The organism is Micromonospora sp. CA-240977 (assembly GCF_050942285.1).
In the GTDB taxonomy this organism is placed as follows: Bacteria; Actinomycetota; Actinomycetes; order Mycobacteriales; family Micromonosporaceae; genus Micromonospora.
Genome location: NZ_CP192055.1, coordinates 3,020,267 through 3,077,937, shown reverse-complemented (window position 1 = coordinate 3,077,937; position 57,671 = coordinate 3,020,267). Strand labels below are relative to the sequence as shown.

42 protein-coding genes (2 of these 42 running past the window's edge) are annotated in these 57,671 nt (G+C 70.3%); 28 read left to right on the top strand and 14 right to left on the bottom strand.

All coding sequences use genetic code 11. The annotated features are described in order from the left end of the window. The 7 genes from ACQPWW_RS14100 to ACQPWW_RS14070 all read left to right on the top strand — a co-directional run. Positions 1 to 348, top strand: the 3' portion of a protein-coding gene (locus ACQPWW_RS14100; RefSeq protein WP_433132791.1) for a cytochrome P450 family protein. The gene continues 888 nt to the left of window position 1, outside the view; 348 of the gene's 1,236 nt are visible here — the last part of the coding sequence; the start codon falls outside the window, past its left edge; its stop codon occupies positions 346 to 348. 329 nt (positions 349 to 677) lie between these two features. Then, the gene (locus ACQPWW_RS14095) at positions 678 to 10,625 is read left to right on the top strand and encodes a beta-ketoacyl synthase N-terminal-like domain-containing protein (RefSeq protein WP_433132789.1); all 9,948 of its coding nucleotides are present in this window, start codon (positions 678 to 680) and stop codon (positions 10,623 to 10,625) included. Beyond that, positions 10,622 to 15,328, top strand: a complete 4,707-nt coding sequence (locus tag ACQPWW_RS14090; RefSeq protein ID WP_433132787.1) for a thioester reductase domain-containing protein — start codon at positions 10,622 to 10,624, stop codon at positions 15,326 to 15,328. Before ACQPWW_RS14095 ends, ACQPWW_RS14090 begins: the two co-directional genes overlap by 4 nt. Further along, positions 15,294 to 16,523: a cytochrome P450 gene (locus ACQPWW_RS14085; RefSeq protein WP_433132785.1), complete on the top strand. Its 1,230-nt coding sequence runs from the start codon at positions 15,294 to 15,296 to the stop codon at positions 16,521 to 16,523. Before ACQPWW_RS14090 ends, ACQPWW_RS14085 begins: the two co-directional genes overlap by 35 nt. A gap of 37 nt (positions 16,524 to 16,560) precedes the next feature. Further along, positions 16,561 to 17,508, top strand: coding sequence for an ATP-binding cassette domain-containing protein (locus ACQPWW_RS14080; protein WP_433132783.1), 948 nt, complete (start codon positions 16,561 to 16,563; stop codon positions 17,506 to 17,508). 30 nt (positions 17,509 to 17,538) lie between these two features. Next, positions 17,539 to 18,294 (top strand): ABC transporter permease, encoded by a 756-nt coding sequence (locus ACQPWW_RS14075; protein ID WP_433132781.1) that lies wholly within the window; start codon positions 17,539 to 17,541, stop codon positions 18,292 to 18,294. Between the two features lie 57 nt (positions 18,295 to 18,351). Further along, positions 18,352 to 19,668 carry a glycosyltransferase gene (locus ACQPWW_RS14070; protein ID WP_433132779.1) on the top strand — a complete coding sequence of 439 codons (1,317 nt, stop codon included), beginning with the start codon at positions 18,352 to 18,354 and terminating at the stop codon, positions 19,666 to 19,668. Positions 19,669 to 19,699: 31 nt separating this feature from the next. Here ACQPWW_RS14070 and ACQPWW_RS14065 read toward each other — a convergent pair whose 3' ends face one another. The 3 genes from ACQPWW_RS14065 to ACQPWW_RS14055 all read right to left on the bottom strand — a co-directional run bounded on the left by ACQPWW_RS14065 (position 19,700) and on the right by ACQPWW_RS14055 (position 22,321). Beyond that, complete coding sequence (locus ACQPWW_RS14065) at positions 19,700 to 20,590, bottom strand: hypothetical protein (RefSeq protein ID WP_433132777.1); 891 nt, start codon at positions 20,588 to 20,590, stop codon at positions 19,700 to 19,702. A gap of 110 nt (positions 20,591 to 20,700) precedes the next feature. Further along, a complete protein-coding gene (locus ACQPWW_RS14060) occupies positions 20,701 to 20,988 on the bottom strand; it encodes a response regulator transcription factor (RefSeq protein ID WP_433132775.1) in 288 nt (95 codons plus the stop codon). Positions 20,989 to 21,055: 67 nt separating this feature from the next. Next, positions 21,056 to 22,321 (bottom strand): glycosyltransferase, encoded by a 1,266-nt coding sequence (locus tag ACQPWW_RS14055; RefSeq protein ID WP_433132773.1) that lies wholly within the window; start codon positions 22,319 to 22,321, stop codon positions 21,056 to 21,058. 1,051 nt (positions 22,322 to 23,372) lie between these two features. Between ACQPWW_RS14055 and ACQPWW_RS14050 the strand changes: the two genes are divergently transcribed. From ACQPWW_RS14050 to ACQPWW_RS14015, 8 genes are all read left to right on the top strand, one after another. Continuing rightward, a complete protein-coding gene (locus ACQPWW_RS14050; protein WP_433132771.1) occupies positions 23,373 to 23,936 on the top strand; it encodes a class I SAM-dependent methyltransferase in 564 nt (187 codons plus the stop codon). 16 nt (positions 23,937 to 23,952) lie between these two features. After that, positions 23,953 to 24,837 carry a glycosyltransferase domain-containing protein gene (locus ACQPWW_RS14045; protein WP_433132769.1) on the top strand — a complete coding sequence of 295 codons (885 nt, stop codon included), beginning with the start codon at positions 23,953 to 23,955 and terminating at the stop codon, positions 24,835 to 24,837. A gap of 39 nt (positions 24,838 to 24,876) precedes the next feature. Then, positions 24,877 to 25,632: a sulfotransferase family protein gene (locus tag ACQPWW_RS14040; protein ID WP_433132767.1), complete on the top strand. Its 756-nt coding sequence runs from the start codon at positions 24,877 to 24,879 to the stop codon at positions 25,630 to 25,632. Continuing rightward, positions 25,622 to 27,886 carry a glycosyltransferase gene (locus ACQPWW_RS14035; protein ID WP_433132765.1) on the top strand — a complete coding sequence of 755 codons (2,265 nt, stop codon included), beginning with the start codon at positions 25,622 to 25,624 and terminating at the stop codon, positions 27,884 to 27,886. Before ACQPWW_RS14040 ends, ACQPWW_RS14035 begins: the two co-directional genes overlap by 11 nt. 56 nt (positions 27,887 to 27,942) lie before the next feature. Beyond that, positions 27,943 to 29,085, top strand: coding sequence for a glycosyltransferase (locus ACQPWW_RS14030; RefSeq protein ID WP_433132763.1), 1,143 nt, complete (start codon positions 27,943 to 27,945; stop codon positions 29,083 to 29,085). A 49-nt stretch (positions 29,086 to 29,134) separates the two neighbouring features. Next, positions 29,135 to 30,010 (top strand): FkbM family methyltransferase, encoded by an 876-nt coding sequence (locus ACQPWW_RS14025; protein ID WP_433132761.1) that lies wholly within the window; start codon positions 29,135 to 29,137, stop codon positions 30,008 to 30,010. A gap of 124 nt (positions 30,011 to 30,134) precedes the next feature. Beyond that, positions 30,135 to 31,220 carry a hypothetical protein gene (locus ACQPWW_RS14020; protein WP_433132759.1) on the top strand — a complete coding sequence of 362 codons (1,086 nt, stop codon included), beginning with the start codon at positions 30,135 to 30,137 and terminating at the stop codon, positions 31,218 to 31,220. Between the two features lie 91 nt (positions 31,221 to 31,311). Further along, positions 31,312 to 31,920 carry a TetR/AcrR family transcriptional regulator gene (locus ACQPWW_RS14015; protein ID WP_433132757.1) on the top strand — a complete coding sequence of 203 codons (609 nt, stop codon included), beginning with the start codon at positions 31,312 to 31,314 and terminating at the stop codon, positions 31,918 to 31,920. Between the two features lie 81 nt (positions 31,921 to 32,001). Here ACQPWW_RS14015 and ACQPWW_RS14010 read toward each other — a convergent pair whose 3' ends face one another. From ACQPWW_RS14010 to ACQPWW_RS13995, 4 genes are all read right to left on the bottom strand, one after another. Beyond that, positions 32,002 to 33,441 carry a dihydrolipoyl dehydrogenase family protein gene (locus ACQPWW_RS14010; RefSeq protein WP_433132755.1) on the bottom strand — a complete coding sequence of 480 codons (1,440 nt, stop codon included), beginning with the start codon at positions 33,439 to 33,441 and terminating at the stop codon, positions 32,002 to 32,004. Position 33,442: 1 nt separating this feature from the next. Next, a complete protein-coding gene (locus tag ACQPWW_RS14005) occupies positions 33,443 to 34,000 on the bottom strand; it encodes a hypothetical protein (RefSeq protein ID WP_433132753.1) in 558 nt (185 codons plus the stop codon). 72 nt (positions 34,001 to 34,072) lie between these two features. Continuing rightward, entirely contained in the window at positions 34,073 to 34,372 is a 300-nt protein-coding gene (locus tag ACQPWW_RS14000; protein WP_433132751.1) for a hypothetical protein, read from the bottom strand. Positions 34,373 to 34,763: 391 nt separating this feature from the next. Then, entirely contained in the window at positions 34,764 to 35,903 is a 1,140-nt protein-coding gene (locus ACQPWW_RS13995; RefSeq protein WP_433132749.1) for a substrate-binding domain-containing protein, read from the bottom strand. Between the two features lie 412 nt (positions 35,904 to 36,315). Here ACQPWW_RS13995 and ACQPWW_RS13990 point away from each other — a divergent pair, with 412 nt between their 5' ends. The 7 genes from ACQPWW_RS13990 (at position 36,316) to iolB (ending at position 44,356) form a co-directional block, all read left to right on the top strand. Then, the gene (locus tag ACQPWW_RS13990; RefSeq protein WP_433132747.1) at positions 36,316 to 38,358 is read left to right on the top strand and encodes a DUF2264 domain-containing protein; all 2,043 of its coding nucleotides are present in this window, start codon (positions 36,316 to 36,318) and stop codon (positions 38,356 to 38,358) included. Further along, positions 38,355 to 39,659 carry an ABC transporter substrate-binding protein gene (locus ACQPWW_RS13985; protein WP_433132745.1) on the top strand — a complete coding sequence of 435 codons (1,305 nt, stop codon included), beginning with the start codon at positions 38,355 to 38,357 and terminating at the stop codon, positions 39,657 to 39,659. Before ACQPWW_RS13990 ends, ACQPWW_RS13985 begins: the two co-directional genes overlap by 4 nt. A 117-nt stretch (positions 39,660 to 39,776) precedes the next feature. After that, positions 39,777 to 40,640 carry a carbohydrate ABC transporter permease gene (locus ACQPWW_RS13980; RefSeq protein WP_433132743.1) on the top strand — a complete coding sequence of 288 codons (864 nt, stop codon included), beginning with the start codon at positions 39,777 to 39,779 and terminating at the stop codon, positions 40,638 to 40,640. Next, positions 40,640 to 41,536 carry a carbohydrate ABC transporter permease gene (locus tag ACQPWW_RS13975; protein ID WP_433132741.1) on the top strand — a complete coding sequence of 299 codons (897 nt, stop codon included), beginning with the start codon at positions 40,640 to 40,642 and terminating at the stop codon, positions 41,534 to 41,536. Before ACQPWW_RS13980 ends, ACQPWW_RS13975 begins: the two co-directional genes overlap by 1 nt. A 5-nt stretch (positions 41,537 to 41,541) precedes the next feature. Then, on the top strand, positions 41,542 to 42,219 hold the full coding sequence (locus tag ACQPWW_RS13970) for a hypothetical protein (protein WP_433132739.1): 678 nt from the start codon (positions 41,542 to 41,544) through the stop codon (positions 42,217 to 42,219). A gap of 82 nt (positions 42,220 to 42,301) precedes the next feature. Then, positions 42,302 to 43,486, top strand: a complete 1,185-nt coding sequence (locus ACQPWW_RS13965) for a glycoside hydrolase family 88 protein (RefSeq protein WP_433132737.1) — start codon at positions 42,302 to 42,304, stop codon at positions 43,484 to 43,486. A 45-nt stretch (positions 43,487 to 43,531) separates the two neighbouring features. Continuing rightward, a complete protein-coding gene (iolB, locus tag ACQPWW_RS13960) occupies positions 43,532 to 44,356 on the top strand; it encodes a 5-deoxy-glucuronate isomerase (protein WP_433132735.1) in 825 nt (274 codons plus the stop codon). A gap of 141 nt (positions 44,357 to 44,497) precedes the next feature. On the opposite strand, the gene ACQPWW_RS13955 is transcribed toward iolB, so the two are convergent. Then, a complete protein-coding gene (locus ACQPWW_RS13955) occupies positions 44,498 to 45,733 on the bottom strand; it encodes a low temperature requirement protein A (RefSeq protein WP_433132733.1) in 1,236 nt (411 codons plus the stop codon). Between the two features lie 291 nt (positions 45,734 to 46,024). On the opposite strand from ACQPWW_RS13955, the gene ACQPWW_RS13950 reads away from it, so the two are divergent. Then, positions 46,025 to 48,883: a M48 family metalloprotease gene (locus ACQPWW_RS13950; protein WP_433132731.1), complete on the top strand. Its 2,859-nt coding sequence runs from the start codon at positions 46,025 to 46,027 to the stop codon at positions 48,881 to 48,883. A gap of 124 nt (positions 48,884 to 49,007) precedes the next feature. On the opposite strand, the gene ACQPWW_RS13945 is transcribed toward ACQPWW_RS13950, so the two are convergent. Both ACQPWW_RS13945 and ACQPWW_RS13940 read right to left on the bottom strand, forming a co-directional pair. Then, positions 49,008 to 49,229 (bottom strand): hypothetical protein, encoded by a 222-nt coding sequence (locus tag ACQPWW_RS13945; protein WP_433132729.1) that lies wholly within the window; start codon positions 49,227 to 49,229, stop codon positions 49,008 to 49,010. A 111-nt stretch (positions 49,230 to 49,340) separates the two neighbouring features. Next, positions 49,341 to 50,042 (bottom strand): GNAT family N-acetyltransferase, encoded by a 702-nt coding sequence (locus tag ACQPWW_RS13940; protein ID WP_433132727.1) that lies wholly within the window; start codon positions 50,040 to 50,042, stop codon positions 49,341 to 49,343. 160 nt (positions 50,043 to 50,202) lie between these two features. Between ACQPWW_RS13940 and ACQPWW_RS13935 the strand changes: the two genes are divergently transcribed. Continuing rightward, positions 50,203 to 50,820 carry a TetR/AcrR family transcriptional regulator C-terminal domain-containing protein gene (locus tag ACQPWW_RS13935; protein ID WP_433132725.1) on the top strand — a complete coding sequence of 206 codons (618 nt, stop codon included), beginning with the start codon at positions 50,203 to 50,205 and terminating at the stop codon, positions 50,818 to 50,820. Between the two features lie 87 nt (positions 50,821 to 50,907). After that, a complete protein-coding gene (locus ACQPWW_RS13930; RefSeq protein WP_433132723.1) occupies positions 50,908 to 51,642 on the top strand; it encodes a hypothetical protein in 735 nt (244 codons plus the stop codon). Positions 51,643 to 51,733: 91 nt separating this feature from the next. On the opposite strand, the gene ACQPWW_RS13925 is transcribed toward ACQPWW_RS13930, so the two are convergent. Then, entirely contained in the window at positions 51,734 to 52,231 is a 498-nt protein-coding gene (locus ACQPWW_RS13925) for an LURP-one-related/scramblase family protein (RefSeq protein WP_433132721.1), read from the bottom strand. A 149-nt stretch (positions 52,232 to 52,380) separates the two neighbouring features. Beyond that, on the bottom strand, positions 52,381 to 53,346 hold the full coding sequence (locus ACQPWW_RS13920) for a PQQ-binding-like beta-propeller repeat protein (RefSeq protein ID WP_433132719.1): 966 nt from the start codon (positions 53,344 to 53,346) through the stop codon (positions 52,381 to 52,383). A 269-nt stretch (positions 53,347 to 53,615) separates the two neighbouring features. Between ACQPWW_RS13920 and ACQPWW_RS13915 the strand changes: the two genes are divergently transcribed. The 3 genes from ACQPWW_RS13915 (at position 53,616) to ACQPWW_RS13905 (ending at position 55,950) form a co-directional block, all read left to right on the top strand. Then, on the top strand, positions 53,616 to 54,185 hold the full coding sequence (locus tag ACQPWW_RS13915) for an AAA family ATPase (RefSeq protein ID WP_433132717.1): 570 nt from the start codon (positions 53,616 to 53,618) through the stop codon (positions 54,183 to 54,185). 502 nt (positions 54,186 to 54,687) lie between these two features. Then, positions 54,688 to 55,260, top strand: coding sequence for a DUF642 domain-containing protein (locus tag ACQPWW_RS13910; RefSeq protein WP_433132715.1), 573 nt, complete (start codon positions 54,688 to 54,690; stop codon positions 55,258 to 55,260). Between the two features lie 132 nt (positions 55,261 to 55,392). Continuing rightward, positions 55,393 to 55,950: a dihydrofolate reductase family protein gene (locus ACQPWW_RS13905; RefSeq protein WP_433132713.1), complete on the top strand. Its 558-nt coding sequence runs from the start codon at positions 55,393 to 55,395 to the stop codon at positions 55,948 to 55,950. 87 nt (positions 55,951 to 56,037) lie between these two features. On the opposite strand, the gene ACQPWW_RS13900 is transcribed toward ACQPWW_RS13905, so the two are convergent. Together ACQPWW_RS13900 and ACQPWW_RS13895 are read right to left on the bottom strand one after the other, a co-directional pair. Then, a complete protein-coding gene (locus tag ACQPWW_RS13900; RefSeq protein WP_433132711.1) occupies positions 56,038 to 57,174 on the bottom strand; it encodes a hypothetical protein in 1,137 nt (378 codons plus the stop codon). A 159-nt stretch (positions 57,175 to 57,333) separates the two neighbouring features. After that, a protein-coding gene (locus ACQPWW_RS13895) for an aldehyde dehydrogenase family protein (RefSeq protein WP_433132709.1) crosses the window boundary here: on the bottom strand, positions 57,334 to 57,671 show its final stretch. The gene runs 496 nt beyond the window's last position; the window shows 338 of its 834 coding nt (coding positions 497-834); the start codon falls outside the window, past its right edge — the gene reads right to left on this strand; the stop codon is at positions 57,334 to 57,336.

Sequence of the window (57,671 nt, the reverse complement as noted above, 5' to 3'; positions counted from 1 at the left end):
ATGGCCACCCTCCGCTACACCACCGAGCCCGTCGTGTTCAGCGGAACGACCATCCCCGCCGGCGAGTTCGTCCTCGTCGCGCTGACCTCGGCGAACCGTGACGCCGACCAGCACCCGGACCCCGACCGCCTCGACATCCGTCGAGAGGGCGCGAACCTCGCCTTCGGACACGGCATCCATTACTGCCTCGGCGCCCCGCTGGCCCGCCTCGAAGGTGAGATCGCCCTCAACGCGTTGCTGGCCCGGTTCCCGCGCCTGGGGTTGGCCCGCGAGCCCGAAGAGCTGGGCTGGCGTTCGGGGACCCTCGTCCGCGGCCTGGTCGAGCTCCCCGTCCGCATCGGCCCCTGACCTTCCGCGCTCTTGCGTCCGACCTGCCGTGCCGACGTGCGCCGACGGCCTGTCGCCACGTCGCCGTCCGGTCGCGGCGGCCGGGCCACCGAAACGAACAGCTGGGTAACACGTGCGACACCTCCGGCCAGCCAGAATGCAATTCACCGAAACTTTCGAAATCGCGCCGCATCGCCTTTCGTGAATTGATCTGCGACAGAACTAAAAGATCCCCTAGTCCTCCTCACCGCACACTGTTACCCGGCGGCACCCGAATTCGCCACGCGCCGCCGAATACAGCGCTGCCGCAAGCATGGCGCGAACGCACCGAGGACACGGGGGGCACACTCGTGACGGCACGCCCGCAGACGATCAACGAACTGCTCCGGCAGCGCGCGGAGCAGCAACCCGACCGTCTCGCATTCCGGTTCCTCGACTATGTGGGGTCCGCGCCGCCCGTCGTACACGAGTGCACCTACGGCGAACTCGAGTCTCGCGCCCGAGATGTCGCAGCCACGCTCAGCCAGGCCGCGCGGCCCGGTGATCGGGTGCTCATGCTGTGCCCGCCAGGCCTCGACTACATCACCTCCTTCCTCGCCTGCCTCTACGCCGGGCTCGTGGCGGTTCCGGCATATCCGCCGGTCGCCTCGGGGCGCTCCGACCGTATCGAGGCAATCGCGCGGGACTGCGGACCCGCCGTCGTCCTGTCCGACGAGTCGCCGTCGGACGCGATGCGGTCGGACGGCCGGGCGGCGGACCCGACCGGGCAGGCCGGCTCGTCCTTGCGGCACGCGCGCTGGCTGTCCGTACGACGAGATGTCGCAGCGGGCTCCGGGCGGGATTGGAATCCGTCCAGCCCAACGGGATCCGCGTTGGCGTTTCTCCAATACACCTCGGGCTCGACAGGTTCACCAAAGGGGGTGCTGGTCTCCCACGACAATCTGCTGGCCAACGCCGAGTCCACCGAGAGCAGCCTCGCCCTTAATCCCGACATGCACGGCGTTACCTGGATTCCGCTTTACCACGACATGGGGCTCCTCTCGGGTCTGATCTTCCCGTTGTTCTCCGGGTTTCCGTCGACTCACCTGGCGTCCATGGCCTTCGTCCGGTCGCCGCTGCGGTGGTTGGAGACCATCACGCGGTACCGCGGGGTCGTGAGTTTCGCGCCGAACTTCGCGTACCAGATGTGCGTCGATCGAATCGACGAACAGGCCCGTCAGCACCTCGACCTCTCGAGTTGGACGCGGGCGGTCAACGGCGCGGAGCCGGTTCGGGTCAACACCCTCGAGGCGTTCGCCCGCACCTTCGTCGACTGCGGGTTCCGCCGCTCCAGCCTCGTTCCCGGCTACGGCCTGGCCGAGAGCACCCTCGTGGTGTCGACAAACGTGGTCGGCACCGATCCGGTCGTGCGATACGTGTGCAAGGACAAGCTTGAGGCGGGCCAGGTGTTGCCGCCGACCGACCTGGCGCAGGCGCGGCCGCTTGTCAGCTCGGGACGCCCGATACCGGGCAGCACCGTGGAGATCGTCGATCCCGCCACCGGTCGCCGTGCCGGTGCCGGCCGAGTGGGTGAGATCTGGCTGCGGAGCACGAGCGTGACCGGCGGGTACCGCAACAACCCCGAGGCCACCGCACGGGCGTTCCACAACACGATCGGCACCGAGAAGCAGCGGTACCTGCGCACCGGTGACCTCGGGACGATGCTCGACGGCGAGCTGTACGTCACGGGTCGCGTGGACGACATGATGATCTTCTGGGGACGCAACGTCTATCCGCACGACATCGAGGCCACGAGCGTGGACAGCGATCCCGCGCTCGCCTCGACGCGGTGCGCCGCGTTCGCCGTCGAGGCGGCGGGCGAACCCTCGCTCGTGGTCGTCCAGGAGTTGCCCCGACGCCGGCTCGACCCCGCCGACCACGGCCGGATCGCCGCCACCATCCGCCGCCGGATCTCCGACGAACACCAGTTGGCCGCCGAGGCGGTAGTGCTCGTCCGGCCGGGCGCTCTTCCGACGACGTCGAGTGGAAAGATCCAACGCAGCGCCGCCCGAGCCAGGTACCTCGACGGCGAGTATCCGCCTCCGACGCCCATCGCCAGCGACGACGCCGGCGACGAGAGCCCGCCGCCCGCCGCGACGTCAACGGAACACGTCACCGTCGCCGGCCCCGACGCCGCCCCGCAGACCTGGACGCCGGCCGACATCGAGAGCCAGCTACGACTCCTGATAGCGGAGTCGGCACACTGCGCTGTCCGGGACGTCTCGCCGAACGAGTCGTTCGCCCACTTCGGTCTGGCCTCGGTGCAGGCGGTCAGCATCGCCGAGAAGCTGTCGAGACGGCTGGGCCGCGACGTACCCGCCACCCTGGCCTGGGACCATCCGAGCATCGCCGCCGCTGCCCGCGCACTGGCGGGCAGCACTGACGGATCGCCAGGCGTCGGCTTCGCACCGCCAGCGGCCGAACCGATCGCGGTGGTGGGGATCGGGTGCCGCTTCCCCGGCGCGGACGGCCCGGAGCAGTTCTGGCAACTGCTCACCGAGGCCCGTACCGCGATCACCCCCATCCCCGCCGATCGCTGGGACAACAACCGCTACTACCACCCCGACCCCGACACCCCCGGACACACCTACGCCCGCCACGGCGGCTTCCTCACCGACGTACGCGGCTTCGACCCCACCATCTTCGGCATCACCCCCCGCGAAGCCGCCGCCATCGACCCCCAACACCGACTCATCCTCGAAACCACCTGGCACGCCCTCGAACACGCCCACCTACCGCCCGACCGCCTCCGCGGCACCAACACCGCCGTCTACATCGGAATGCGGTCCGGCGAGTACGAGCGGCTGGTCACCGAGGGGCCCGACTCGATCGACGAGTACACGGCGCTCGGGGTGTCGGCGAACTTCGCGGCGAACCGGGTCTCCTACGCCCTCGGCCTACAGGGACCCAGCCTGGTCGTCGACACCGCCTGCTCGTCCAGCCTGGTCGCCGTACACCTCGCCTGCCAGGCACTACGCACCCGCGAAACCGACACCGCCATCGCCGGCGGCGCCAACCTCATCCTCTCCCCCGACGCCATGATCGCCCTCAGCAAGGGCCGCATGCTCTCCCCCACCGGCCGCTGCCACACCTTCGACCAACACGCCGACGGCTACGTCCGCGGCGAAGGCTGCGGAATCGTCGTCCTGCGCCGCCTGAGCACCGCCCTCGCGCTCAAGGACCGTGTCCTCGCCGTCATCAGGGGCAGCGCGGTCAACCAGGACGGCCGAAGCAACGGCCTGACCGCGCCGAGCGGCGAGGCTCAGGAGCGCGTCGTGCTGAGCGCCCTGGCGGACGCGGGGGTGGAGGGGCGCCAGATCGACTACGTCGAGACCCACGGCACCGGCACCGCCCTCGGCGACCCCATCGAGATACGCGCACTCACCCACACCCTCACCCCCCACCGACAACACCCCCTGCACCTCGGCACCGTCAAAACCAACATCGGCCACCTCGAAGCCGCCGCCGGCATCGCCGGCCTCATCAAAACCATCCTCACCCTGCACCACCGCACCATCACCCCCCACCCCACCACCATCACCCCCAACCCCCACATCCCCTGGCACCCCCACCTCACCATCCCCACCACACCCACACCCCTCACCACGCCCACCCCCACCGCCGCCACCAGCAGCTTCGGATTCGGCGGCACCAACGCCCACCTCATCGTCCAACACCACACCCCACCAACCACCCCACCAACCACCGCCACCACCCAAACCCACCCGCACACCATCACCCTCTCCGCCACCACCCCCACCGCCCTGCGCACCACCGCCACCCAACTCCTGCACCACCTGCACCACACCCCCACCCCGCTGCCCGACCTCGCCTACACCACCACCCACACCCGCACCCACCACCCCCACCGCGCCGCCATCACCACCACCAACACCACCCACCTCACCCACGCCCTCACCGCCCTCACCACAAACACCCCCCACCCCCACCTCACCCACCACCACCAACCACCCACCACCACCCCCCACATCACCTTCCTCGTGCCAGGCCACGGCACCCCGGTACGTGGCGCCCTGGCCGGGCTCTACCAGCGAGACCCACACATCACCGCGGCGCTGGACTCGCTCGCGGAGACAGTCGGGCCTGCCAGCACGGCGGCGATCGGCGTCCTGCTCGACCCCCGTCCCGCGGGCGGTGGCGCGGACCGCGAGGACCCACGCCACACCCAGCCCGCGCTCTACGCGCTCGCCTGCACCCTGGCCGCCTGGTGGCGGGCGCACGGGATCGTCCCGCACACCGTCCTCGGACACAGCGCTGGCGCCTACGCGGCGGCCGCACTCGCCGGAATCGTCTCGCCGCAGGACGGCGCCCGGCTCAGTGCCGTGCGCGGAGAGCTGATCGCGGACCTGCCCGGGGACGGCGCGATGCTCGCGGTGTTCGGTGAGCCGGAACGCCTGGCCGGGCTGACGCCCGTCGCGAGCGGGGCTGTGCACATAGCTCTGCGCAACGGTCCGCGCGAGACCGTCGTGGCCGGACCGTGCGCCGCCGTCGACGAGTTCGCGGCGCTGGCGGCGAACGAGGGTCTACGGACGGTGCGCCTGCCCGTCCCGGTCGCCTTCCACACCGCGCAGGTCGAGCCGATGCTCGGCGCGCTGGGCGAGGCCTTCACCCAGACCGCGCTACGGCCGGCCGCGATACCGTTCATCTCGGACACCACCGGGCGGCTCGCCGGACCCGAGGCGGCCACCCCGGAGTACTGGGTCCGGCACACCCGCGCGCCCATCCACTTCAACGAGGCCCTGCGCACTGCCCTGGCCCAGGGCACGACGATCCTGATCGAGCTGGGGCCGGGCGGCCTCCTCCCCTCGGCGGCGGCGGTCGCGACCGCCAGCGACGCCGAATGGACCTGCGTCCCGTCGCTGCCCCGAGCGGCCGAACCGGGCCAGGGACTGATCGAGGCGCTCGCGCGGACCTGGGTCGCCGGCGGGCCGGTCGACTGGTCGCCGCGGACGACCCGCCCGGAGGTGCTGCCGGACCTGCCGCGGTACCCCTTCGAACGGCGCGAGCACTGGATCCCGAGACAGCGTGCCGACCGCTCCGGCCCGAGCGTGGCGCCCTCGGCCAACGACCCGGCAGGCAGCCGGACAGGCGCGCGCCCACCTGACCCGCGGCCCGTTGCCGTCACGGTGCCGGGCGGGGACCCGGCCCGGGCCGGCAACCTGATCCACCGGCTGCAGGCCGAGCTGTCGACGGTGCTCGGACTGCACCGCCCGGAGGATCTCAGCCCCGACATCGGCCTGTTCGACCTCGGGCTCACCTCGGCGATGACCACACAGATCCGTGCGCGCCTGGAGGACGACCTCGGACTGCGACTGCCGGTGAGCCTGGTCTTCGACCACCCCACGATCCGGAGGCTTGCCGAATACCTGGCGGGGATCGAGCCGTCCCGGGTCGACGATCCGGCGCCCGTACCCGCCCCGCGCCCGGTCGGTGGACCCGCGCCGCGCGAACCGCGGCCCGCCAACGCCGAACCACTCGCGATCGTCGGCATGGCCTGCCGGCTGCCCGGCGGCGCTGTCGATCCCGACTCGTTCTGGCGGCTCCTGAGCGACGGGCGCGATGCGACCCGGGACGTGCCCGGCGACCGCTGGGACGCGCCGGCCCGACCCGAGGACACCGCCCCGTACGGACCGCGCGGCGGTTTCCTGGAGAGCCCGGTGGACGGGTTCGACGCCGCCGCCTTCGGCATCTCACCGCGCGAGGCGCGCAGCATGGACCCGCAACAGCGCCTGCTCCTCGAAGTCTCCTGGGAGGCGCTCGAAGACGCCGGGATCAGGGTCGACACGCTCGAGGGCTCCGCGACCGGCGTGTACGTCGGGATCAACACATCGGACTACCTGCAGTTGCTCGCGGCGCATCCTGCCGCCGCCGACGACCCGTACCTGGCCACCGGTAACACCTTCAGCGTGGCCGCCGGACGGCTGTCGCACCTGCTGGGCACGCACGGCCCGAGTCTGGCCGTGGACACGGCGTGTTCGTCCTCGCTCGTGGCCGTGCACCTGGCCGGCCGCAGCCTGCGCTCCGGCGAGACGGACCTGGCGGTCGTCGCCGGGGTGAACCTCATGCTGTCCCCGCTGACCACGGCGAGCCTGACCCGGATGCGCGCGCTGGCGCCGGACGGGCGGTGCAAGACCTTCAGCGCTCGGGCCGACGGCTACGGTCGCGGCGAGGGCTGCGGGGTCGTGGTACTCAAGCGGCTCTCCGACGCGCAGGCCGCCGGAGACCAGATCTGGGCGCTGGTCCGAGGTTCCGCCGTCAACCAGGACGGCCGCAGCGCCGGGCTGACGGTACCGAACGGCCGCGCGCAGCGGGCCGTGCTGCGCGACGCGCTGCGCGACGCGGGGGTGCGGCGCGAGGAGGTCGGCTACGTCGAGGCGCACGGCACCGGCACGCCGCTCGGCGACCCCCTGGAGATCGACGCCCTGGTGGACGCGTTCCGGCCGGATCGGGATCGCCGCGACCAGCTCTGGGTCGGTTCGGTAAAGACCAACATCGGGCATCTGGAGGCGGCCGCCGGGATCACTGGTCTGATCAAGGTGGCGCTCGCCCTCCGCCATCGCCGGATCCCCGCCCACCTGCACTTCGAACAGCCGAGCCCGCACATCGCGTGGGGGGAGATCCCCGTCCGGATTCCCACGCGGGCCGTCGAGTGGGAGCCGCGGCACGGCTCGCGGATCGCCGGGGTCAGCTCGTTCGGCTTCAGCGGCACCAACGCGCACGTCCTGTTGGAGCAGGCGCCGAACGCCGAGGAGGTGGCCGACCCCGGACCGTCCTCGGCGCGCCCCGAACAGGCGCGGTTGCTCCTGCTGTCCGCGCACTCGGCCGAAGCGCTCGACGCCGCGGCCGAGGCGTACCGGCGGATGTGTGAGCAGGCGCCCGACGGCGCGCTGGTCTTCGCGGACGTGACCCGCGCCGCCGCGCTCCACCGCACGCACCTGCCCCACCGGCTGGCCGTCGTCGCCGACTCCGCGAAGCGGGCCGGGGAACTGCTGGCCAGGCCCGCGACGGCCGGACGTGACGGGGGCGGCCGGCGCGAGGCGGGCGCTGGCGCGCGGGGGAGTTTGGGCGGCGTCCGCCGCGGCCTCGCCCGCCAGGACGGCCGCACCCGGCTGATCGCCGTCTATGCCGGGCAGGGATCGCAGTGGCCCGGCATGGGAGCTGCCCTGGCCCGCCATCCGGCCGTCGACGAGGTCATCGAGCGCTGCGCCGCGGTGGTGCGACGGCTCGCCGGCTGGTCGCTGCGGGACGAGCTGTTCGCCGTGCGTGAGCGGTCCCGCCTGGACGACACTGTCGTCGCCCAGCCCGCGATCTTCGCCATGCAGGCGGCGCTCACGCACCTGTGGCACGCCTGGGGCGTGCGACCCGACGCGGTCATCGGCCACAGCGTCGGCGAGATCGCCGCCGCCTACGCGGCCGGATGCCTCACGCTGGAGCAGGCCTGCGAGGTCTCGGTACGGCGCGCGGCGGCGATGGGCGCGACCCGGGGCGGCGGGATGATGGCGGTCCTCGGGCTCGACGAGCGGGAGACCGCCGAGGTGATCGCGCCCTACGGCGGGTCCGTCTCGATCGCGGCGGTGAACAGCCCGCGCATCACCGTCGTCGCGGGCACCCGTCCGGCCATGACGGACCTGGCGGGCACGGTCCGCTCCCGTGGGGTGTTCTGGTCGATAGTGCAGGAGGAGTACGCCTTCCACTCGCCCGCGATGGCGGCCTCCGCCCAGGCGTTGCGCGCCGACCTCGGGGACCTCACCCCGTCCCCGCCCACACTGGCCGTCTACTCGACGGTGACCGGTGGCCCGGCGACGCCCGACTTCGCCGACGCCGACTACTGGGCGCGCAACGTCACCGCACCCGTGCTCTTCATGGCGGCGCTGCGCGGCGCCTCGGGAGCGGGTCACCACACAGTGCTGGAGGTGGGCGCACATCCGGCGCTGGCGACCCCCATCGTGCAGTGCCTGGACGGGTACGGGACCGCGGCCACCGCTGTCGAGTCGATGCGCGCGCATCAGGACGGCCTCGCGTCGATGCTCGACGCCGCGGGCGCGCTGCACGTCCTCGGCCATCCACTGGACCACGCGGCGCTGCAACCGGCAAACGGTCGACGGGTCCGGCTACCGAACTATCCCTGGCAGCGCGAGCGGTTCTGGATTCCCGCTCGACCGACCCGGCCCTCGGCGACGCCCGGCGAGGTGGCCGCCGCCACGTCGAATGGGCGCGCGCGGCACGTGCCCGATCGCGGCACGGACATCCAGGACGACGTCGACGCGTCCCTGTACGAGGTCGCCTGGCAGCCGGACTCGCGACAGCCCGCCTCGGTGAACGGCACCAGCGGTTCCGGGGACGTCGGGCGCTGGGTACTGACCGGGGCCGGCCCGGACGGAGTCGCCGACCGGCTCGCCGCGCGCCTGGAAGCGGCAGGCCACACCTGCGTCCTGGTCCCCCCGGAGACGCGGAGCCCACACGACGGGTTCCCCGCCGTGGCGGAGGCGATCCGCGGTGCCGGCGACACCCTGCGCGGCGTCGTCCACCTCGCCGCGCTGGACGCCGATCCGACCTTGCGCACACCCGGGCCGGAGTGGGACGAGGCACTCGCCGCCTCGTGCGGCCCGCTCCTGACCGCACCGGGATCGCTGTCGGCGCCCGGCATCGCGGCCGGGGCGCGCCTGTGGGTGGTCACCCGCGGCGCCGTGCCGGCCGACGACGCGCCCTGCGTGCCGGTGCTGGCACCCGCGTGGGGACTCGGGCGGGCTGTGTCGATGGAGCAGCCGGGCGTCTGGGGCGGCCAGATCGATCTCGATCCGCGGTACCCCGACCCGGACGCGGAAGCCGCGACGATCGCCCGCGAGATCCTCCATCCGGACGCTGAGGACCAGGTCGCGTACCGCGCCGGCCGGCGCATGGTCCCCCGACTGGTACGCGCCGAAGCGAGCGGTCCCGACGACGTCGTACCCACGCCGCCCGCGCTCGATCCCGCCGCCGCCTATCTCGTCACCGGCGGTCGCGGGGCACTGGGCGTGCTGTTCGCCGAGTGGCTCTTCCGGCGCGGGGCGCGGCACCTGATCCTGCTGGGACGCGGCCCGCTGGCCCGAGCGGGAACAGCCGACGGGGGGTCCGACCCGGCAGAGGCCGACCGCCGTGCTCTCGCCGCCGTCGAACGGCTGCGGCAGGACGGGGCCACCGTCTACACCCCGGACGGCGATGTCGCCGACCCCGAGGCGATGCGCGCGATCTTCGACCCGCACCGCGCGCCGTGGCCGGCCGTACGTGGTGTCGTCCACGCCGCGGGTCTGTTCGAACTGCGGCCGCTGGCGGACATCGACTGGTCCGGGTTCCGCGCGATCCTCCGGCCGAAGGTCGAGGGCACGCTTGTCGTTGCCGAGGCGGCCGAGGGTGCTCCGCTCGACTTCTTCGTGTCCTGCGGTTCCGCCTGGTCGGTGTTCGGGGCTGCTCTCGCCGGGCACCTCGTGGCCGCGTGCCACTTCCAGGGTGTTTTCGCGCACGACAGTGCCCGACGCGGCTATCCCGCGCTGACTGTCGACTGGGGCTGGTGGGCTGACGGCTCACTCGCCCGGGAGCACGGCGAGTCGTTCCGGGCGACCGGAACCGCTCCGGTGAGCCGGGAACTCGGCTTCGCCGCGCTGGACCGACTCACCGGTGTGGCCGGCGAGCCGGCCCGCCCCCGGATCCAGGCCGCTGTCGCGCCGTTGGACTGGAACCGGCTGCTCCCGGTGCTCGAGGCGAAGCGCGCACGGCCGATGTTCGAGACGATGCGCCCGACCCGCGAGGCGAGCGGCAGCCACGACGAGGAGTTGACCCGCCGGCTGCGCGCCGCCGGCGACTCAGCGGCCGGCGTACGGATGCTGGAGGACGCCGTACAGGTCGAGCTCGCGGTGGTCCTCGGAAGGCCGCTCGGATCGCTGATGGACCGCGAACTCGGCTTCTTCGACGCCGGGATGGACTCGATCACCAGCGTCGAGTTGCGGGACCGGCTGGCCCGACGGCTGGGCGCGGACGTGCCCGCCACCGCGGCCTTCGAGAACCCCACCGTCGCGGCGCTGGCCAGATTCCTGCTGTCGGAGCTGATCGGCGGGCCACCCGAGCGGGCGAGCCAGGGGCCGCCCGGCGCGGCGGGGCCGGCGGTGGACCTGGCCGGGCTGGAAGCGGAGTTGGCCCGCCTGAGCGAGGACGACCTGTTGGGGCTCCTGAAGCAGGAACTGGACACGGGAGGCACCGCATGACGGCCGTCGACGAGAGCGCAGCGCCGGAGGAGCGGGAAGACCGTTCGGAGCGCGAGGACCTGCTCCGGCGGGCGCTGCTGGAGTTGCGAGCGGCTCGGGCCGAGGCCGCCGCACTCCGGGCCGCGCGCAGTGAGCCGATCGCGGTGGTGGGGATCGGGTGCCGCTTCCCCGGCGCGGACGGCCCGGAGCAGTTCTGGCAACTGCTCACCGAGGCCCGTACCGCGATCACCCCCATCCCCGCCGATCGCTGGGACAACAACCGCTACTACCACCCCGACCCCGACACCCCCGGACACACCTACGCCCGCCACGGCGGCTTCCTCACCGACGTACGCGGCTTCGACCCCACCATCTTCGGCATCACCCCCCGCGAAGCCGCCGCCATCGACCCCCAACACCGACTCATCCTCGAAACCACCTGGCACGCCCTCGAACACGCCCACCTACCGCCCGACCGCCTCCGCGGCACCAACACCGCCGTCTACATCGGGCTGCGGGGAAGTGACTACGAGCGCATGGGCGCCCGCGACATCACCACTATCGACGGGTACCTGGCGGTCGGCAGCGCGTGGAACTTCGCGGCGAACCGAGTCTCCTACGCCCTCGGCCTACAGGGGCCCAGCCTGGTCGTCGACACCGCCTGCTCGTCCAGCCTGGTCGCCGTACACCTCGCCTGCCAGGCGTTACGCACCCGCGAAACCGACACCGCCATCGCCGGCGGCGCCAACCTCATCCTCTCCCCCGACGCCATGATCGCCCTCAGCAAGGGCCGCATGCTCTCCCCCACCGGCCGCTGCCACACCTTCGACCAACACGCCGACGGCTACGTCCGCGGCGAAGGCTGCGGAATCGTCGTGCTCAGGCGTCTCTCCGACGCGGAGGCGGCCGGTGATCACATCTGGGCGGTGATCCGGGGCTCAGCGGTCAACCAGGACGGCGCCAGCGCGGGCATCACCGTCCCCCGTGGACCCGCTCAGGAGGACGTGATCGTCAGGGCTCTGGCGGACGCGGGGGTGGAGGGGCACCAGATCGACTACGTCGAGACCCACGGCACCGGCACCGCCCTCGGCGACCCCATCGAGATACGCGCACTCACCCACACCCTCACCCCCCACCGACAACACCCCCTACACCTCGGCACCGTCAAAACCAACATCGGCCACCTCGAAGCCGCCGCCGGCATCGCCGGCCTCATCAAAACCATCCTCACCCTGCACCACCGCACCATCACCCCCCACCCCACCACCATCACCCCCAACCCCCACATCCCCTGGCACCCCCACCTCACCATCCCCACCACACCCACACCCCTCACCACACCCACCCCCACCGCCGCCACCAGCAGCTTCGGATTCGGCGGCACCAACGCCCACCTCATCGTCCAACACCACACCCCACCAACCACCCCACCAACCACCGCCACCACCCAAACCCACCCGCACACCATCACCCTCTCCGCCACCACCCCCACCGCCCTGCGCACCACCGCCACCCAACTCCTGCACCACCTCCACCACACCCCCACCCCGCTGCCCGACCTCGCCTACACCACCACCCACACCCGCACCCACCACCCCCACCGCGCCGCCATCACCACCACCAACACCACCCACCTCACCCACGCCCTCACCGCCCTCACCACAAACACCCCCCACCCCCACCTCACCCACCACCACCAACCACCCACCACCACCCCCCACATCACCTTCCTCGTGCCCGCCGCGGCGCCGGACCCCGAGCCCCTTGTGGCCTGGTGGCGCACGCACGGGGTCGTCGCGGACACGGTGCTCACCGAGCGCGATCCCGAGGAGTTCCGCACCGCGGTCAAGGCGGCCACGGCCGACGGCGCCCAGCTGTTCGTCGAGCTCGGCCCGGGTGCTGTCGAGCACGTCGTCCGGGAGTCTCCCGGCGGGGAGGCCGCCCTCTACCTGCCGACCTACGCCCCCGACGACGCCGACCCGGAACACCGGCGTCTCATGCACGAGGCGTTGGGGGTGCTCTGGACCCGGGGGGTACCGATCGACTGGTCCGCGGTCTGCCAACGCCCGGAGCGGATCCCGCAGCTGCCGCGCTACCCGTTCGAACACCGCGACTACTGGGTCCCCACCCTGCGGCACGAGATGGCCCTGGTGCCTGCCGACGGAGGTGTCGGACTGCAGCCGCACTTCACCGACACGGCGTCCGGGCAGCTCGTCGCCGAGACGCGACTGTCGCTCGCGGCGCTGCCGCTGCTCGACGAGCACCGGGTGCACGGCCGGATCCTGGTCCCCGCCATCGTCTTCCTCGAACTGATGCACCGCTGCGCGCAACGCGCTCTCGACCGGCCGATCGCCGTCCGGAACCTGGCGTTCAGCCGACCGCTGATCCTCGCCGACAACGCCGTACGCACGGTGCAGGCCATCCTGGACCCGGAGAGCGCCGGGACCGCCCGCATCCGCATCTTCGTGCGCGACCCCGACAGCGGCTGGCAGCAACTCCTCGAGGCCACCATCGTTGTGGCCGATGCCGACGACGCCGACGACCTGGAGCCGGAGGAGTTCGAGCGGGTCCGCGGCCGGTGCCTCGACGACATCGACCACGACGAGTTCTACAAGCGGGCCTGGCATCCGTCGTTCGCCCTGGGAGCCAGCTTCCGGCTGGTGCAGTCGGCACTGCGTGGCCGGTCCGCCGCAGTCGGGTTCCTCGCGGCGCCGGACCCCTCGTGCGCCGCGCTGACCGCCGGGGTACGGCCCGACCTGCTCCTGCTGGACACGGCCGTGCAACTGATCGCGGTGGCCGGCGCGGCGGGCGCTGGCCCCGAGCGACAGGTGTACGTCGGCACCGGCTTCGAGGACATGACGATCCGGCGGGCCTTCACCGACAGCGAGATCCGCTGCACCGTGGTCCTGCGTGAGGGCTCCGGTCCCGGTCGGGACGACGCCCTGGTCGGCGACGTCTCGATCACCGACGAGGACGGCCTGCTCTTCGCCCTCATCAGTGGCGTGTCGTTCAGTCCGCTCACTGCGGAGACCGTCGAGCGGCTGACCGCCGCGCCGTCGTCGGTGTCCGACGCGTCGCCGACCGCGGCCCAGGCGGCCCCGCAGGTCGCCCGACCCGACCTGTCGCACCTGCGCCGGGCGAGCCCGCAGCAGGCCCGCGAACGCCTGGAGCGGTACTTCACCGCGCTACTCGCCTCGATCGAGAGGTGCGAACCGGAGGAGATCGACCCGGCCGGGCCGGTCACCGCACGGGCCGATTCGCTGATGATCGCCGAGTTCCGGACCGCTACCGAACGCGACCTGCACATCCGGCTGCCGATGGACCTCCTCTTCGACTCCGCCTCGCCGGCCTCGCTCGCCCGGATGACCGCCGACGAGATCCGCGCCAGCGGCCCCGGTGCGTCCCCGCAGGACGTGGACCCGGCCCCGGCAGCCCCCGCCCTCGATCCCGTCATCGCCGCCCAGCCCAGCCCGCTGTCGATCCTGAAGACGGGCAAGCTCACCCGGATGAGCGTGGACGAGATGGCGGCGCGCGCCGCGCTGCCGCCGTGGATCGCCGCCGCCGCGTCGGCGCGGCCTCCCGACAGCGCCCCGCGTGGCACCCTGCTGACCGGCGCGACCGGCTTCGTCGGCGCCTTCCTCCTGGCCGAGCTGCTCGAACGGCGCGCCGGCGACGTCTACTGCCTGGCGCGGGCCAGCAGCGCGCCGCGGGCGCTGGAGCGGATCCTGACCAACCTCGACACCTACGGCATCGACGTCGCCCGGCACCGGTCCCGGATCGTCGCGGTGCCCGGTGACCTGACCGAGCCGGGCTTCGGCCTGGGCGACGAGGCGTTCGCCGACCTGCACGCGCGATGCGGCGACATCGTGCACTGCGGCGCACAGGTCAAGTGGACCTACCCGTACCGGGCGCTGGAGCGGGCGAACGTGCACGGCACCCTCGAGGTGCTGCGCCTCGCCTCGTTGGCTGGTCCGGCCCGCCCGGTGCACTTCATCTCCACCGTCGGCGTCTTCTCCTCGGTGGAGTACGAGCCGGACACCGTCCACGAGTCGCAACTGCCTGTCGAGAGCGGCCCGCTGGCGGTGGGGTACGCGCAGTCGAAGTGGGTCGCCGAGCAGATGGTGCGCACCGCGCACGAGCGGGGCGTACCGACGACGATCCACCGGCTCAACACCGGCGGGGACAGCCGCACCGGCGCGTTCAACAGGCAGGACCACCTCAACATGATGCTCAAGGGCTGCATCGAGGCTGGTGTGGGGCCACGAGAGGTCAACATCCACCTTCAACCGGCGCCGATCGACTACGTCGCGGCGGCCGTGGTCGAGGCGGCCCGTCGGCCCGAACTGAGCGGCTCCACGTTCCACCTGGTCAACGAGAGCGAGCTGACCTGGCCGCAGCTGTTCGACATGGTCCGCGGGTTCGGTTACCCGATCGAGCTGACCAGCTGGGACGACTGGCGCGACCGGATCACCGGCTCCCGCTCCGGAACCATGGCGCTGCTCGGCCTGGTGCCCTTCCTGGTGGACACCATCGACGACGCGCGGGTGCCGCGCTTCGAGTCGGCATCGACCCGTCAGGCCCTGGCCGGCGCCGGGCTGACCTGCCCGCCACTGACCCCCGGGCTCCTGCACACCTACCTGCGTCGGTTCATCTCCACCCGGTTCGTCGACCCTCCGAAGGGAGCAGTCCGTGCACTCCGTGACGCACGAGCCGATCAACTATGACCCGGCCGATCCCGCGCATCGCGTTCATCCCTGGCCGATGTATCGCCGACTGCTCGAGGAGGCTCCCGTCCACCACGCGGCGGCCACGACCGCCGAGGGCGAGGACTTCTACATTCTGAGCCGGTACGACGACGTGGCGGTGGCGCTCCGCGACCGCAGGCAGTTCTCCTCGCACGTGCGTCGGGGCGACTTCCTCGATCTGCCGATCATGGTGAACCGGGACGCCCCGGACCACACCAGGCTGCGCCGGGTGACCAACCGGGCCTTCGGGCCACGCGCCCTGGGCACCCTGAACGGCTGGATTCAGGAGACCGTCGAAGAGCTCGTCGACGACCTGCTCGCCCAGCGCTCCGTGGAGTTCGTCGACCAGTTCAGCACCGCGCTGCCGCTGCGGGTCGTCGGCGGCATGCTCGGCTTTCCGATGGAGCGCAAGGCCGAGATGCAGCGCTGGTCCCAGGCCGTCATCGAGGTCTTCTCCGTGATGGGCGGCCTCGACCCCGAACAGGTGCCGGGGTTCTTCGAGGACTTCATGGGTCTGGTGGGGTACATCGACGAGCTGGCCGCGGAACGCGTCGGCTGCCCGCACCGCGGCGACATCCTCAGCGACCTGGTCGGTCGGAGGGAATCCGGCGACGTCGACCACGACGAGATGGTCGGCCTCGGCTGGTCCTACGTGGCCGCCGGCATGGAAACCACAATGAACCTGCTCGGTGGCGGAATGCGGATGCTGCTGGAGGATCGGGAGTTGGGCCGGGTGCTGACCGCCGATCCGGACCGCACCGACGACTTTATCGATGAATACCTCCGTCTATATACTCCGACGCCATGGCTGCTACGCCGCGCGGAGGTGGCCGTCGAACTGCACGGCACGGTGATCCCCCGCGGCGCTCTCGTGCACACGCTTCTCGCCGCGGCCAATCGAGACCCCCGCAAGTTCCCCGATCCGGACGCGTTCGACCTGGACCGCCCGAACAAGGAAGACCACATGGCGTTCGGCGCCGGGCCGCACTTCTGCCCGGGGGCCGTGCTCGGCAAGATGTTCGCGGGCCGGGCGTTCCGCGCCATCTACCCGCACCTGCACCGGATGTCGATCGACCCGGAGCGCCCGCCGCGTCTGCGTTCCCGGCCCGGCACGTACGGAATCGAGCACATGGGCGTGCTCATCGAACCGGCATCGCGGGCCGACGTGGCGTGAGTGCGCGGAGACCGCCACAACCCTGAGAGCGGGAGAGATGATAGAGAGTTTCGGACTCGGCAAGACCTTCAGCGGCCGGCGCAGCAAGGTCGAGGCGGTGAGCGGGGTGGACCTCGTCGTGGAGGCGGGTGAGGTCTTCGGATTCCTCGGCCCCAATGGCGCGGGCAAGACGACAACGGTACGGATGCTCGCGACCCTGCTGCGCCCCTCGTTCGGCCGGGCCACGGTGTGCGGCGCGGACCTCGTCGGGCAGCCGCGCGAGGTCCGCAAGCAGATCGGGTACGTCGGCCAGCGGGGCGGCACCGACCCGTCCATGACGGCCTGGCAGGAGCTGATGATCCAGTGCCGGTTCCACGGGATGGACAAGGCCGCGGCGCGGACCCGCGCCCGGTGGGCGGTCGACGCCTTCGAGTTGGGCGAGTGCGCGGACCGGCGCACTGGCACCTACTCGGGCGGGCAGCGCAGGCGCCTCGACCTGGCGCTCGGCATGATGCACTCACCCAGGCTGCTGTTCCTCGACGAGCCGACCGCCGGCCTCGACCCGCCGAGTCGGGCGAACCTGTGGGTCCAGGTGCGCAGGCTGCGCGACGAGGGCATGACGGTCTTCCTGACAACCCACTACCTCGACGAGGCCGACGCGCTGTGCGACCGGCTGGTCATCATCGACCGTGGCCAGATCGCCGCGGAGGGCACCCCACAGCAGCTCAAGCGGGAGATCGCCGGCGACATCATCGTGGTCGGCGTGGAGGGCGACGCGAAGACCATCCGCAAGGTGCTCGCGGAGCAGCCGTACGTACGTGAGGCGGACGAGCCCGACCCGCAGACCGTCCGGCTGTTCGTGGAGAAGGGGGAGACCGCGCTGCCGCACGTGATGCGCGTGCTCGACGCCCACACGGCGGAGCTCAGATCGATCGCACTGGAGCGGCCGTCACTCGACGACGTGTTCCTCCGCAAGACCGGCAGGTCGCTCAGCGATGCGAAATGACACCACCCCCAACCGATCGAGGAGTACGCCGTGAAGCTGTTGACCGAGACCTGGCTGGTGTACCAGCGCTCCATGATCCGGACCTTCCAGAGCTTCCGGGGGGTGGTGGTGATGACCGTCCAGCCGCTGTTCTTCCTGATCCTGTTCGCCCCGTTGCTCAAGAGCAGCCTGCGGGGGGCCGACCCGGACACGGTGCTCAACCTCTACGTCCCGGGCTTGTTGGTGCAGCTGGCCATCTTCACCTGCCTCTACGCCTGCTTCTCGTTGGTCGCCGAGACACACTTCGGCGTGCTCGAACGGTTCCAGGTCACCCCGGTCAGCAGATTCGCCCTGCTGCTCGGGCGCACCCTTCGCGACGCGACGGTACTGCTGATGCAGTGCACGATGATCACCCTGCCGGCGGTGGCGTTCGGGCTGCACCTCTATCCCGTCCAGGTACTGCAGATGGCGGGCCTGCTGCTCCTGCTCGCCCTGGGCATCGCGCCGCTCTCGTACGCGCTCGCGCTGATCTTCAAGACCAACGAGGTGCTCGGTCCGGGGGTCAGCCTGATCACCATGCCGCTCACGCTGCTGTCGGGCATCTTCGTGCCGATGACGTACGCGCCGGACTGGCTGCGCTGGCTGTCCCTGGCCAACCCACTCACCACAGTGGTGGAGGGCGCCCGCGAACTCTATGCGGGACACGCCTGGAACAGCGGCATCGCGTGGGCGTTCGGCCTGGCGATCGCCGGCGCCGTCGTGTCGCTTGCCTGCACCGGACGACTCTTCGCGCGTACCGCTGAGTGACCGCGCCAGCGCCATCGGCGCGGCGGATTTCGCCACTGTCGCAGGAGGTTGACCCACGTGACGACGATCCTGGTAACCACGCATGCCATCACCGGGCACCTGCGCTACGCGACTCCCCTGGTCCGGGAGCTCGTCGCCGAGGGACACGACGTCGTCTGGTACACCGGGAGCGCGTTCGAACCCCTTGTCGTCGGCACCGGCGCGACGTTCGCCCCGATGAGCACGCGCGCCGGGGCCGACGCCGGTGCGGGGGACGCGTTGCGAAGCGCTCCGGACCGCGCCGGCGGGATCGGCGGATACGGTACGACAGTGCTGGAGGTGTTCGTCCGCCCCGTCGCCGCGTTCGTCGCGGACATCGATGAGCTGATCGACTCCGTCGCCCCCGAGGTGGTCGTGTCGGACCACAGCTTCCTGGCCGGGATGTTCGCGGCCGAACGGCGTGGCCTCCCCCTGGTGGTCTTCTCGACCGGCGCGCTGCACGTCTCGAGCGTGGACACGGCACCGTACGGCACCGGGCTGCCGCCCGCGAACGGTCCGCTCGGCCGGGCGCGCAACCGCCTTCTCTACCAGCTGGTCCGTCGGGTCGTCATGCGCGCGCCGCAGCGGGAGGCGGCCCGGATCCGGGCCACGCTCGGCCTGCCGCCGCTGCCCGGCTTCTTCTTCTCCTGGCCGCAGCAGATCGCCGACCGCTACCTCCAGTCGAGCATCCCCCAGTTCGAGTATCCGCGGCGCGACCTGCCCGACTCGGTGGTGTTCTGCGGCCCGATGCGGCTGGAGGGGCTGGACGACTGGACGGAGCCCCCGTGGTGGAGCCGGATCGCGCAGGCGCGGGCCGCCGGGCGACCGGTGGTGTTCGTCACGCAGGGCACCGCCGCCACCGATCCGGAGGATCTCCTGTTACCGACGATCAGCGGGTTGGCCGGCGAGGAGATGCAGGTGGTCGCGACGGCGGGCGGACGCGATCCGCAGGAGGTGCTGCCCGTGGAGCAACGCCCGCCGAACCTGGTGCTGGAGCCGTACATTCCGTTCACCGAGATGCTGCCGCAGGTGGACCTGATGGTCACCAACGGCGGTTTCGGGGGCGTCCAGACCGCGCTGGCGCAGGGGGTGCCGCTGGTCGTGGTCGGCGACTCGGAAGACCACATGGAGAACAACGCCCGGGTGCGGTGGTCCGGCGCCGGCCTCTGGCTGAGGGACGAGCGGCAGACGGCCGAGCGGATGCGCGATGCCGTACACACGGTGCTGGCCCGGCCGGAGTACCGCGCCCGCGCCCGGGAGCTGATGAGCGCCTATGCGCGTTTCCCGGACGGTGCGGGAGCGGCAGCCCGGGTGGTACTTGACGCTGCGGCCACACGCGGCCGCCGGGCGGCCTGAGGCCGGGACGCGCCACCGTCGGTACGGACACCTACGGTGGCGAGGCGGCGTGCCGCTCGGCCGCCAGCACCTGGTTGACCCGGTCGATCCTGGCGTCCACCGCATCGTGTCCGGTGACTCTGAGGTAGCCGTTGCCGTCGAGATGCTGGTGGTAGTGCAGCATCACCGGGTCCGAGGGCATCGGGTCGACGAGGTGCGTCGGGTAGTTGAATCTCGGGGTGAGAACGCGGACGGCCAGGCCCAGCTCGTGGGTCGCCAGCCCGAACGCGACCTGGTCGGTGTGGAACGTCAGATCGCCAAGGATCTCCGGGCGGTCCAGCAGCCAGCGGGTCCATCTCGGCCACGCGTCCCGTAGCGCCGCGAACGCCGCGCGCGTCAGCACGTACACGCCGCCGTTGAAGTTGCGCGCGAAGGTCGGCTCGCGGGAGTGGGTGGCGAGGGCGAGCTCTGGTTCGGTGTCGAAGCCCGCGGCCGTGAAGATCCGCCTCCAGTGCTCGTAAGACGGCCGGGCCAGGTCGACGGTCTTGGCGGCGATCATCTCCACACCGGAGAACAGGCCGTCGACGTCACCGGCGAAGGCGATGTCGCAGTCCGTGAGGACGACCAGGTCCGCATCCTGCAACGCCTCGCTCTGCAGTTGGCTGAGCTTGTTCGAGTACGGATGGCGCTTGTCGAACGGCGCGACGGTGCGGACCTCCACGCCCAGGTCGCGGAGGAAGTCGAGGTGCCGGCTGTCGACCCCCTCGACGAGGTGCACCACCACCTCGTGGGGCTGGCGTCGGGCGAGGCGCAGGAGGGTCGTACTCCAGATCCACGCCTCGTGCAGGTACCTCGGGGGGCCGTCGACGACGCAGGAGAACCGCACCGACGCACCGGGCGGCAGGCCTGGACGCGGGACGCCGGGTTGCCGAGCGTCGGTCATGGCCGCCCACCCAGCGCTGCCGGCCCGACAGCGGGCACGCCGTCACCGAGGTCTGTCTTGGTCATCCCACTTCTTCCCGTAGGTTGGCGGACACGAGGAGCCCACGGCTCCTACCCACCGGCCACGAACTCCCGGCGCACCTTGGGCGGCCAGGAACCGCTCTCGAAGATGCCCAGGGAGTACGCCCTGCCGACAAGCGCGGTCCGGTTCGAGACCCGGAACCTGCGCAGCAGTCGACCGATGTGGTATTCCACGCCCTGCCGGCTGAGGTAGAGGCTGGCCGCCAGTTGCACGCTCGAAGCGCCCGAGGCGACACCCTCCAGGATGCCCGCGTCCCGAACGGTCAGCGGCGGGACCTTGCGCGGCGGCAGCGGTTTCGCCGCGTGCGTGGTGGTCATCTCGACCGGATCGATCGGGCCTGCCTCGTCGTCACGTCGCGTCGCGGGTCCCCGGAGGCGGGTCATGCTAGCGATCTGCCGTGAGGACGGAATCCCGCGTGCCGATCCGGCGCGCTTCGGCCAGAATCGCCGGGCCGAACGTGCCCCAGAGCCCGTCGAGCCTCGAGGTGATCACCACGGTGTCCACCGCCCCGTCCGGGAGCCCGGTGTGGATGCCGACGTTGTGCCGCACGTCGTGGTGCTTCCCCGGGCCGTCCGCGGCCAACCGATCCACTACCTGCCTGTCGAAATCGGCAAGAACGCACGACTGCCGGAGGTCGGGCACGACGGCCCCGGCCCCGAAGACCGCCACACGCGCGTCGGGCGGGATCGACTCGAACGCCGCCTCCAGCTCGGTGGCGACGGTGAGCCCCGCGCACTGGCGGGTCCAATCGGCCACCTGACGGTTGAGCGTCTCCAGAGTGGACAGCGCTGGTTCGTCCGGGGACTGCATGACCAGCCAGCCCAGTTCGAGTGCCGGCTCGGCGAACCGGTACTTGCCGAAGAATCTCTGGGCGTTGCGGAGGAGGCCCGCGAAGTTCACCGCGCCGTCGCGCTCGTGCGGTGACTCGATCGCCCACGCGTCGAGGCTCAGCTGGATCGCGGTGCCGTTGCGGGCCAGCCGGTAGCCCAGGTCGACGTCGTCGAGGCCCCAGCCACGGAAGTCCTCGTCGAATCCGCCGACCGCCCAGAAGTCGACCGCCGGTACCGAGCAGTTCGAACTCCAGAACAGCTCCGCCGGAAAGATTCGGTTGCCCAGGTCGAACCCGACCTTCTCGAACTCGCCGTGCCGCGGGTCACGAAACCTCGGCTCGTCGCGGTAGCGATCGGCCACCTGCCGCGGGGTCAGCGTCCGGACGGCCTCGGCCAGCCCGGCCAGCGAGTAGTCGGGGTCGTCGACCTTGCGTGGCGGGTATCCGTACACGTAGCCGGCGATCGCCGTGCCGGGCACTGTGGGCGGCGTGTGCGCGAGCAGATGCGCCGTGAGCAGCTCCGGGCCGGCCAGCGTGGCGCAGTCCAGAAAGACCAGCAGCGGCGCGGCGGCCAGTCGCGCGCCGGCGTTGCGCACCCGGGTGACGCCATTGTCGCGCACCTGCGTGGGTCGGGCCCCGAGATCCTCTTGAAAGAGGTACTTGAGTCGCAGTCTGCGGGCGAAGGAGTGGACGACGGCCCGTGTCTCATCATGTGAGCCATCGTCGGCGACGACCACCTCGTACTGGTCGGCAGAGAGCGTTTGCTCGCAGAGACTCTCCAGCGTGAGGCGCAGGTCTTCGGCACGGTTGTGGGTAGGCACGATAACGGAAACCCGCGGCGCCGTGTCGGCGCCAGCACCTGCATCGGACGATTCCGCGGTCGACTCACCGCGTTTTTTCGACACTCGGCTCTCCTCGTCCTGGTATTGGCCGAACAGCTTCCGCCAAGCGCCCACCTGCACCGGAACCGAGAAACGAGGCGACCAGAAGACCAGGTTCGTGAGAACCCTCGACAGAACTGCTTCCAATCCGCCGACCACCCGTCCCAGATAGCGATGGGCGTGGATACTTTAACCACGGTCCCGCGAGCCGGTCAAGACAGGGAAAACCCTCCTTGACAACGCCACGGTTAGCGTTTGTCCGACTTGGTAACGTATTCGATGAACAGCCGGCGAACGCGCCGCGACCTCGGCGGCCGCAGCAGGTGCGGACGATGATGACGCGTCAATCAACGCATCGAGTTGACCGATAGGTCACGGAAGGTCGCCGTCGCGCACAGTGCGTTGCCGGGTCCCGATCTGGCACACGTCTTCCCGGAACGTGACATCCGCACGTGCGGCAGACCATTTACGACCACACCAACTGTGGCGGTGGCGATGTGCGGGTGTTGGAATCACGCGGGATCCGGCACCCATTCCGGCCGCCCTGCCAGCGACGACACCGTCGCCCGCGGATCGGCGGCCCGTTCGACTCGCAAAAAGAGAGATCCACAAGCTGGCCAATTGCCGGGGTGATCGGGGAGGATGACGACACCCGCTCCGCGCACTCACGAGCCAGTCCGCAACACCGGCTAATCCCCTGTGGAACCGGACAAAGCCACACCGCGACAAAATCGTGGGGGCAACACTCGTCAGCCGCCAACGCAGCTCGCCGGCTACATATACTACCGCGATCGATGAAGCAATGGCACACTGTCTGCCATTGCTGACAGTCAATGCGTTTCGGCCCCGGTCCGCGTCGGGGCGATCTCCAGGTGGCGCGATCCCTACCTCGGCCGGGAGTCTCATGAATGATCAAATCTGGCAGGATCTGCTAGCGCTGCAGGTCTTGGCCCCACTGTCCGCGAGCTACCTACCCTGGACCGTTGCGGCAATGCGTCCCAGCGGCGTCGTCGCCGTGCTCAACGAGATCATCATCAACCGGCGGCGTCACATCGTGGAGCTCGGCAGTGGCATCTCCTCCATCTATCTGGGACGCCTGCTGCGGCAGCACGGAGGACAGCTCTGGACCGTGGAGCACGACGACCGGTGGGCGGCGACCGTCGAGCGACAGCTCGCCGACGAGTCGCTGGACGACGTGGTGACTGTCGTGCGCGCGCCACTGGCGCCGATGGAATCCCCGTGGCCCGACGAGCAGAACGCCTGGTACGAAACGGATGCCATTCGACGCAGGCTCGCGGGCCAACCGATCGACCTGCTCGTCATCGACGGCCCGCCCGCGAGCGACGCCGCCCGGCAGCACTCGCGGTATCCCGCCGTCCCGTTCTTCGCGCCGCTGCTCGCGGACGACCACACCATCATCCTCGACGACATCGACCGGCCCGGCGAGCAGGAGATCATGAAACGCTGGGAGCAGGATCTAAACATCACCTTCGAACGACAGATCCTGGCCGGAGGAATTGGAATCGGCCGCTCACGGCCGTCATTCACGGTCTGAACCACGAGGGACGTAAATGAAGATTGTCACCATAGCCTCCGACCTCGAACAGCCATTCCTCCAACGCCTCCTGATTCCCTCCTGCAGCACTCTCGGGCTCGACCTGGTCATTCTCCACTCCACCAGGGACGGCTTCCGGCACAGCGACAAGCGGTCCATCATCACGGGCTATCTCGCGCAGCACGCCGAGGCCGACGAGCTCATCGTGTTCACCGACGCGTACGACACGTTGTTCGTCCGGGGAGAGCAGCACATCACGGAGCTCTACCAGACGTTCGCGCAGCCGGTGGTGTTCAGCGCCGAGGTCGGCAGCTGGCCACTGGGCGCCCTCGGTTTCGCCATCCTGGACACTCCTCCCACCCATCCGTACCCGTTTCTCAACAGCGGTGGCTACATCGGTCCGGCCGACGTTCTGCTCGACCTGCTCACCAAATACCCGCAGCCGCCGAACGACAGGTTCGAGCTCCTCCGGAAGTTGCGGGAGTTCGGCTACGACACCAACGACCGGTACGCCTTCAGCGACCAGTACTACTGGACACTCGTCCAGCTGCTCGAGGGCGGCACCGTAGCACTCGACCACACCGCAGCGCTTTTCGAGAACCTCGGTCCACCCGTGCCGGACGTGTGGGATCTACAGATCCTGCTCGGTCACTACGAGTTCTACACACAGGATCGGAAGTCGGCCAGTTACCGGCAGGAGCGTGCGCGTCTCGAACAGCTGCTGACATCTCCCAGCCAGGCCGCCCACATCCATTTCTCCAATCCCATGGGCAAGGCCGCCGCGCTGGATCTCCTCGACGAGGGCAAGCTGCCCGACTGGCTTCGTGAGGTCACCGAACCCATCGCAGCGGACGCACGGACAGCCACGGTCATCGCGGTGGACCAGTTGGTTGACAACTGAGGACGCGGAAACTCAGGTGAACAACAGACGGAGGCACGTGTGCACGCTGACCAGGGAGCTCGGCTCGTCGAGAAGCCGGCCTTCATCCTGTCGGCCATCCGGTCCGGATCGACCTTGCTGCGCTGCATTCTCAACACCCACTCACAGATCTGCGCCCCCCATGAGCTCCACCTGCCGAACGCGCGAGTCGACACCGCGACGTGGTACACCGAACTGGCACTACGAACCGCGGGATTCCCCGACCACGAGCTCGACTTCCTCCTGTGGGACCGGATCCTCCATCGCCTGCTCGAAGCCAGCAAGAAGCAGGTGATAGTCGAGAAGACGCCGGGCAACTCCCTGTCCTGGCGCAGGCTCAGCGAGTGCTGGCCGAGTGCCCGCTACATCTTCCTGCTGCGCAACCCGGCGCACATCGTGAGGTCGGCGCTCCTGGTCGGACCCGATCCGGAGTCGACTGTCGTTCCGATCGTGCTGAGCATGATCGACGGGGTTGAGGACGCTCGGCGTGAGCTGCCGGGCCTCACGGTCCGCTACGAGGACCTGGTGGCCGAGCCGGTCGAGTCGACGAAGGCCGTCTGCGCCTACCTCGAGGTCGACTGGGAACCGGCGATGCTGGAGTACGGCCAGGCGGACCACGGCCCGTTCGAGCCGGGGATCGGCGATTTCGGCGACGCCATCCGCTCGGGTCAGGTGCAGCCCCGGTCGGAGCCACCGACCTCGGGTCCCGTTCCCGACTACCTCGCGGACCGATGCGCTCGCTGGGGTTACGCGGCGGAGGCGCGAGATGGTCGCTGAGCCGTCGCCGTCCAACCGCACGCTCGACCTCTCCACGCTTCCTCCACCGTCCGCCCTCTGGCCGGCTCGGGTGACACCGGACGTGCTGCCGTTCCCGGCGGACAGCTTCGATCGGGCCGTCGTCGGGCTGGACATCCTCCAGGCCTCGCGGCTGCACCGCCTGTTCGACGAGCTGGGTCGCGTGGTGGTCGGCGGCGGCGAGGTCGAGTTCGTGGTGCGCGACGACGAGGACGTCGACGGCCTGAAGATGCCCTTTCCAGACCTGATCGCAACGGCTCTGCGGGCATTCGACGTGCAGTCCATCGCCTCGGACGACGGTCTCCTCGTCATCCACACCCGCAACGACACCGCACGGCGACCCGGCGACAACACCAGCGGGAACGCCGATTCGGCAGCGGACGCCGCAGCCGCGCTCGTGCGCGTGCTGCGCGACCGGGACATCGACTGGGCAGACCCGCACGACCCGCACGGCTCGGCACCTCCCGCCGACGACGGCTCGTCGCCGGCCAGCCGGCCGTGGCGGATCGACGTGGCCGGGGGTGACAGCGGACAGGCGCACCCGGTCCGATTCGAGTCGGCGAGCCTTCCGGACACGCCACCGCGGCGGCCCGACCTGCGCGTCGCGGCCATCCTCGGCGAGCGGTCACGGTCCGCCCTGAGGTACGAGTTCGATCTGGAACCGGTACGGCAGCACTCGTGGCGTACGGTCTTCCGGCAGTGTCCGCCGCGACTTCTCCTACTGGAGTCCAGCTGCCCGGCAGATGGCGCGGGTGGGCCCTTCACCGCCGACGGCGGGCTGCGTCGATGGGTCCTGGAGGTGCTGGACCACTGCCGCGAGCAGGCCGTTCCCACCCTCTTCTGGAACAACGACGACCCCCGGGGATACGAGTTGTTCCGGCAGGCTGCCCGTCACTTCGACTGGGTGTTCACAGTGGACACGGGCTGTGTCGACCGTTACCGGGCGGACCTCGGGCACGACCGGGTCGGCGTCCTGCCGTTCGCGATCCAACCGCGGATCCACAACCCGGTGGGGGCCTTCTCGCACAGCGTCGGGGATGTCGCGTACGTCGCACCACGCCACGGTGTCGGCCGCGACGCGCAGGCGCAGCAGACCGACACTGTCCTGAGCGCCCCCGCCGATCTCGGGCTCCACGTCCTCCTGCTCGACGAGTCCGGGCCGCGTCCCGGCCCCGCGGACGACGTCGTCCGCCTGACGTACGGCCAACTGTTGAGCGCGTACCGGCGCTACCGGGTCTTCCACCAGGTGAACCCGGTGCCGGACTCGGCGGCGACGCTCTCGCCCGAGCTTTTGGAGGCACTGGCCTGCGGCGCTCCGGTGATCAGTGGCCCGTCACCGACGAAGGCCCTGGACCCCGGCGTGGTGGAGGTCAGCTCGGACACGTCATCGTCGCGAATGCTGATCAAGGCCCTTCTGACAAGCACCGAGCTGCGGGACCGCAAGGCGGTGCAGGGCGTCCGGTGTGTCATGCGGGAGCACAGCTACGCGGACCGCGTCGACGATCTTCTCGCGACGGTGGGCTTCGGCACGAGCCCGCGACAGCGGCCCCTGGTCTCCATCGTGGCGCCGACCCATCGACTCGGCGGATACGAGAGCATCTTCAACAACGTTCGTCGACAGACCTACGAGAATGTGGAGCTGATCCTTGGCCTGCACGGCGTCGACGAACCGGAGTCTCGCATCCGGGACGCCGCGGCCGCCCAGTCGATCGACAACCTCACTGTGGTGCGCCTGTCGGCGGACCTGTCACTGGGATCCGTGTGCAATGAGCTGATCGCGGCAGCCTCCGGGACGTACGTCGCCCGCATCGACGACGACGACCTCTACGGCCCGAACTACCTGGAAGACCAGATGCGCGCCTTCGACTACACCGAGGCGGACATCGTCGGCAAGTGGACCCGCTTCATCTTCCTCGAAAGGCTCCCCGCGCTCGGTGTGATCTTCCCGGGAACCGAGCATGTCTACGGCACTCCCCTGTGCGGCGGGACGCTCCTGATGCGCCGGGAGCTCTGCGATGTGGTCAAGTTCGCCGACCAGACGAGAGGTGAGGACATCCGGTTCATCATCGACTGCGCCCAACAGGGGTTCGCCACCTACGCGACTGATCGCTTCAACTACGTGTACGTCCGGCACACCGACACATCTCGACACACTTACCGGCCGGCGGACCTCGACCTGCTCTCCCAGACCAGGATCGTGTCGTTCGGCTCGGCAGTGGAACACGCGTTCGTCTGACCAGGACGGCTGATCACACGCCGACGTCGACACACAGGACTCGAGGGCGTCGATTCATGAGGGTCATCTTCACCGGGGTGCCACTGCTCGGTCATCTCCTGCATCAACTGCCGACGGCCAGGGCCTTCCACGACCAGGGGCACGCGGTGTCCCTCCTGGCGCCGGAGTCGGTCACGAGGTTCTTCGCCGCCGAGGAGTTCGAGATGGTGCCCGCGGGCGCGGACCCGAACGCCCTCCGGGCGGAGGTCCTCCGCCGTACGGGTGAGGATGTCACGGCGGGGGCGAGCCTCGGCGCGCAGTTGGAGGCGTTCGGCAACGCCCGGATCGACCTGTCCGTGGCGCCCACCGTGGCCGCCGCCCGGGCCTGGCAGCCAGATCTGGTCGTCGCCGATCCGACGGACGTTCTCGCGCCGCTGGTCGCCGCCATCCTGGACGTGCCCTGCGCCACGCTGACTGTCGGACCGGAGGGGTCGCCGGAGTTCCAGCAGAAGTTGAGGCAGCGGATATCCGGGCAGTACCAGAGCCGCGGTCTGACGCCTCGGCAGGCCCGCTGGGTGCTGGACGTCTGCCCCCCGGGCATGCAACGCGACGACTGGCAGGCCCCCGAGCGATGGCGGCCGGTGCGCCCGCAGGCGCACCGCGCTCCACGTGGCCACCGCACCCCCGCGCTCCGAACGCCTGTGGGGCAGCCTCGGATCCTGGTGACCTTCGGAACCCTCTTCACCGATCCCGAGCGGCTCAACCCCATCCTGCGGGCACTCGCCGCCACCGGCGCGGCGCTCCGGGTGCCGTTGGGGCTCACCGCCGCTGCCGACGACTTCGACGTCGGCCACGAGGGGGTCACCTTCGAGCCGTTCGTGCCGCTGCACGACCTGCTGGCCGACATCGATCTGGTGGTGTGCCACGGCGGCGCCGGCACCGTGCTCGGCGTGCTGGCCGCCGGACTGCCCATGGTGGTCGTGCCCCAGGGTGCGGACCAGTCGATGCACGCCGACCGGGCAGCGAACGCGGGAGCCGCCGTCCACCTCCGGCCGGAGGACTTCACACCGGAGGCAGTGTCCCGGGCCGTGGACGCGGTGCTCGGCACACCCACCTACCGGAACAACGCCAGCAGGTTGGCGGGGCAGATCGCCGCCATGCCCTCCCCCGCGGAGGTGGCCAGCGCGTTGGCGGCGGAGTTTCGGACAGATGAGCTGTGACAACGCGCGGCACCCACGGAATTCGCGCTCGCTTGGAGGTGGCCCACCCATGCCCGACAACATCGACCCACAACGATCGGCGGCACTCGTCGAGCTCGTACGGCCCAAGCGGTTGCCCCGAATCCTGGACGTCGGCGCCAACCCGCTCGCCAACCCCCTGGACCGGCCCCCGTACGAGACCCTCGCCGAGCAGGGCCTGTGCGAGGTGTGGGGCTTCGAGCCGCAGGAGGACGCGTACGAGGCGCTGCTGAGGACGAAGCGGGACAACGAGCACTACCTGCCGCACGCCGTCGGCCTGGGTGGCCCGGCGACCCTGCACGTCTACCGGAACGGCGCGTTCAGCAGCATGCTCCCGATCCACACGCCGTCGATCGACTTCCTCGACCGCTGGCGTGACGAGACCACGCTGGTGAAGACGATCGACATGCAGACCCATCGGATCGACGACCTGCCCGGGATGGTCGACATCGACCTACTCAAGATCGACTGCCAGGGCAGCGAGGTCGAGGCGATGCGGGGCGCGGAGAAGCGGCTCGCGGGCGCGGTGGCGATCATCCCCGAAGTCCGGTTCCTGCAGCTGTACGAGAACGAACCGAACCTCTGCGGGCTGGACAGCTACCTGCGCTCACAGGGGTTCATGCTCCACAAGTTCCTGTTCATCAAGTCGACCCTCATCAACCACTCCCGCTTCGGCAAGCTGCCGAAGGCGATGACAGTGAACCAGGCCGTCGACGGCGATGCCGTCTACATCAGGAATCCGGTCTCGCCGCAGATGACCACCGAGCAGGTGAAGAACCTGGCGATCTTCGCCGACGCGGTCTTCGCCTCCTTCGAACTGGTCATCCGGTGCCTCGACATCCTCGCCGCCCGTGGGGTCGTCACCGACGCCGACATCCAGTGCTACGTCGACCGGCTGGTTGGCTAGCGCGCCATCCGGCCCGGTGCGAGTGGCGGACACCCGACACCGATGCACGGGGTTGCCGACTGTGACCATGGCATCACTACCTGCACACTCCTCCTCGCCATGGTCCCGTCGAATGGAGGAACAGATGCGTCTCCGATCGTTCGTCACCGCAGCACTGGCCGCCGTCCTGGCCGCCGGCGCACTCGCGCCACCGGCACCGGCCGCTGCGGCCACCGCCGACCGCTGGGGGTTCGCCTATGTCAAAGACCCCACCGTGCCGGTCTGGACCGTGCTGGACACCAGCCGACAGTGGGGTAGCTGGAAGACCGCGTTCCCGGCCGCCTGGGCCGACGGCGTCAAGCTCGCACCCGGCCGGTTCCAGGTCCGCTTCCCCCAGGTGGGTGCCAGCTCACGGGGCGTGCCGCACGTGACCCCGGTGAACCGGACCGGGCACTACTGCGAGGTGGTTCGCTGGTTCCAGTCCGGCGCCGACGAGATCGTCGACGTGCAGTGCCACAAGCCGGGCGGCACGCGCGAGGACACTCCGTTCACAGTGCTCTGGACGACAAGCTCGGGCGTACTGCCGGCCGGCACCTCCCACGCGTACGTGCAGTGGAGCAGTGGCGTGGTAGCGCAGTCGTACAACTCCACGGGCGTGGTGAACACGGTCGGGCCGCTGGGCGTCGGGCAGTACCTGGTGCGGCTGCCCGGGGTGGGGCTGGCCGGGGTGCTCGCCGGCAACGTGCAGGTCACCGCCGTGCAGCCGAACGCCGGTCCCCGCCGGTGCAAAGTCTACTCCTGGGGCGCGGTCGGCAGTGACGTCCAGGTGTACGTCTTCTGCTACGACCAGGCCGGCGCGTTCATCAACACCGACTTCGCCCTGTCCTACCACCGTCGGCGGCCGGTGATCGGCTCCCTCGCCCCGCCGTCGTACTTCGGCTACCTCGGTACCGCCGTCGGCGGCCCGACCAACGACAATTCGGTACTCGGTGTCGGCGCGAACACGGTGGCGCCGCTGGCGCCCGCCGGTCGCTACCTGGCGACCTTCCCGCAGGTCGGCCTCAAGGAGACGCACGCCCAGGTGGTGGCGCAGGGCGCCGGCAGCAACTACTGCCACCTCACCCAGTCCTGGTCGTACACCACGAACGCCGACGTCGACGTGATCTGCTTCGACAACGCCGGCGTTGTCACCCCCCACCGCTTCCTGGCCACCTTCACCTCCCGGCTCTGACGCCGGACCGCACCCGGCGGCGGCCGTACCCCGGTCGCCGCCGGGCGCGGCAGCAGTGCAGACCGAACGTTCTATTCGCTAAGCTGGGAGGATGACGCGCGACGAACCCGAGGCCCGGCCCTCCGAGGCACGACTCCGGCTTCTCCGCACGGCGACCAGGATCTTCTACGCCGAGGGCATTCACTCCGTGGGCGTCGACCGGATCATCGCCGAGGCGAAGGTGACCCGGGCCACCTTCTACCGGCACTTCCCCAGCAAGGACGATCTCATCCTGGCCTACCTGCGCGAGGTGCATCAGCTGGAGCGCGGCATGGTCGACCAGGCTATCGCCGCCAACCGACAGCCGATCGATCCCCTCCTGGCCATCGCCGGTTCCATCGCCCAGAACATCGAGTCCCCCGGGTTCCGTGGGTGCGCGTTCCTGAACGCCGCGGCGGAGTATCCCGACACGAACCATCCCGTGCACCAGGAGCTCACGGCTCACCGGAAATGGTTCCTGGACACCGTCACCACGCTCATGGCGCAGGTCCACGAAGGAACGGCGGATCCCGCGGCGCGCCACTTCGTCATGCTCCGGGACGGCGCCATGGCCGCCGGGTGCCTGTCCGACCCCACGCTGGTGTCCGAGACCTTCCTGCGCGGTGTCGAAGGCCTCCTCCGGATCAACTCGGAGCGGCAGTCGGCAGAGTCGGCCCGTTGACCCCTGGGCGACCGCCCTCCAGCCACCACGGCACCAGCGACCAGCTGCGCGGGTCTCGCACAGCTGGTCGCTCGGCTCGGATCAGCGGCCGTACGCCTCCAGCAGGCGCAGCCAGACCTCGCTGACCGTCGGGTACGCGGGCACGGCGTGCCACAGCCGATCCAGTGGAACCTCGCCGACGATGGCGATCGTCGCGGCATGGATCAGTTCCGCGACGTCCGGACCGACGAGGGTCAAGCCGACGATCACCCGCCGGTCCTCGTCCACGACCATCCGGGCGTGTCCCTGGTAGCCGTCCGCGTGCAGCGCGGCCCCCGCGACGGCGGCCAGGTCGTAGTCGACGACCCGGATCCGCAGCCCGGCGGCCTCGCCGGCGGCCGCGGTCAGCCCCACCGACGCAACCTCCGGGTCGGTGAAGACGACCTGCGGCACGGCGCGCGCGTCGGCGGTGGCGACGTGCCGACCCCACGGGCGGTCGTCCACTGATTCGCCCCTGGCCCGCGCCACGATGACGTCGCCCACCGCGCGCGCCTGGTACTTGCCCTGGTGGGTCAGCAGCACACGCCGGTTGACGTCTCCGGCCGCGTACAGCCATCCGTCGTCGACCAACGCCCCGGCATCGTCGACCACCCGCAGGGTGTCGTCGACAGTGAGCCAGGCGCCCGGCCGCAGGCCGATCCGGTCGAGGCCGACGTCGTGCGTGTTCGGCGTGCGGCCGATCGCGACGAGGAGCTCGTCGGCGTCGATCTGCTCGCCGTCGGTGAGCGTGACGTGCACAGTGCCGTCGCCGTCACGGCTCACCGACCTGGCCTCGGTACCGAGACGGACCGACACGCCAGCGTCCCGCAGGGACTGCGTGACCCGCTCGCCGGCGAACGGCTCCGCCTGCGGGAGCACTCCGTTCCGCACGAGCACCGTCACCGCCGATCCGAGGCCCGCGTACGCGGTCGCCATCTCCGCGGCGACCACACCACCGCCGATGATGGCGAGCCGGCGGGGCACCTCGCTCGCTGCGGCTGCCGCACGGCTGGTCCACGGTGCCGCCTCACGCAGACCGTCGATGTCCGGCAGCAGGGCGCTGCTTCCGGTCGCGATGACGACAGCGTGTCGGGCGGTCAGCGAGGTGGTTGCGCCGTCCGCGCCGGTCACCTCGATGATCCGGTCGGCGCTGATCCGTCCCTGACCTCGATACAGCGCGATGCCCGCCGTGTTCAGCCAGGACACCTGTCCGTCGTCCTGCCAGTGCGAGGCGAGAGCGTCCCGGCGGCGCAGCACTGCCGCCGCGTCCAGCTCGCCGGTCACCGCCTCGCGCGCGCCGGGTAGCTGACGCGCCGCCCGGAGCGCGGTCTGGCTGCGCAGCAACGCCTTGGTCGGCATGCAGGCCCAGTACGAGCATTCACCACCCACCAGTTCCCGCTCGACGATCGCGGCGGTCAGGCCGCCCTGCACGACGCGGTCGGCGACGTTCTCCCCCACCGGCCCCGCGCCGATGACAACGACGTCGTAGGTGCCGTTCTCCACGTCAGTTCCCCTTTGCGGTGCGGCCGAGGCGGATGGCCGCGATGAGGAAGAAGATAGCGCCGGGGATGGCGTAGCCGATCGCGTTGGTCAGCGCCGGGTTGTCCGCGGAGGCCGCCGCGATGAACGACCCACCGGCGAGGACGGAGATGCCACCGCTGATGATCATCGGCCACTGGCCACCCATCCGGCGGCGGGTGACGCCGACGATCAGCTGAATCAGCCCGGCCACGACCGCCCAGGCGCCCCAGACGCGCAGGACCGCCGGGATGCCGGACGCGCCGGCGATGCCCAGTCCGACCGCGGCGAGCAGGCTGATCGCGATGTTCGCGTACAGCAGGGTGGGTGATCCGGTGGCCCGCGACGCGCGGACATCGACGATGGCGGCGGCCACGTCGACCAGCGGGTAGATCACGAGCAGCGTGGCGGTGAGGGGGTTGAGGTGCTTGGCGAGGGGGAACGTCACGGCAGCCCAGACGATCGCGAAGGCGAAGCGACCGAAGTAGAGCCGCCGTAGGGCAGCGGCCGTCGTGGAGATGCCGGGAACGGCAACGGTGGTCATGGTCAACCTTTCGGTGAAAGCGAACGGACGCCCAGCGGGGGGTGCGGGTCACGCCGGGACGGGACGGCGGTGCTACTCGATGTTGGTGAACAGCCCGGTGATCTCCACCTGGGCGCCCTGGAGCCCACCGAAGACGGCGCCGGCAGCGGGTGTCGCGACCGCGGCAGCGGCGTCCTCGTAGCTGGCGAAGTACAGGTCGAGGGTGCGATATGCGGGAGTGGGGGTGCCGTCCTCCTTCGGCCACACCTTGGCCGACTCGGCCCGCTGAAGCTTGGGGAACGTCTCGGCGGCCCGGCGTACGTCGGCGTAGATCCTCTCGAACTCGTCCGGGTTGGCGGGATTGCCGATGATCAAGGTGATCTTGGTGGGCATGCGCTCTCCTTCAGTCACCGCCGTCCCCCGGTCAGCGACAGGTGGAACGAACGTTCTGCCTATGGGAACCGTACCGACCCTGGCCCCCGCCGTCAAGACCGACCGTTCTATCCATCACTAGGCGACGGCGTGGGCTGCGGTGACGTGCGCCACCACGCGCACAAGAAGGGCCGAAAGCGGCATCGGCGCGCGGTCCGTGTCGGGCCGTCCGGTTCCGGGGCGGCCGGCCGCAGCGCGGCCCAGCAGGTGTCGGTCGAGGTGTACGACGAGCGCTGCGCGGAACCTACGCGCGACCGCGCGTCACGCCGCGGAGTCGCGATCTCCGGACGTGTCCGGAGATCGCGGGTCCAACGAGCACCGATGCCGGGGTGAACAGCAGGTGGAAGGCCATCTACGCCGGGGGCGGCGCCGTCGACTCCCGGATCCGCAGCGACGGGCTGATGACGATCCGGTGGGTGGGGCGGTCGGGGTCGACGAGCCGGTCGGCGACGAGACGCACGGCGGCCCGTCCGATCGAGCGTCGCGGCGGTCGGACCGCGGTCAGCGGCGGGCTGAAGAGCCCGGCGACCTCATCGTCGTACGCCACGATGGAGAGATCGCCCGGAACGGAGAGGTGCCGCTCCTCGCAGTGCTGCACCAGCGCGATGGCCTCGGCGTCGGCGTGCACCAGCAGCGCCGTCGTCCCGGTCGCCCGGCACCGGTCGAGGACGTCGTTGAGGACGGTGTCCCGCTCCGGTGACCGTGCGTCGGGCGCCACGGCCACCACCGTCGCGGCCGGGTCGAGGCCGCACTCGGTCGTCGCGTCCAGCCAGCCGCGCCGCACGTGCTGGCTGGTGGGGCTGTTGGCGTCGAGCACCAGGCCGACCTTGCGGTGTCCGAGCGAGGTGAGGTGGCGTACCGCCATTGCCGCGCCGAGGGCGTGGTCGGTGACCACCGACTCCATGACGGCGTGGTGGCTGCCCACGGTGGCGGTGCGTTCCAGCAGCACTACCGGCACGCCGATCTGGTCGAGCCACTCGATGGTGCGCTCGGCGCTCGGCGCGTCCATGCTCGGCGCGATGATGAGCGCGTCGACGCCCATCCGCCCCACCAGGCGGGCCAGTTGCGGTTGGTCGTCCTCGGTGTCGTAGGAGGAGCCGCGCAGGACCACTCGCATGTCGAGTTCGCGGGCGGCTGCCTCGACGCCGCGAGCCACGTCCGGCCAGTAGTAGTCCAACGAGGGCACGAGCATGCCGAGGGCGCGCCCGACCAGCGGATCCGGGCCGGCGGCCGGCGCCTCGTCCGCGGCTGGGGCGTCGTCCGGCAGGATCAGGGCGACGCCACCGTGGACGCGGCGAACCAACCCCTCGGCGGCCAACTCCGCGATGTCGCGTCGGATGGTGACCGGCGCGGCGCCCAGCACGTGGGACAGGTCGGAGATCCGCATCGAGCCGTCACGTTGCAGGGCTGCCAACAGTTGCTGGCGGCGGGCGACCTGAAGCGGCCCTCGGGAGCCCTCCGCCACGGCGACGACAGGACTGTCCTTGGTCATGGCGGACCTCCGGGAACGCTTCGTGCGGCGAAAGCTCTTGCCTGGTGTGGACGAACTCGCCGGCCGGGCCGACGGTGACGCCGATCGCGAGCCGGACCGGCCGGCCTCCCCGGTCGGTGACCGCGCCACGCCGCAGCCAGCGGGGCTGCGAAGCGGTCTGCGACGGTCATGGCTCCTCGGACCGATAGAGCGGCTGTGATCGATTGTGATCGTATCAGAGCACTTAGCGCGTCAGACCTGCAATGTGCTCTGTCTTGATCGGATGTGTCCACATCGGTTTGGAGAGAGCATTGACTTGCTCCGTTGTGAGCGTTTTACTTCGGAAACCCTGTGGATGTCTGTGCGTCACATTCCTGGGCCACGCCCCGCTCGCCACATTCCACGGAGACGGCTCGATGCGACAGGACCTCGGATGACGTTCGGGACGACCGGCTGGCCGGCACCGGGGACGGACTCGGATGCCACCGCCGCCGCGACCTGGCACCGGAATGACTGGTTGGCCCTCGCCGACCGGATGCTCGCCGCCGCCCGGCCGTTCGCGTCGCCCGGGCACGCCCTCGTCACCTTTCCCGGCACCGAGGGCGGTTACGGGCGGGCCATCGACGGCCTGGAGGGCTTCGCCCGGACCTTCCTGCTTGCCGGTTTCCGCATCGCGGGCGCCCAGGGAGTGGGCGTGGACGAACTCGTGGACCGGTACACGGCGGGCATCGCCGCCGGCACCGACCCGAGCTCTCCGGACCGCTGGGTGCGGTTGGACGAGCACCCCCAGGCCAAGGTGGAGGCCGCCTCCATCGCGCTGGTCCTGGACCTGACCCGCCCGTGGATCTGGGACCAGTTGCCGTCCCCGGTGCGAGAGCGGGTGGTGGACTACCTGCGCCCGGCGGTCGGCGACGACACCTACCCGCGGATCAACTGGGTCTGGTTCCGGCTTGTCGTCCAGACGTTCCTGCGTTCGGTGGGCGGGCCGCACTCGCTCGACGAGATGGCCGAGGACCTGCGCACACACGACAGCTTCGCCCGCGCGGACGGCTGGATGTCCGACGGGCCGCACCGCGCCTACGACCACTACGTGGGCTGGGCCCTGCACCTGTACCCGACGCTGTGGTCCCGAATGGCCGGTGCCGCGGACCTGGCCGAGCAGCGCCGCGCACGGGACCTGGCCGGCCTCGACCGCTTCCTGAGCGACGCGGTCGCGCTGGTGGGAGCCGACGGGTCACCGTTGATCCAGGGACGAAGCCTGATCTACCGCTTCGCGGCGGCGGCGCCCTTCTGGGTCGGGGCCGTCGCCGGCGTGTCCTCGGTCAGCCTCGGCCAGTTGCGCGGCGCGGCCACCCGCATCGTGCGCCACTTCCTCGCCAACGGCGCAGTGGACGACCGCGGTCTGCTCACCCTCGGCTGGCACGGGCCGTGGCCGCGACTGGCCCAGTCGTACTCCGGGCCGGGCTCGCCGTACTGGGCCAGCAAGGGCCTGCTCGGCATCGCGCTACCGGCCGACCATCCGATCTGGACGACGCCCGAGGAACCGCTGCCGATCGAGGAGCGGGACGCGGTACGGGCGATACACGCGCCAGGCTGGCTCGTCTCCGGCACCCGCGCCGACGGCATCGTCCGCGTCGTCAACCACGGCACCGACCACGCCGTCGAGGGTGCCACCATCGGAGATTCACCGCTCTACGCCCGGTTGGGCTACTCCACCGCCACCAGCCCCGTCCTCGACGACAGCGGCTGGGGCAGTCCGCTCGACCAGTCCGTCACTCTCGTCGACGACGCGGGTCGGGTGACCCACCGCGCCGGCATGCGCCCGCTGACAGTGCACGTCGACACCGACGGCGTGGGGGTGGCCGGATCACGGGCGCTCGTCCACTGGGTCGACCCGGATCCGGGTCAGCGCGATCACGGCGGTGGCCGCCTCGGCCGGTCCCGACCGGCCGGACACCTCACTGTGTACTCGCTGGTCCGTGGCCCCTGGGAGCTACGTCTGACCCGCGTTGACGACCTCGCCGACGGTGTCGAGGCGGCTGCGCTGCGGCTGCGGATCGGCGGCTGGGCCATTGCCGGGGACGCGACGGCGACCGTCGGCGACCGGACGGTGGCCGTGACCGGGGCCGGCCTGACCAGCAGGCTCGACAGCGTTCGCGGGGACGGAACGGCCGGTGCCACCGCCGTTCCGCACGGCGGGCCGCTGGCCGGCGGGCTGGTCGTGCCCTGGCTGGACCACCCCGTCCGGCCGGGCGACTGGGTCGCCGCCTTCATCGAGCTGTCCGCGGTCCCGGCAGCCGGGCAGGCAGGCCGGGTCGTGGCCGACGAGAACGCCGACGGCCTCCACCTGGCGGTCGACTGGCCTGACGGGATCAGCACGTCGACCCGTCTGGATACGGAGCATGCCGGGCCCGCCCGGGTGCCTGGTAGCAGTGCGGGCCCATCCGGGCCCCTTGACCTAAGGAGAAAGGGATGAAGCGTGCGATACCGGCCGTCATCAGCGCCGCGACGGCCCTGACGCTTGTTCTCGCCGGTTGCGGCGGCGGAGACGAGCCAGTCGACCCCAACGCCCCTGTGACGATCACCCTGGCCGGCTGGACCCTGTCGTCCACGCCCGAGTTCAAGACGCTCGCCGACGGCTTCAAGGCGACCCACCCGAACGTGACGGTGGAGCTCAAGGAGTACGCCCCGGGCAACGACTACGACACCCAGATGATCACGGATCTGGCCGCCGGCACCGCCCCGGACGTCTACGTCATGAAGAACCTCAAGAACTTCTACACGTACCAGAGCGGTGGTCAGCTGCTCGACGTCTCCGACGCCACCTCCGGTCTCGGCTCGAGCCCGGCGCTCGCGTCGTACCAGGTGGACGGCAAGGCGTACGCGGTGCCGTACCGACAGGACTCGTGGGTGTTGTTCTACAACAAGGACCTGTTCGCGAAGGCGAAGGTGGCCCCGCCGGACGGCAGTTGGACCTGGGACGACTACACCGACGCGGCGAAGCGGCTGCAGACGGGGCTGAAGGGGGCCGGCTCGAACGCGACGGGCGCGTACCAGCACACCTTCCAGTCGACAGTGCAGGGATTCGCGCTTGCGCAGACCCCCAACGCGGACCTGCTCTCCGGGAACTTCGGCTACCTGAAGCCGTACTACGAGCGGTCACTGGACCTGCAGGCGGCCGGCGCGCAGCCGACCTTCGGCACCGCGAAGACCAACAAACTCACCTACCAGGCGCAGTTCGGCAAGCAGCAGTCGGCGATGCTGCTGATGGGCACCTGGTACGTGGCCACGCTGCTCAACCAGCGACAGAGCGGTGACGCCGACAAGTTCCAGTGGGGGATCGCCCCGGCGCCGCAGTTCGACAAGTCCACCACCGGCACCTCCGCCACGCCTGTCACCTTCGGTGACCCGACCGGCCTGGGGATCAACCCGAAGATCAGCAAGTCCAAGACCGCCGCGGCCAAGGCCTTCCTCCAGTACGCGGCCGGTCCGGACGCCGGCAAGGCGCTGGCCGGGATCGGCATCACCCCAGCCCAGGTCACCGACGCAGTCACCGCGACGCTGTTCGGGCTGGACGGCGTACCGCAGGACGACCTGTCGAAGCTCGCCTACGCCAAGCACACCATCAAGCCGGAGAACCCGGTGTCGAAGCACACCGCCGGCCTGCAAAACCTCCTCAACGAGACGCACTCGGCGATCCTCTCCGACAGCAAGAGCGTCGACGCGGAGCTGAGCAAGGCGCAGACCCGCGCCAAGAACGAGGTCCTCAACCAGTGAGCTGATGGCGGGTCCGGCGCGCCTGAGCCGCACGCCGGTCCCCGCCACCAGGCCGAACGCTCCCGGAGACTCCCTATGGCAACATTGCCGCGCACGAGACCCAGGAACCGGCGGCTGGTGTCGCGCAACACTGTCGCCGGCTGGTCGTTCATCCTTCCCAACTTCGTCGGCTTCGCCGTGCTCACCCTGCTACCCGTCGCCGTGCTGTTCTACGTGGCCTTCACCAACTGGAACGTCTTCGGGGTGGCCGAGTGGACCGGTACCGCCAACTTCCGGCGGATGTGGGGCGACGCGAGCTTCTGGACCGCACTGCGCAACACCGTCTACTACACCGCCTTCCACATCCCGCTGACCCTCGCGGCGTCACTCGGGCTGGCGCTGCTGCTCAACCGCAAACTGCGCGGCGTACGGTTCTTCCGCACCGTCGCGTTCTTCCCCTACATCACCTCGATCGTGGCGATCGCGATCGTCTGGAACCAGTTGTTCAGCCCGGAGTACGGCCCGATCAACGCTCTCCTCGGTGCCGTCGGGGTGGACAACCCGCCGGGCTGGACCACGTCGTCGACCTGGTCGATGCCTGCGGTCATCATCGTCGGCACCTGGCGGTACATGGGCTACTACATGCTGCTGTTCCTGGCCGGCCTGCAGACCATCCCGGCCCAGCTCTACGAGGCGGCCGAGACCGACGGCGCCTCACCGTGGCAGCGGTTCGTGCACGTGACGGTCCCCGGGCTACGACACACCACCTTCTTCGTCACGGTGCTGCTCACCATCGAAAGTTTCAAGGTCTTCGACCTCATCCTCGTGATGACCGGCGGCGGACCGGGCCAGTCGACGCTCGTTCTCTCGCAGTACATCTTCCAGAAGGGCTTCGAGGAGAACCAGTTCGGCTACGCCTCGGCGGTCTCCATCGTCCTGTTCGCCATCTGCTTCAGCATCACGGTCATCCAGTTCATGGTCAACAAGCGGAGGAACAGCTGATGACCGCTACCGACCTCTCCCTGCCCCCACCGGCCGTCGCCGCGCCCGGCGACCGCAGGACACCCACCCGACGGGCCGGGTCCCGGGGCTGGCGGCTCGTCGGGTACGCCGCCCTCGTGCTCGCGGCGGCCGGACTGCTGCTGCCCTTCTACTGGATGGTGGTGGCGTCGTTGAAGACCAACAACGACGTCTTCACCATCCCGATCACCTGGCTGCCCGATCCCGTGGTGTGGCGAAACTACCTCGACATCTGGCAGCGCTCGGACCTGACGACGTGGTTGGGGAACACCCTGCTGCTGTCGGTGGCCGTCACCCTCCTGCAGGTGGTGACCGGCAGCTTCGCCGCGTACGGCTTCGCCCGGGTCCGCTTCCCCGGCCGCAACGCGCTCTTCCTGGCGTACGTCGGGACGATCGCGGTGCCCTGGCAGTCGTACATGATTCCGCAGTTCATCCTCATGTCGAAGTTGCAGTTGTCGAACACCCTGTGGTCGATCGTCGCCCTGCAGGCGTTCGGCGCGTTCGGTGTGTTCCTGATGAAGCAGTTCTACGAGACGATCCCCGAGGAACTCAGCGAATCGGCGCGGGTCGACGGGCTCAGCGAGTACGGCATCTACCGACGGATCATGCTGCCGTTGTCCCGACCAGCGCTCGCCAGCCTGGCCCTGCTGACGTTCGTGACCACCTGGAACGACTACCTCGGCCCGCTGATCTACCTGCGCAGTCCGGAGTTGCGCACCATTCAGCTTGGGCTGAACACCTTCATCTCCCAGTACAACGCCGAGTACGCGCTGATCATGACGGGCTCCGTGCTGTCCGTACTGCCCGTCGCCGTCATCTTCCTGCTCGGCCAGCGCCACTTCATCGAGGGCATCGCCACCACCGGACTGAAGGGTTGAGGCCCATGCGATCGCGGCACCACACCATCACCGCCGTCTTCGACGGGGTCTACGTCGCGCTCCTCACCAACCTGCTGCTGGTGCTCGGTTGCCTGCCACTCGTGACGCTCGCGTTCACCACCGACGCGGCGCGCTCCTGGCCGCTCTACACGCTGGCCGCCCCGCTCTGCGCACCCGGGCTCTGCGCGGTCTTCGCTGTCATGTCCGCCTACTCCGCCGGCGACTCCGACGGCGTGCTGCGCACCTACTGCCGCGCCTGGCGAGCCACTGCCCGGCCAGCGACGCTCTGGACGGGGGCAGCGATGGCTGCCCTGGTCGTGCTCGCCGTCGACGCCCGCGCCGCGTGGGGCCACCGGGTCGGGGCGCTCGCCCTGCCGGTGCTGACGACCCTGATCGTCCTCACCGTCGCGACAACGCTGCTGGGGTTGGTGACCGTCGCCGAGCGACCCGGCGCGCCGCTGCGCGAGGTGGCCCGCGCCAGCGTCTACCTGGCGGTGCGCCGGTGGTACCTCACTGCCACCTCCCTGCTCGTGCTCGCGCTGCTCGCCCAGATTCTGGCGGCCCGTCCCGCGATCGCGCTCGGCCTCTGCGCCGCGCCGCTGCTCTACGTCGTCTGGGCCAACAGCCGCTTCACCCTGCGCGCCGCCCTCGATCCACCGACGACCGCACCCCAGCGCACCTGAACACCACGTTCCGACCACCGCGCCGCGACGCCGATGACACCTGCCCGGCACCGGACCGGACCCACGAGGGAGAACAGCATCCATGACGGCGACCGACGTCCGTCCCAGCTCCGACCCAGAAGCCACGGCGGCCGCGGTGGCCGCCGCGATACGAACTGTCGACGCGAACATCGCCACGTTCGGCGACCGGTACCCCGCGGACACCACCGACGCCAACCGCTACCCGCTCCGGCCACCGACCGCCGGCCAGCCCGAGGGGGCCAACGTCGGCTGGACCACCAGTTTCTGGCCCGGCATGCTCTGGCTGGCACATGACCTGACCGGTGCCGACCGGCACCTGCGGGCCGCGCTGTCCCACGTGGACAGTTTCGCGGCCCGGGTGACCCACGGCATCGACCTGGACACCCACGACCTCGGGTTCCTCTACACCCTCGCCTGCGTCACCCCGGCCCGCCGTACCGGCGACCAGCGGGCCCGGGCTGCGGCTCTCGCCGCGGCCGACCACCTGCTGACCCGCGTGCTCGAACCCGCCGGGATCATCCAGGCCTGGGGCGACCTCAACGACCCGCGCCAACGCGGTCGCACCATCATCGACAGCCTCATGAACACGCCGCTGCTCTTCTGGGCCAGCCACACCACCGGCGACGACCGCTACGCCGCGGCGGCCCGCCGGCACACCGCTCAACTGCGCCAGCACATCCTGCGCCCGGACGGCACCACGTTCCACACCTTCTACTGGGATCCGGACAGCGGGGTGCCACTGCGGGGAGAGACCGAACAGGGCCACGCCGACAACTCCTGCTGGGCACGCGGGCAGGCCTGGGGTATCTACGGGTTCAGCCTCAACCACCGGCACATCGGCGACCCCGCGCTGCTGGTCGCCGCGAGGGCCTGCGCCGACCGTTTCCTCGCCCACCTGCCCGACGACCACGTCGCGTACTGGGACCTGGAGTTCGGCGACGGCAGCGGTCAGGAGCGGGACAGTTCGGCAGCGGCCATCGCCGCCTGTGGTCTCGCCGAACTCGCCGACAATCTCACCGACACGGCAAGCGCCGGCCGGTACCGGGCAGCCGCCGCCACGATCCTGCGCTCCCTCATCGACCACTACTCCACCGAAGGCCATCCGGTCTCGAACGCGCTGATCCTGCACGGCGTCTACGACAAGCCCAAGGGCGTCGGCGTCGACGAGGGCACCCTGTGGGGCGACTACTTCTACCTGGAAGCCCTCACCCGCGCCACCATCCCCGGCTGGACCAGCCCCTGGTGAACACCCGCGACCACCCGCACTGCCCCGCATCCGCGAAAGGTGAACATGGACTACCGCTACCACTGCTCGATTCCCGCCGCCGCCGGCCGGAACACGCTGCCCTTCAATCCCTGCCGGCTGCTGGACTTCACCCTGCTGCGGCTGTCGGCCGGCGAGTCCTGGACCGGTGAGTCCGGCGACCGGGAGATCCTTGCCGTCATCCTCGGCGGCACCGCCAACTTCACCGTCGCCGGCCACCACTTCCCGCAGGTCGGCGAGCGTCCGAACGTGTTCTCCGGCAAGCCGTACTCGGTCTATCTCCCGGCCGGCTCCTCGGTCACCGTCGAGGCCGTCACCGACGTGGAGGTCGCCCTCCCCAGCGCTCCCAGCGACCTGGCCACCGACCCCTACGTCATCGCGCCGGAGCAGGTCGCGGGCGGCCGCTGGGGAGCGGCCAACTTCGGCCGCAACTACCACCAGATCCTCACCGAGATCGCCCAACCGGACCTGCCCGCCCGCCGGCTCATCGTCGGCGAGACCTACACGCCATCGGGCAACTGGAGCACCTACCCGCCGCACCGGCACCGGGTCGACGACCTGCCCGCCGAGGCCGCACACGAGGAGATGTACTACTACCGCGTCGACCCGGCGGACGGGTTCGGTATCAGCCGGGTCTACACCGACGACGGGTACGAGGAGAACGTCACCATTCGCGAGCATGTGATGCAGATGATGCCCGAGGGCTACCACACAGTGGTCAGCGCACCCGGCTACACGACCTACTTCCTGTGGTTCCTGGCCGGCACCCAACGCACCCAGGGCGCCCGCGAAGACGCCGCCCTCGCCTGGGTGGGCCAGACCGTGCCGACCCTGCGCAGCCTGGGCCTGTAGCGCCGGTCCTTGGCGCCTTTCGCCTCGCCGGCCGGGGCGCGATGGTCACCAGTGGCAAGCTGGGATCGACAAGGCCATCGCGACCCGGCCGGCGGTAACCTCGCCCTACTGCGGAGCCGCCGGTCCGCCACGGCCGCGCGGTCAGGCCTCGGAGTCGCGATCCTCGGACGTGTCCGGTCCGATCGGTGAAACGGCAACCTCCGGTGGCGGTCGCCGCCGTCGCATCCCGTCGAGGAGCGTGACAAGGGCCAGCACTCCGGCCACCGCGCTCAACCCGACCATCGGCGCCCAGCGCGCCAACGCCGGCGTGATCAGCAGCAGGAGGGCCAGGCCGATGATCTGGGATCGGGAGACCTGACCGAAGATCTCCCACTCCAGCCGGATCCGGGCGACGAGGAACAGCATCGGACCGCCCACCACGAACAGCAGCCAACTGGGCCGCGGCGGTCCGAACGGTTCATCGATCACCAGCTCGTAGCCGACCGCGGCGACGAGCACGCTGAGCACGATCAGCAGATGGGTCCGTTCCGACGCCGCGCCGAGCCGAGCCGGCATACCCGCCCTGTCGAACGCCTCCGTCAGCAGCAGACCGGCGCGGTGGAAGTAGATCCGCCAGAGCAACGCGCTTGTGGAGAAGGCGACAGCGAAGGCGGCGGCCCGCTCGGCGGAGTAGTCCGCGCCGCCGAAGACCACCCCGATGACCAGGATCGACTCACCGAGCGCGATGAGAAACATCTGCTGGTAGCGGTCCGCGAGATGCTTCCCCGCGATCCGCCACCGACCCACCTTCGAGACGCCGAGCCACGGCAGCGGCCAGCCCAGGGTCCAGGCGATGTAGTCGACAGCGAGGGCGGCAACCCACAGCGGCAGACGAAGGTCGTCCGGACCCAACGCGCCAGCCAGCCACAGCGGCGCGCTCACCAGAGCCCACACGGCGAGCCGGAACGGCACCAGCCGTCGCGGATGGCCACGCAGCGCGGCCGCGACCACCAGCGGCCGCACCACCATCACCATCAGGTACGCGGCAGCGAACGGCAGTGCTCGCTCCTCCATGGCGCGGGGCAACGTCACCGCCATGATCAGACCGGCGAACATGGTGCCGACCACGACGGCCTGAATGACCGGCTGCTCCGGTTCGTAACGGCTGGTGATCCAGGCGGTGTGCGACCAGATCAACCAGAGCGCCAAGAAGAGCAGCAGGGTACGTCCGAACCCCGTGACGAGCGCCCAGCCGGTGTCGTCGCTCAAGCCGGCGAATCGTTGCGAGACCCGGCTGAGAGCCACGACGAAGGCCAGATCGAAGAACAGCTCCAGGAACGTCGCGCGGCCCGAACTGGTGGGAGGACGCAGCAGCTCGGCACCTCGCCCCGCTGTCATCGTCCGCCTCCGTCCGCCCTGGTGCACCAACGATCCGGCCGCCACCGGAGTTGCGTCAGCCGGCGACCCGCCGCAAAACGTTGCCCGGATGCTTCGGTCTGATCATCAGTCACTTCCACGACTGATGACGCTTGCCGACCGTGCGTATCCTGATGCCTACTCGCTGGAGGGTGGCATGGTCGACACGTACGCGCAGTTGCCGGACCTCGTCGAGGCCGCCGCCCGCGCCGGGGTGGCTCGGCTCGCCCCCGAGGAACCGTGCGCCCTGCGCCACCGCGATTCCGCGCCGGAGTGACCCACACCGACGGGCGGCCGCCGACTGTTCCGGCGACCCGCGGACCGGACCGGCCTCCCACTCCCCTGCTCTGGCTCTACCTGCAGGTCGTCGGGGTGGTGGGTGGCGTTGGTGTCGCGCTGGGCAGCATGTTCTTCTTCGGTCACCGTCCACTGGCGCAGCCCTACGCGCAGGCGATGGTCCGGTGCTCCAGGGCCTACGACGTCGACCCGAGTGTTCCCGCCGAGTTCGACGCCACCCGGACCATGCAGTTTCTGACCTGCATGTCCGACCCCGCCCGGGTACGTGGGCTGGTGATGCTCGCCGGCGGCGTCCTGCTGGTGGCCGGGCTTGCCCTGACCATGGCACTGACCCCGGTTGTCGATCGGTGGCGACTGCGCCGCCACCGACTCCCGGACCGCATCGCCGGCGCCGAGCAGCGGTTCGCCGAGCTCTGCGATCGGCACGGGCTGCACGGTCGGCACCGGCCCGAACTGGTAGTGGCGGGACCGTCGGTGCGGCAGGCGTTCACCACCGTCCGGCCCGGCGGCCGGCCACTTGTGGTGCTGCCGGCCGCGGTGGCGGTGGCTTACCGCGATCCGGCGCGGTTCGACCCGGTTGTCCACCACGAGTTGGCGCATGTGCGAGGTCGGGACGTCCGGTGGGTCTCCGCCGTGCGTGGTCTGCTGTGGCTGGTCGTACCGGCGGTGGTGGTGGCCAGTGTGTCCGAGATCCGCAGGGTGGGGCTGACCGAGATCCCGGTCGTCGCGGTCGGTCAGGCGCTGGTGCTGGTGCTGCTGAGCGCCCTGCTGCGGGCGCTGGTGTTGCGACTGCGCGAGCACGAGGCGGATCAGCAGGTCGACCGGACCGGCGACGCCCCCGCGCTGGTCCGGCTCCTGGAGGCTGCTGCCGCAACCCGACCGCACCGTCCCGGGCGGCTGCGCCACCTGTTCGCCCGGCACCCGACGCCGCAGCGGCGGGTCGCCGCCCTGCGCGGCGGGCAGCCGGTGTCGGTTGATGGTCCGATGCAGGCCGCGGTGACCGGAGCGGTGACGGCGATCGTCGCGGGGGCGGCGGCCCAGGCGACGAACACGTTGGCCCTCGACCGGGATCTCTCCCTGTTACCGGCCAGCCTGGTTGGTGTGCTGCTCGGGTTCGGGCTGACGCCCGCGCTGCGTCGCAGGGCACGCACCGCTGCACCGTGGCGACGTTGGCTCCCCGTCGTCGCCGCCGCTGCCGGTCTCGCCGTGGGCGGCTTCATCTTTCCCACCGGGACGACCGGTGGGAGGGCGTCGTTCCCGACCGGCACCGCCAACCTGGGCATCAATCTGCGGTTCGCGCTCCTTGTCGCACTGGCCGGCGTGGTCGCCGTCACCGCCTGCACCGTGCTGGGCGGGCTGGCGGCCCGCTGGGGTCCGGACCGGTTCACGCCGCTCCGGAAGGGGTTCACCTATCTGGCGGCCTCCGCGACCGTCACGGCGGTCTACTGGCCGTTACCGTTCCTCGCCAGCGGCCTGGAACGGCCGGCGCCGACACGTGCCTGGCTGGTCTACGCGCTTCCCGACGCGCCGTGGCCGTGGCTGGGCCTGGCCCTGCCGACGGCGGTCGTGGCCCTGATCGGCTGGCGTCGGCTCGCCACCCGCGCCGTCCTGTCCGTCGTGGCGGTGACCGGGTTGATCGGTGCGAGCATCGCCTCGGCACAGTCGCTCCGGAACCCACCGGCCACGCTGGACGCCGCGCTCTCGCTCCTTCAGCAACGAGAGTGGATCTGTGCCCTGGCCGGGTGGGCGGCACTCGTGGTGCTCGCCGTCGGACGCGGTGACGCCGGTGTGGGGAGGGCCCTTGTCGCCGGGGCGGGTGTCGCGGCGCTGACCGGCACGTCCCAGTTCGTGCACCAGTTGATTACCGGTCGTACCGCGGATGCGACAGTGCTTCGGCTGTACGTCGGTGTGCCGGTGATCTGGTGGCTCTACCTCGCGGTGCTCACGATCCCCGTCCTGGTCGGGCTCTCCGCTCTCGCCGAACGTCTCGGACAACGACCTGGCCGGCTCGGATGGCCAACCGGCCGGACCGGCAGCCGACCTCGGGCGTGGCCGGCGGTGGGTCCGGTCGCGGCAGCGCTCCTGGTCGGGGGCGCCGCGGTCATCGGCCTGCCCGGCGGGCCGGTCCTGCTGCCGACCGGGGCGCCGGCGACCACCGCGCCGGCGGTCGTGGAGGTGCCGTCACCGACCACCGTCGGGCCGAGCGCCACGCCGGGTACCCGGAGCGATGCTGAGCCTGGCCGCCTGCTGACCGTCGCGGAGGCGGGCGCCGCCGCCGACGCGGTCCGGCCGGCACTGCCGGCGTTCTGGAAGCCGCAGCAGCGGCAGGACAACCCGGACTCCGACACCGTCGTCGAACCGGCGGCCTGCCAGGAGTTGGCCCGCGACGACTATCTGCGCCGAATCGAGTCCGACGAACGGGTGGACGAGAGTCGCGAATTCGCCACCAGGAAGGTGCCGAACAGCATCAGGCAGTCGACCCTCGACGTGACAGTCACCTCGTACGCCCACCCCGTACCCGACACCCTCCTCGACGAGGCCGAGGCCGCGCGCGCCGCGTGCCACCGGTTCACCGCCACCGCCCGCGGCGGCTCACCGGTGCGGTTCACAGTGAGCGCCCCTGCGGCTCCCCAGGTGGGAGAGGAGTCCTGGCGGGTGCGGTACGACTTCGCGGTCGGCAGTGGTTCGAGCAGGATCACCGGTACGACCCTGTTCGGCCTGGTCCGGATCGGTCACAACCTGGTGATGGTGCAACTGACCGCCGTCGCGGAGCCGCTGGACGAGGCGGTGTTCGAAGCGGCGGTCTCGTCGACAGTGACGGCCCTCGCCCGCTAGTCGGTGGCCGCCCCGACCCAGCCGGGCGCCGCACGAGTCGATAGGGGGCAGGTGGATGTCGACGTCGTCGACCCGAGCCGAGCACGGCGGTCTCCCCGTACCTCTCGGCGCGTCGCCGTTGCGGTCACCAGGGCTGGGCGCCGGCGTCGCTGAAGTAGCCGCCGTTCGGGCCGTCGGCGGGCAGCGTCGCCAGACGCACGATGATCCGGGCGCCCTCGGCGGGGGTCCGCGAACTGCCGTGGTGGGTGAGGTCGGTGGCGACGTGACCGGGTGACGCCGAGTTGATTCTGATCTGCTCGTAGCCGGCGGTGCGCTGAAACGCCTGCGCGTAACGCACCGTGATCATGTTCAGCGCCGCCTTCGACGAGGAGTACGGCAGGATGTGCTCCGCCGTGACGTCCAGGCTCGAAGCCGAGTCCCTTCTTCGCGCCGGTCACCAGCGCGATGGTGGTGCTGGTCATGAGTCCGCCTTCTCGTCGGTTGGTGTGCGCACGACGGCGAAACCGGTAGTGGTCCGGACGGTGAAACCTACTGCGAGATACAGCCGGAGCGCGTCGGCCTTGCTCGCCGAAACGTGCAGGAACGCCGCTTCGCCGCGGCGACGGATCTCGGCGACGTGCGCCCTGACCAGGCGGCTGGCCAGTCCTTGGCCGCGATACGCCGGATCGGTGCAGACGGTGCTGATCTCGGTCCAGCCGGGCACCCGCATCCGCTGTCCGGCCATCGCGACGAGGGCGCCGTTCCGGCGGATCCCCAGATGCCTGCCCAGTTCGGTCGCCCGCGGCGTGAACGGCCCCGGTTCGGTACGGGCCACCAGGTCGAGCATCTCCGGCACGTCGTCGGTGGTGAGGGTCACGGCCTCGGCGTCGTCGGCGGCCTCGGCGGCCGCGTCGATCAGTTGCAGCCCGTCCCCCCGCCCCAGGGTCTCCCAACCGTCCGGCACCGCGAGGCCCACGCCCGCGACGGTCACCGGGGTTCCCGCTCCGACCAGGTCCCGCAGGTCGGCCCAGGCTCGATCGTCGGCCCAGTCGGATACGGCGGCCAGCGGCGCGAACCCCGCCCGGTAGCGGGCCGCCCGACCGAGGGTCTCGGCGACGTCCGCCTGGGGACCGGTCAGGGCAGACCAGGCCAGATTGTCCGGTATGTCCGCTGCGGCCATCGCCGTCATCCTCCCTGCTCAGCGTGTTGTCCAACGGACAACCTTGTCCGGCGGACAACGGTACCTCGGGTCTGCGAGGCTTGTGGCGCGGGGCCGGGGCGGCAGCGGAACCCGTACAGTTCATCGCCGGGGTGGGGGCAGCTGAGCCGAGGGGGTGGCGGTGAGCACCACACGGGGCGAGGTCGTTTCGGCCGCCCTTCAGGTCCTCGACGAGCGTGGGCTGGACGGGCTCACCATGCGCGCCGTCGCCGAGCGGCTCGGGGTGCAGCACAACACCGTACGGTGGCACGCCGCCAGCAAGGGCCGCCTGCTCGAGCTGGCCTCCGACGAGATGCTCGCGCACTGCGCCGACGAGCCGCTGCCGCAGGCCTGGGACGAGCGGATCCGGACACTGAGCCAGCGGCTGCGCGACGCGCTGCTCGGGCACCGCGACGGTGCCCGAATGATCACCATCGCCTGCGGTCCGGACCCGCACTCGCTTCGCTACGCCGAGGCAGTGGTGTCGACCTTGACCGAGGCTGGCTTCGACGGCCGTACCGCCTCCTGGGCACACTGGACGATCTTCTATCTCATCCTCGGCATCACCCAGGAGCAGCAGGTGGCGAGAGACTCCACCGCCATCACCGCCGAACAGGTGCCGGCCGGTCGGTATCCGGCGCTGGCGGCCACGCTGTCCCACGTCGGCCCCGGAGATTTCGACGAGCGCTTCGCGTTCGGCCTCGGCCTGATCCTCGACTCCCTTCGCACGCGCCTGGCCACGCGGACCGGAGGGCTCTGACCGCATCGGACTGCCACGCCGCTACGGCCTGGCTCCGGACCGGGTGGACCGTTGCTTCGACAGATCACCTGCGGCAGCATGATTACGATGATCGATCGCCTGGGCTGGGTGGACCGCTACGTCGCCGGCAGAGAAGACTGGGTATGGCACGAGCTGCGGCAGCTCGGCAGCCGCGTCCGTGAGCCAGCCTTCGCCCCGGAGGCGCAGGCGGTGTGCGACGAGATGGCCCGGCGAGCCCGGAGCAACATCGAAACACTTGTCGCGCGCCTGCGCGAGCAGGGCTACCGATTCCACCGCAACGACGACAACCAGACTCCGACAGAGCCCCACACGCCACCCGGCCCCGGGGCGGAAGAGCACCTGCACTGGCTGGAGCAGCGTCTCGGGCCGGTCCCGATGGTGTTGTCGTCGTGGATCCGGATCGTGGGCGACGTGTGGCTTGTGGGCACGCACCCGCAGTGGCCCAACTCGGCAGCGGCTGACCCGCTCGTGCTGGAGTTGGCGGGTTCCCGGTACCCGGACAGCGACATCCGCGGGTACTTCGCGGACGAGTTCGAGGCGTGGCAGGAAGACCAGGACACACCATTCCTCCTGCCCGTCGCGCCCGACCAGTGCCACAAGGACAACGTCAGCGGCGGCGGCGCCTACGGTGTCGTCCTTCCAGACGCATCCGCCGACGCGCACTTCGTCGGCGAGGCCGGCATGCCCCTGGTGTCGTACCTGAACTGGGCCTTTCGGCACGGCGGTTTCCCCGCGATCACGGGGGACGAGGCACAGTGGCAGGTCATCCACCAGCTCAATGAGGACCTCCACCGGCTCTGACGGACGAGCGTATCCGCGACGGTGGTGGCGGCCAGCTCGCGTCGTACGGCCTCGTCGAGACGGCCGAAGACCTGACGCAGAGCCGGCTGGGTCAGTCCTCGTCGGCCTTTTTCTTGTCGCGGTCCAGGGCCAGGTCGAGCGCGAGGACGCTGCCGATGATGAGCAGCGGGTCGACACCGGCGGTGACCTGCACGGCGTAGGTGTCCCGGATCGTCAGCCACCGCTTGGAGACCGCGGCCACCTCGGTGCCGTCGCGTTCGATCACGTACTCGTGATCGAGCAGGTCACCCTTCATCTCCAGGTCGTTGGGCCCCGGCACGTCGATTGTGAACTTGTCGCGGAACGGCGTGAGCAGCTTCTTGCGGACCTCTGCGGCCTTCTCACCGCCGATCCGGATCTCGTACGTCGGACGCAGCGCCACCAGGTGCCGGTGCAGCGTGGCGACCTCGTGGCCGGAGGCGTCCTCGATGACGACCTTGTTGCGGACGCTGAGCACCTTGCCGTCGACGTGGAAGACCTTGGTGCCGTGCTCGTCGAGCACGTCGAAGTCGTCGCCGATCGAGAAGAACCGTTCCCTGATGACAAACATGATTCGATTCTCCCCCAACGCGCGGGGAAGCGCCTCCGACGGTCATCGACGTGCTGGCGTCTCCGGCCATGACCGCACACAGTTCGGTGGCCGGGCCACCACCCCCTGACGACCGCGCGTTCGTCAGCCGAGAGCCAGGAGTGGTCGGCTCAGCTCGTCGAAATGTCCAGTGTGGTGAGGTGACCTTTGCCCATCGCGTGTACCAAAGATCGACCGTCGGGAAGTAGTCGGTCGATGCGGGCGGAAAGTCGCACGCGGGCGGCGATCTCCCCGGCCCGGTTCACCACCACGAGGTGGTTGCCGGCGCGGGCGAGAAGGGCACCTCCGGGGACGGGGACTACACCACAGGTGGCACCGTACGGGAGGTCCATCACCTCGGTGCGGGCACCGTGGTCGAGGTCGATGATGGTGACGCCGGTGTCTTCGGTCAACCACAGCGTTCGACCGGTGAGGATCGGTGGCAGCGCTGGCAGGTCACGATCGTGCCGCCACAGGACCTCCACCCCGCTGTCGGGGTGCAGGGCCATCACGGTGCGACCACCGCTGAGGAAGACGACGCTGCCATCTTCGCCGACGCTGAAGGCGATGCCCGAGTCGCGAAAGCGGACCGGCGCGGGCAGCGACCACTCATCCCTGGTAGCACCGGTCCGGGCGTCCAACAGCAGCAGGTTCGCCTGACTGGCGTTCGCGACGACTATCGAATCGGCCCCGAAGCCGCGCTCCGGTTCCCGGCGCACAGGCAACGGCCAGGCCAAGGGGCTGCCTGGCGCGAGCCCGGCCAACCTGCCCGGGAAGGGCCTACCATCCGCCAGATCCACCCGTATCGGCGAACGGTAACCGCGCCAACCGCCCAGGATGACGACTGACCCACTGACACTGACGTAGTGGTGCAGGCCCAGGTTCGGTGTCGACCACTTCCGCTGCCCGTCGTGCATGTCGAAGCAATGCAGGACACCAGCCTGACTCAGATAGAGACAGCGCTCCCCCGCGACGACGGTAGTGCCCCAGCAGTCCTCAACACCCTGCTCCCACAACGGCGTCCCGCTCTCGGGGTCCAGCCGAACCAGACGCGAGTGCCGCTCCGCCACGACAAGGGCACCGAACGCCGCCGCCAACGTCGCCTCACTCGAGCGCAGGTGCAGAAGCCGTGACCAGAGCACCGTCATCGAGTGATCCACCAGCTCAGTATCGCGCAGCACCGCGCCGACAGGGTGGACAGCTGGCGCTCGCCGCAGACTCCCACCCACCCGCAAGCCTCGGCATAGCCGGTCGCGCCACGGCGGCGAGCGGATCTCGGCTGACCCGCATGGGGCCGGGCTCAGGTACTTTCGGACCTGGTGTGCCTGCTGGAAGCGTCGTCAACGATCACGAAACCGCGAGGGACATGGCCAGCAACGGGATCGTCGTCCTCTCGGGCCCGCCGTGCTCGGGTAAGACCGCGGCCGGGAAGGTGCTGGCTGAGAAGCGGACCTCCTCGGGTCAGGGTCGGATCCACCTGGAGGTCGATACCCTGTTCGAGCTTCTGTTCCCCGGATCCGACCGAAATCGTGACGACCGCATGCGCGCGTACGACGCCGCGCACCTCCTCGCCCGAATGTTCGTCGATCGTGGAGAGATCGTGTTCCTCGAGTGCACCTACGCTCGCCGCGATCAGCGAACCAGCCTGCTGGAGACGTTTGCCCGCTTCCCCGCGCCACTCTGGGTCGTCGAGTTCTTCGTGGCCCCCGACGAGGCCGTGAACCGATTCCGGGAGCGCCGCCAGGCCACGGATCTCGACGACGCGCTCGTCCGCGAACGCGCCACGAAGTTCCCGTACTTCGACGAGGCCCTCCGCGTGGAATCGTCGTCGGGCACACCTGCGAAACACGCGCAGAGCATCATCACGTGGCTGCAACAGGGCCCTCGACCGGTGGACCAGGACGCGTGGGTCCGGGCTGGACGAGGCTGGAGCTGAGGGCCGTACTCGCAGGTGCGGTTGGGGTATGTGAGCTGCGGGTTATCGGGGAGACCGCCGGGCGGAGAGCCTGCCAGCGGGGACGCCGGGCATGGCGACACCAGTGACCTAACAGGCCGCGTCCAGGAACCCGGCCGGGCCCGCTGAGCCGTGCCGGCGCAGGTCGGCGGCGGCGTTCGGCAGCCAGCAGCGCCTCGCCGTCACCGGTGCGTGCCGGTGCGGCGGCCGGTCCGTGGTCCGTGGTTCGCGGGGCGGGTGGATGTCAAGGTCCTCCGATGCTCAACGGCTGTCGGATTTTGGCCGACTGTCGGGAATTGAACGATCTTGCCATCCTTTGCGGCGTCACCGTAACGTCACTTAAGGGCATCGATGTCCAGCCCCCGGTGGTCGATCCCCGACACGGAATCCCGCCCCCGCGCCGACTGGTGCCTCTCCCGGAAGGACAAGCATGGCAACGAAGCGTTCGCGTACCCATCGCACGACAATCGGAGTAGCGCTGGCGGTGGCGCTGTCCGCCCTACTGACCGCCCTCACGGCGAGCCCGGCGGCGGCGGCCCCCGTCATCGCCGACGGCTTTGAAAACCCCGCCATCACCAACGACTTCACGGAGTTTGCCGCAGGCCAGCAGTTCGGCGCGTGGACCGTCACCACCGGCACCGTCGGCCTGACCCGCGACTGGCAGGCTGCCGAAGGCAGCCAGTCACTCGACCTCAACGGGTTCAACGCGGGTGCTGTCGCTCGTACGCTGCCGACGAAGCTGCTCACCACCTATCGAGTGAGTTACGCCCTCGCCGGCAACCCCGACAACGGCCCCCTCATCGCGACGGGCAAGGTCACGGCCAACGGCCAGACCATCGACAGTTTCTCCTTCGACACCGCTGGCCACACGCCATCCGCCATGGGGTACGTGTACAGGACGTCATATTTCACCAACGTCCTGTCCGCCACCACCGTCCTGCAGTTCGCCAGCACCACGGTGGGCGCCTTCGGCCCGGTCATCGACGACGTACGGGTCGATAGTTGCCTGCTCGTCATCTGCCCCGCAGGCACGGCCGCGGCCGCCCGAGCAGCCTGACTACTGAGCAGCTCGCAACGCCGCGGCGACCTGGACGAGATCGTGACCGCGAAGGCCCATGTGCCCACCGACCTGGGTGCCCTGCGCCGACCTGCTGCGGCCTGGGGTTACCTGGCCCTAGACTCGCCGGCCATGGGACTCCTCACCTTCAGCCTCAACCTCACCCTGGACGGTTGCGTCGACCACCAGGAGGGGATCGCCGACGACGAGACGCGCGTCTTCTTCACCCGTCTCATGGACGAGAGCGGGGCAATGCTGTGGGGTCGCGTCACCTACGAGATGATGGAGGGCCACTGGCCGGCCGTCGCCCGCGGCGACCAGGAGGCGCCGCCGGCCATGCGCGAGTGGGCGGTCCACCTGGAGGCCAAACCCAAGTACGTGGTGTCGTCGACGCGCACGGACTTCCCGTGGGCCAACAGCCACCACATCTCCGGCGATCTTCGCGAGGGCGTGCAGAAGCTCAAGGACGCGACCCCGGCCGGCGTCCTCCTCGGAAGCGGCAAGCTCGCGACCGAGCTCGACCGGCTGGACCTGATCGACGAGTACAAGCTCCTCCTCCATCCCAGGATCGCCGGCCACGGCCCGACGCTGTACCAGGGCGGGCTGCCCAGCACGCGCCAACTCGAGCTGCTCTCGGCGGAGCCACTCCGCAACGGCGTGTTGGCCATGCACTACCGCCGCGCGCGCTGAATCACAGGAGTTGCGGTCCGAGCGGGCGAGCGCGAACCACCCCGGTCCACTTCGGTGCACGCCGCACCGATGCTCACGCCCCGCACGTCACCCGGTGCGCTCGATGACGCCGGCCATGCCGAGGCCGTTTGTCGAAACGGCGCCGCTACCCCAGAAGGACGAGGTGCCCGGGACGTTGGCCAGGGCGTCAAGGCTCGGGTCACTGCCCGCGACCTTCGGCCCGTACGCGACACTCCACCGGCCGCCGGTGTAGCGCAGCAACAGCGTGCCCGGGTACTCGATGTACGGCGGGATCGGATTCGTGCCGCTGATCCACACATTGCCGTTCGCGTCACCGGCAACGGCGTACGCCCGGCCGGCGGCTGCCGGTCCGGCCAACCGCTGCCACGTCCTGCCGTCCCAGTGCAGGATGACCGGCTTGGGGGCGGAGTCGTAGTCCTGGGTGCCGACCGCCCAGGCGTCGGTCGACGAGCGAGCCCACACACCGGTCAGCTGAGTGCTGGGAATCGATGGCAACGCCGCCACCCGCCACGTGCCAGCGACCCGCTGCACGATCGTCGGCTCAGGGTAGGGGGCGTCGGTGACGTACCTGTCTCCGGCAGCGAACACGCTGCCGTCCAGAGTGCTCGAGACCGCTCGCAGGACTCCGTTGTACTGCTCGGTCCCCGGCACCGCCACCCGGTTGAACTGACCGGTGTCGCCTTCGACGACGAGCGGCCCGGAGCCGTCGTGGCCGACAAGCACCGCCCGCCCGCCGCCGGTGGCCGCCACGTCCAGCAGCGCCGAGGGTCCCGCCGAGGTGCCCAACGGTGCGTGTCCCGTCCAGGTCTGGCCGTTGAAATGCCCGGCATACGACTGGCCGAGCTTCCCGATGCCCACCGTCCAGACATCCGCGGCGCTCGCCGCATCGGCCTTGTACAGCAGGAACGCCTCGTGCGGCAGTCGCCGTTCCGTCCACGCCTGCCCGTTCCACTGCAGCAGCGCGTATGGCTCGCCGATCGAGAATCCGGTGTAGGTCGACGCCTGATAGCCGACCGACCAGGCATTGTCCGGGCCGGTGGCGACCACGTCGGTCAACCGGCTGTCCCGGATCAGTGCAGGCACCGTCGCCCTCCACGCCGAAGTGGTGGCGGCCGCGACCGGCGTCGCCGGCAGGAACGATGCGCCTGCCGCCACCGTGGCGAGCGTCGCCGCCGACAGCCCGCGCCGTGCCAGTGAAACCATGATGGCCCCTCTTCCTCGGTTGGTAGGTGGCCTTCAGCGTCGCGCTCGTCGATGGCTCACGCGCACCCGATTCGTCTTCCGTAACGAAGGCGTAAGAACGTCGTTCGCGCACCGCCGAGCCCTCACCAGCACTGCGGCGGCGGCGCACCCGACCTCTGCTCAGCGGGCCGCTCCCACGCCCGCGGGCTCGGGTGCCAGGACTGCGCTGCCGCTGTCCGACCCGGTGACGATCGGACGCACGCGCTCCCCTGCGGTTCGCCCGACCACCCGCCTGAACCCGGTCGAACCGGTGAAGGTGAGGCGGCGTACCCGTGGGTCGGTGATCAGTGCCTCGACCACCGCCGAGGCCTCCGCCCGGTCGGCGGTGACCACGTTGACGACACCGGTGGGAGCCCCGGCCTCGGCCAGCACCTCGGCGAGGATCAGCCCGGAGGTGACCGGCGCCGCACTGGGCCGGATCAGCACCGTGTTGCCGACGGCCAGCGCCACGGCGATCG

Coding starts and splice junctions, on each gene's coding strand:
- ACQPWW_RS13905 (WP_433132713.1), top strand. CDS start 55,393: ATGGGACTCCTCACCTTCAGCCTCAACCTCACCCTGGACGGTTGCGTC.
- ACQPWW_RS14050 (WP_433132771.1), top strand. CDS start 23,373: ATGCGTCCCAGCGGCGTCGTCGCCGTGCTCAACGAGATCATCATCAAC.
- ACQPWW_RS14000 (WP_433132751.1), bottom strand. CDS start 34,372: ATGCCCACCAAGATCACCTTGATCATCGGCAATCCCGCCAACCCGGAC.
- ACQPWW_RS13995 (WP_433132749.1), bottom strand. CDS start 35,903: ATGACCAAGGACAGTCCTGTCGTCGCCGTGGCGGAGGGCTCCCGAGGG.
- iolB (WP_433132735.1), top strand. CDS start 43,532: ATGGACTACCGCTACCACTGCTCGATTCCCGCCGCCGCCGGCCGGAAC.
- ACQPWW_RS13940 (WP_433132727.1), bottom strand. CDS start 50,042: ATGGCCGCAGCGGACATACCGGACAATCTGGCCTGGTCTGCCCTGACC.
- ACQPWW_RS14065 (WP_433132777.1), bottom strand. CDS start 20,590: ATGACCGACGCTCGGCAACCCGGCGTCCCGCGTCCAGGCCTGCCGCCC.
- ACQPWW_RS13925 (WP_433132721.1), bottom strand. CDS start 52,231: ATGTTTGTCATCAGGGAACGGTTCTTCTCGATCGGCGACGACTTCGAC.
- ACQPWW_RS14005 (WP_433132753.1), bottom strand. CDS start 34,000: ATGACCACCGTTGCCGTTCCCGGCATCTCCACGACGGCCGCTGCCCTA.
- ACQPWW_RS14020 (WP_433132759.1), top strand. CDS start 30,135: ATGCGTCTCCGATCGTTCGTCACCGCAGCACTGGCCGCCGTCCTGGCC.
- ACQPWW_RS13970 (WP_433132739.1), top strand. CDS start 41,542: ATGCGATCGCGGCACCACACCATCACCGCCGTCTTCGACGGGGTCTAC.
- ACQPWW_RS13915 (WP_433132717.1), top strand. CDS start 53,616: ATGGCCAGCAACGGGATCGTCGTCCTCTCGGGCCCGCCGTGCTCGGGT.
- ACQPWW_RS13900 (WP_433132711.1), bottom strand. CDS start 57,174: ATGGTTTCACTGGCACGGCGCGGGCTGTCGGCGGCGACGCTCGCCACG.
- ACQPWW_RS14035 (WP_433132765.1), top strand. CDS start 25,622: ATGGTCGCTGAGCCGTCGCCGTCCAACCGCACGCTCGACCTCTCCACG.
- ACQPWW_RS13930 (WP_433132723.1), top strand. CDS start 50,908: ATGATCGATCGCCTGGGCTGGGTGGACCGCTACGTCGCCGGCAGAGAA.
- ACQPWW_RS13975 (WP_433132741.1), top strand. CDS start 40,640: ATGACCGCTACCGACCTCTCCCTGCCCCCACCGGCCGTCGCCGCGCCC.
- ACQPWW_RS13955 (WP_433132733.1), bottom strand. CDS start 45,733: ATGACAGCGGGGCGAGGTGCCGAGCTGCTGCGTCCTCCCACCAGTTCG.
- ACQPWW_RS14025 (WP_433132761.1), top strand. CDS start 29,135: ATGCCCGACAACATCGACCCACAACGATCGGCGGCACTCGTCGAGCTC.
- ACQPWW_RS14015 (WP_433132757.1), top strand. CDS start 31,312: ATGACGCGCGACGAACCCGAGGCCCGGCCCTCCGAGGCACGACTCCGG.
- ACQPWW_RS14080 (WP_433132783.1), top strand. CDS start 16,561: ATGATAGAGAGTTTCGGACTCGGCAAGACCTTCAGCGGCCGGCGCAGC.
- ACQPWW_RS14090 (WP_433132787.1), top strand. CDS start 10,622: ATGACGGCCGTCGACGAGAGCGCAGCGCCGGAGGAGCGGGAAGACCGT.
- ACQPWW_RS14030 (WP_433132763.1), top strand. CDS start 27,943: ATGAGGGTCATCTTCACCGGGGTGCCACTGCTCGGTCATCTCCTGCAT.
- ACQPWW_RS13945 (WP_433132729.1), bottom strand. CDS start 49,229: ATGATCACGGTGCGTTACGCGCAGGCGTTTCAGCGCACCGCCGGCTAC.
- ACQPWW_RS13990 (WP_433132747.1), top strand. CDS start 36,316: ATGACGTTCGGGACGACCGGCTGGCCGGCACCGGGGACGGACTCGGAT.
- ACQPWW_RS14060 (WP_433132775.1), bottom strand. CDS start 20,988: ATGACCACCACGCACGCGGCGAAACCGCTGCCGCCGCGCAAGGTCCCG.
- ACQPWW_RS14045 (WP_433132769.1), top strand. CDS start 23,953: ATGAAGATTGTCACCATAGCCTCCGACCTCGAACAGCCATTCCTCCAA.
- ACQPWW_RS13985 (WP_433132745.1), top strand. CDS start 38,355: ATGAAGCGTGCGATACCGGCCGTCATCAGCGCCGCGACGGCCCTGACG.
- ACQPWW_RS13965 (WP_433132737.1), top strand. CDS start 42,302: ATGACGGCGACCGACGTCCGTCCCAGCTCCGACCCAGAAGCCACGGCG.